Genomic DNA, 55,211 nt, shown 5'->3' with positions numbered 1-55,211 from the left:
GCCTGAGCTGCTGTATTGTCCCAGCCAATTGGTACTGCGGGCCGGCTTGGCGGCGAACGCGCTGATGGAGGGAATCCACGGCCCGCTGGCTGAGCTGTTGATTCCTGAAGAGCAGCGGGACAAGCACCAGGAGCGGATCGACCAGGTGAAGGCGCGTGACGGGTCCATCCGGGTGCACACCAGGGCATCCACCTGGGGGATCCCCTTCAGCTGGTTTTCCCTGTTTATGGATTCGGACCATAAAGACGTGGTGGAGGCTTCCGGGCGGATCCTCACGGTCCGGGTGTGGGCACCCATCACGGAAGCCCTGGAGCGTGCCCGTTATGCCGTGGCCAACCTGGCACTGGCGGCACCGGACCTTGACATGCTGGACGATCTTGCCCAGCTCACCGAGTGGCTTGAACTCTTCCATGTGAACTCAATGGTGGAGCTGGACTACGGAGCTGTTGCCGACAAGGTGTACCCGGACGATTCACCCATGGATATCAGGCTGGGCATCGAATGCCTGGCCGAGGGGGACATGACGGGGGCCGCCGCGGCGTACCGCCGCCTGGCCTCCCGGTGGATTCCCATCCGTCAGCTGGCCCGCGCTTCCTGAGCCTGTGCCTGTGCCTGTGCCTGTGCCTAGGGACTCACGGCGCTAGGACTGGGGCGGGGCGGTTGTCCTTCTGACGATCAGTTCATGGGGCGCGACGGCGGACTGCACCGCTCCTGCGTCACCGTCCAGTTCGTCGAGCAGCATCTTGGTTGCTTGCTCGGCCTGCTCGTCAGGCCGCTGGCCCACCGTAGTGAGGCCTATCGCCTCTGCGAAATCGTGGTTGTCGATGCCCACGACGGAAAGGTCCTCGGGGACACGGACGCCCATCCGGGAAGCTTCGAAAATGACGCCCATCGCCATCTCGTCCGATGCACAGAATATCGCTGTCGGCCTGCCGCCGGGCTTGGACCAGAGCCGACGGAAGGCCTCCTGTCCGCTGCGGACGGTGAAGTCCCCCCACTCGTCCCATTCGGGCCGGGTGGGCAGGCCGGCCGCCGTCATAACGTCCTTGAACGCGAGGATCCGGACACGGGGGACGTCAAAGTTGAGGTCTGTCTCATCGTCTCCGTGCAGCAGGGCAATGTCCCGGTGGCCCTGGTCGATGAGGTGCCTGACTGCGGTGGACGCGGCGGCGTAGTCGTCGATGCCGATGTAGGCGCATTCCTCAACATGGCCGCCAACCACCACCAACGGAATATCGATCTTCTGCAGGTGGTCGAGTTCCTCGTGCGATAGTGCCATACACAGCACCAGCAGGGCGTCGATCTGCTTATAGACCATGGTTTTGCTGAACAGCCGCTCACGGTTGCTGCCGTGGCCGCCCAGGTTGAACAGCGAAAGATTGTAGTTCCGGGCGTGCAGTTCCCGGTCGGCGCCTTCGATGGCTTTGGAGAAGAACCACCTGCTCACGAAGGGTGCCAGCACCCCGATGGTTCTGGTGCGGCCGGTTGCCAGTCCCGAGGCGGAACTGGAGGCGACGTAGCCCAGGTTTCCGGCTACCTCGAGGATCTTCTCCCTTGTGGCCGGTGATACCCGGGGCAGGCCCCGGACTGCCCGCGAGACGGTGGCTGTGGATACTCCCGCCGCTGCCGCCACGTCTTCGATGCTGACACCACTGTGGCCGCCTCGTTGTGACCTCTCGCCTGCGCGTGCCACGGTGCCCCCTTATCTGTCCCTTGAGCGTTTCCGGCCGCCACCGAATGATGGCCTTTCCGGGGTTAGCAGGGCCGCGGGCGGCCGGCGCACCGGCCGGCCGCACGGGGCCCTGTCAGTTATTAGCCCTTGAGGCCTCCCGCAAGGAGTCCCCGGACGAAGTACCGCTGCAGGCTGAAGAAGACGGCCAGCGGAACGATGATGGAAACGAAGGCGGCGGCGGGATTCAGGTAGTCCCTTGCGCCACGGGTTCCTGAGATTTCCGCCAGGCGCTGGGTGATGGGAGCAACGTCGGCAGTTCCGCCGGAGAACACCAGCGCCACAAGAAGGTCATTCCAGACCCAGAGGAACTGGAAGATCGCCAGCGACGCAAGGGCGGGGACTGACAGTGGCAGGATGACCCGCCAGAAGATGGTCGTGTGGCCGGCGCCATCCATCTTTGCGGCTTCAATGACCTCACCTGGAATTTCGGAGATGAAGTTATGCAGCAGGAAGATGCCGAGTGGCAGCCCGAAAATTGTATGGGCGATCCAAAGCTGCGTGTAGGAACCTGGCGGAATTTGCAGGACTTGAGTGAACAGCTGAAGGAGTGGAATCAGGGCCATTTGCAGGGGAATAATCTGCAGGGCAAAAACAAAAATAAAGGCGGCTTCCCGGCCCCTGAACTTTCCCCAGGCAAAAATGTACGCGGCCATGGAGGCAAGAACCAGGACGAAGACAGTGACCGGAATGACAATTGCCAGGGAGTTGGCGAAGTACTGCGTCAGGTTGGCCGACTGTGATCCCCCCGCGGCAGTGACGTCCGCGTAGTTCTTGAACGTGAACTGCCAGTCGCCAAAGAAGTTCCACCATCCGTCTGAACGGGGCCCCACCTGCTTCGCGGCCGGACGGAAGGAAGACACCAGCAGGCCGAAAGTCGGAATAGTCCAGACCACAGCAATGACCAGGGCAGCGGCTGTCGCCCAGCGGGACGTCAGCTTGCTTTTGACCCGGCGCATTATCGGCGCGGAACTTTCAACAGGTGAAGCCGTACCGCCCCCACGCGTGGCCGCAGTTCGTGAATTTGCCGCCTCATCCGGCGCTGGCATGACGGTCATCGGATTTCCTTTTGCTGACGAAGTACGCGGGCGTTGTAAACGACGATTGGGAGGACCAGAAGGAAGAGGATCAGCGCCAGGGCGGCACCCCTGCCCGGTTCGCCGGCACGGAACGCCTGCGTATACATTTCATTGGCCACCACCGAAGTTTCGTAGTTGCCAGCGGTCATGGTGCGGACGATGTCGAAGACCTTCAAAGTAGCGATGGTAATCGTGGTGAGCACGACGACGAGTGAACCGCGAATCCCCGGAATGGTGACGTTACGGAACTGCTGCCACGGATTGGCGCCATCCAGACGCGAAGCTTCCACCAGTTCTGCCGGGACGCCCTTGATGGCCGCCGAAAGAATAACCATGGCAAAACCGGTCTGGATCCAGACCATCACGATAATCAGGAAAATGGTGTTCTCGGGGGCGTCCAGCAGGAATTGCTTTGGCTCCATCCCAAAAGCGACACGCAGCGCATTCAGCACGCCGGTTTGCTCAATGGCCGGTCCGCGGTAGTCGTAGACAAGTTTCCAGATAATACCGGCGCCCACAAACGAAATTGCCATGGGCATAAACACGAGGGCCTTCAGTATCCGCTCGCCCTTGGCTTTATCGATGAAGACTGCATAGGCCAAACCGAAAACAGTAGACAGCAGCGGCACCAGAACAGTCCAGATAATGGTGTTCCGGAGCGTTACCAGGGCTTCGGGCTGGGTGAACATCCAGACGAAGTTATCAACCCCGTTTAGCCTGCCGCTGGCGTCGGTGAACGCGAGGAATGAGGTCTGCGCGGCGGGGTAGACCAGCCCTACAAGCAAAAGGATTGCCGCAGGAGCCAGGAATCCGGCCACAGTGATTTTATCTTTGGCGGACTTTGGGGCCCTGTCCACCAACAGCATGATAAGTCCGATGATCGCGGCGAAAACCGCCAACGCGATCACGACTTGAAGGAATTTTCCTCCGATGAATTCCATTGCCCATCTCCATGGTTGTGGGTAGATCGAATGTGCAGGATGACACTGCGCCTCCGGGGTTGAAGCCGGAGGCGCAGAACCAGGGAGAGTTAGCTCTTAGGCCAGCTGCTTTCGATGCTGTCCGCAACTTCCTTGGACGGCGTGCCGTTGATCCATGCAACGATGCCCTTCCAGAACGAGTTGGAACCAACAGCGCCCGGCATCAGGTCCGAACCGTCGAAGCGGAACGTTGTTTCCTCATCCTGAAGCAACTCGATGCTCAGCTTGTCCAGTTCAGTCTGGGCATTTGCCGGATCAAGGCCCTTGTTTGCGCTGACGACGCCGCCCAGCTTGACGCGGCCATTGGCGAATTCAGCACTGGCCAGGTAGGCCTGGAAGGCCTGGGCCTCGGGAGTGTCCTTGTAGGCGCCAACCATTTCGCCGCCGCCCGTGATGGCCAGGCCCTGGGACGCATCAATCGGCGGGGTCATGAAGGCCCAGACGTCGCCATCCTCAGCCACGACGGTTCCTTCAGGCCAGTTTGCAGCCTGGAAGTTTGCCTGGTGGTGCATGGCGCACTGCCCGTCGAGCACCGGCTGGCCAGCCTGTGCGAAGCCGGTGGTGAGAATGGAGCGAACGTCGCCGAAGCCGCCGTTGACCATCTTGTCGTCAAGCAGGATTTCGCCGGTTTTATCCAGCGCTTCAACGATGCGGGGGTCGTTGAAGGGAATTTCGTGGTTGACCCACTGGTCGTAAACCTCAGGTCCCTGCGAGCGAAGCACCACATCTTCCACCCAGTCGGTGCCCGGCCAGCCGGTGGCTTCACCGGACTCGAAGCCGGCACACCAGGGCTTCATGCTGCCGTCGTCGGCAATCTTCTTGGAAAGCTCCAACATCTCGTCCCAGGTTTTGGGAACTTCCCAGCCCTTGTCTTCGAAGGTCTTGGGCGCGTACCAGACATATCCCTTGACGTTGGCCAGCATGGGGGCGGTGTAGAAGACGCCGTCTACAGTGCCGTACTTCTTCCAGTCCGCCGACCAGTTCTTGTCAACAGCGTCCGATACAGCCTGCGGTGCCGGCTTCAGGTTCCCGGCACGGGCCTGGTCTGCCATCAGGCCGGGCTGCGGGAAGATAGCAATGTCGGGGGCGTTTCCGGCCTTTGCCCGAACACCGATCTGGGTCTCGAACTCTTTGCTGCCCTCGTACTTGACGGTGGCGCCGGTGCACTTTTCAAAAGCCGCCCAGGTCTTCTCGAGGTTGGTGGCCTCGGTGTCAACGATGGTCGAGTAGACAGAGACGGTCTTCCCGTCGTGCTTGCCGTAGCTTTCGTACTTGGAGCAATCGGCGGTGGCGGCCGGGTCAGTTGTGCTTTCTTCCGAATTGCTGCACGCGCTGAGGGACAGCGCCAGGATTCCGGTCACCGCTACGGGTAGCAGGTACTTGCGATTTTTCATGCCGAGAACTCCTCTATGAGTTGCAGAGATAACATCCGCCAGGAACGATGTGGTGACCATCACGGTAATTTAGCCAGCCGCAATGATGCAAGCGTTTACACGCTTTGTTTCTGAACAGTAACCTAAAAATCACGTCAGCGGACACGCTCAGCCCTGCTGAAGCGTGTCCGTGCACCGGCTCCGATGTGAATCAGCACGGGGATGTTCTTTCCCACCACCGTTTCCAGCGCCGCCACGAGGGCATGCACCTCGTCTGCGAGCAGGTGCGGGGCCACGCCCTGGCGCGGCAGGAGGCGCACCTTCAAGGCGGGCGTGCCTTTGACGTCGTACGTGGCTACCGTGGCGCCGGCTAAATCGGGACGGTTCGCGAGGGCATGCTTGAGCGCCTGCTCGGCCACTCCCCCGCCGATCCTCACGTCACCGGGGACATCGCCGGGATCGTACTCCATGGCCAGCAGGTTGGCCCGGCCCTTTCCCTGTTGGGCAACCCACGCCACCATCAGTCCGATAAGCACCAGCAGGGCCAGCGCTACCAGGATCCACAACCAGCTTTCGGTGCGCCCGGGAAACCTGGTGGCGTTGAAGGCCCCGTTGACTCGGCTCCACACGCCCGCGGACCAGGCATGCCACCACGAAGCTACGGCCGGCACTGCGGCCAGCAACATCAGCAGGGCGCCCACTGAAAGCAGCATCAACCCCAGGACCGCTATCAGTATCCGGTTGAGTAGGGTGGGGGTGCTGTTCATGCGCCGATCACTCCCGAATGTGCCACCATGACGCGCACTTCGGGTGAGGGATCCAGTGCCATGGCATCGAGCTCGCTTCGGACTGCCGCGAGCACAGCAGCCTCGTCAACAGGCACTCCGGAAGTGGGCCGCACGTTCACCTCTGCCTGCCGCTGGGAGACGACCACCATGACCTGTTCCGGCGTGACGTTCGCGGCGAGCCGGGCACGGCGCGCCAGGGAGGAAGCGATGACTTCATCATCCACCACCACAGCAGGACCGGCGGTGTTCCGGCCGCCACGCAGAAGGTGACGGGCCCGGCGTCCGGGCAGAACCCCATTGAGGAAAAAGACCAGCCCGAACATTGCCAGGACCCCTCCGATGGCGCCCAGCAGCAGCGGCGAAATACCTGCGGGCAAGGCCACGAGGCGTTCAGCTGCCACCTGCGGTTCGATCAGCCAGGCCGGCTGGCCGATGGCATGGACGGCTGCCTCGAGGAGTCCGTAGGCAGCGAGCCCAATAACCAGGACCGCGGCCGCTGTGGCCACAACCGCACGTGAGGAGTGCGTCTCCCGGTGCAGGATGCGGTCCATATCCGGGCCTGGGCTCTCGACCTGCCGGCTCATCGCACGCGTCCCCCTTCAATGGTCGTTGCTCCGCTGATCCTGATATCCACCCGGCTCAACCGTGCACCGCTAAGCTCCGTCACTGTCGCCAGGATACGGGCCTTTGCTTTGACCGTGCGGTCCCAGATGGAGCCGCCGGCGGCCTCCACACGCGAGGGGTCACGGACCACGGCAGTCAAAGGCGGGATGCTGATCGGCGTGACGAGGGACAGCGCCAGCATGCCGTCGTCGTCCGTCCAGTCAGCCCGGACATCCTCCGCGTCCACGCCCAGGAACTGGGCAGCTGCCGCCTTGGCGAGGCTTGTCAGGGCCTGCGTGCTGATGCGGTTGTGGCCGCGAAGCTCCTGGCCCCGGACAGTCGGGACGGCGGAGCTCATGAGGACGAGCGCCGGCCGGTGATGGCGTCCAGGACGCCGCGAAGGTCAAGTTTCCCTTCCGCGGCACGGCCCAGGAGTGCCCCGATGGCCATAAAGAGCAGGGAAATCAGGAAGCCCCACAAACCGAACTGCAGGGACATAAAGGCCACGAACGCGCCCATCGCTGTGCCCGCCACGGTGAGGTTCACAGCAGCGCCTCCCTCTCTGTCGAGCCGGCAATTGTGGGTTTGACCGGAGGCGGCACGTAGACGTCCGTGACTTCCACGTTGACCTCGATCACCTGCAGCCCCACGAGTTCCCCGACAGCCTGGTAAACGGCCGCGCGGACCTCATTGGCCAGTGAATGGAGCGGTGTTCCGTAGCTCGCCACGAGGCTGATATCCACGGCAACCTGCGTTTCACCGACTTCGGCACGCACGCCGGCGGCATGTTCGGAACTGCCGACGGCGTCGCGGATGGCGCCGAGCGCACGTGAAGGTCCTGAGCCGAGGGAGTAGACCCCTGGGACGGAACGGGCGGCAATTCCTGCCACCTTGGCGACGGCGGTCTCGGAAATCACGGTCCGGCCGTGGCTGGGTGCCGGCACAGGGACCGGCACGGCACGGCTCTGGATGCCCTGGCCGGGTTGTGGGTTCTGGTATTCCATCAGGCACTCCCCCTTCTGTTGATCCCAACCCTATCCCCGCCTGCGGTTTAACGGCAGGAGGCGGGGATACGGGTGGGATCCAGGGTTAAAGAAGAAAAGCACCAGTTCCGAAGAACTGATGCTTCCCAGTGGTGGCTCCGACCGGCGTCGATCCGGTGACCTTTCGATTTTCAGTCGAACGCTCTACCAACTGAGCTACAGAGCCTAGGTGACTAGTCACCATGAGAGCCGGAATCTATTCCAGCAATCAGAGCGACCCTGACGGGACTTGAACCCGCGACCTCCGCCGTGACAGGGCGGCGCGCTAACCAACTGCGCTACAGGGCCTTGCGTTTCTTGCTTCAGCAGCATCTCTACCGCTTTTTTCAAGGCTTCCAGCCTACCAGACATTTTTTGTCTGTTTGACCAGTTCCTTGCGTACCCCCAACGGGATTCGAACCCGTGCCGCCGCCGTGAAAGGGCGGTGTCCTAGGCCGCTAGACGATGGGGGCCAGAACCCGTTCGGAACAAAATAAAAGGCGTCAAGCGAGGCTTTCCGTCTTTGTCCTTTGCGTTTCTCCGAACTGGACTCTAAAACTATAGGGCCTAGGTAGGAATTATCCAAAATCGGCCAATTTCCGCGCCAACAGTAGGGAAGAACAGGTGAAGATGGACTGATGGACGCCGTTGCAGCACTCAACGAGATTGCCTTCTGGCTGGAGCGCGGACGCGCAGCCACCTTCAAGGTCCAGGCCTTCCGAAAAGCCGCCGGGGTGATCGCGCCGCTGTCGCCGGAAGAAGTGGCAGACCGGGTCCGGAGCGGCCGGCTGAAATCCATGAAGGGAATCGGTGACCGGACCTACCAGGTAATCCGGGATGCGGTGGAGGGCCAGGTCCCGGACTACCTCGCCGACCTGCGGGAGAAGGGTGCGCAGCCCTTGGCTTCCGGCGGCACGGCCATTCGCGAAGCACTCCGCGGAGACCTGCACAGCCACAGCGAATGGTCCGACGGCGGGTCCCCCATTGAGCTGATGGTGGCCGCCGCCGGGGTCCTGGGCAGGGATTACCTCGCGCTGACTGACCACTCCCCCAACCTCACGATCGCGAACGGGCTCTCGGCGGAACGCCTCCTGCAGCAGCTGGACGTCGTGGCGGCTATCAACGACGGCACCCATCCCGGGTCCGATGGGCAGCAGGACCAGCCGGTGCGGCTGCTGGCCGGCATCGAGGTGGACATCCTGGAGTCGGGTGAGCTGGACCAGGATCCGGAACTGCTGGACCGCCTCGACATCGTGGTGGCCAGCGTTCATTCCAAGCTGAGGTCGGATCGGAAAACCATGACCCGGCGGATGCTCAAAGGCATCGAGGATCCGCACACCAACGTGCTGGGACACTGCACGGGGCGCCTGGTGGAAGGATCGCGGGGCACGCGGCCGCCGTCGGAATTCGATGCCAAGGAGGTGTTCGCGGCCTGCGCCGAACACAACGTGGCAGTGGAGATCAATTCACGGCCTGAGCGCCAGGACCCACCGGACGCACTGATTCAGCTGGCACTGGACGCCGGCTGCCTCTTCTCGATCGACAGCGACGCACACGCGCCCGGACAGTTGGACTTCCTGCAGTACGGCGCCGAGCGAGCGGACCGGAACGGTGTTCCGGCCGACCGTATCGTCACCACCTGGCCCGTCGAACAGCTGCTGGAGTGGGCAGGGGCGAACTAGCCCTTACTTGGCCGGGTCCGGGGAGTCTCATCTTTGGCAGGATCTTGGCTAGACGTGGCCGATTTCCGCCAGCCCGGGATCCCTGCCCAGGGCTAGATTGGCTCCATGGCATCAAGCACCCCGGTCAGCACAACTGCTCCCCCACCCACGCCCGCGTCCCGGGTCAAAGCCCTTGGGGTGGCCGCAATGGCCATCACCGTGGTCCTCTGGGCCTCGGCCTTTGTGGGAATCCGGGCGATCGGCCTCCACTTCTCCCCTGGCTCCCTGACGCTCGGCAGGCTGGCGATCGCCGCCGTCGTCCTGGCCCTGCTGGTCCTCCCCCAACTGATGAAGAGCCGGATCCTTCCCCGGGGCCGGGAGTGGTGGCCGATCCTCGCTTACGGCGTGATGTGGTTCGGCGGGTACAACGTGGCCTTGAACGCGGCGGAGCACGTGCTCGATGCAGGCACCAGCGCCCTGCTCATCAACGTCAATCCCATCCTCGTCGCAATCATGGCCGGTATCTTCCTCAAGGAGGGCTTCCCACGCTGGCTGATCATCGGAAGCCTGGTTGCCTTCGCCGGGGTTGCTTTGATCGCCGTGGGTTCGGCGCAGCCGTCCGCACCAGGGGAAAGCCCGACGGCGGATGTGGCCGGCGTGCTGCTGTGCCTCCTTGCCGCTGTGCTCGCCGCAGTCAGCGTCATCATCCAAAAGCCGGTGCTGCGGAAGTTTCCCGCCGCCCAGGCGACGTGGTTCGGGATCATGGTGGGCGCCCTGTGCTGCCTGCCGTTTACCGGACAACTGGTTTCCGAAGTGCAGGCAGCGCCGCCCGAAGCGACAATGGGCCTGGTCTACCTTGGGATCTTTCCCACGGCGATTGCCTTCACCACTTGGGCGTACGCGCTCTCGCTGATTGAGGCCGGCAAGCTTGCAGCTACCACGTACTTGGTGCCCGGCACCACCATCCTGATCTCGTGGCTCCTGCTGGGCGAAATCCCCACCGTACTGGGCCTGGTGGGCGGTCTGGTCTGCCTCGTGGGTGTGGGGCTCACCCGGCGCAGGACCCGGCCGGGACGAGGAGCCAAGCGAAAGGTTTCTTCGCTAAAGTCGGATTATGCCAGCCACCCTCCCGCCGGGCCTGCCCATCGTTCCTGAGGGTCCCAGCGAGCCCCTTCCCTTCACCGGACCCCATGGCTTCACCATGTCCGCAGACGAATTCGAGGCGGCCGTCCAGGATGCCCTGGACAGCATTCCGGGCAAACTGGCCAGCGCCATGGACAACGTGGCGGTGTTCATCGAGGACGACTACGTTCCGCGGCCCGGGGAGGACCCGGACACTGTTCTGCTGGGACTCTACGAGGGCGTGCCGCTGACCGAACGGGATTCGTGGTGGGACGCGGGGTCCCTGCCTGACCGGATCACCATCTTCCGGGAACCGATTCTTGATATCTGCTCGTCACGCGAAGACGTCATCCACGAAGTGGCGGTGACAGTGGTCCACGAGATCGCCCACCACTTCGGGATCGACGATGACCGGCTGCACGAGCTTGGCTGGGGCTAGCCTTGTAGGCATGGGACACGACCACAGCCATACGCACGGCGTCACCGCCACAGGCCGGCACCGCAACCGGCTTGTGGCCGTCCTGGTCATCACGCTTGTTGTGGTCCTCGTCCAGGTGGCGGGGGCGGCCCTCTCGGGTTCACTGTCCCTGCTAGCCGACGCCGGCCACATGCTTTCGGACGCCGCCGGCGTGACCATCGCATTGCTGGCCGCCTGGATTGCAGGCCAACCGGCAAGCGACCAGCGGACCTACGGGTACCAGCGGGCCGAAGTCCTCGCGGCCCTGGCCAACGCATTGATCCTGATCGTGATTTCCGTGGTCATTTTTACCGAGGCGGTCCGCCGGATCGGTTCCGCGCCTGAGGTGCAAACGGACATCATGCTTTTTGCCGCCATCCTGGGCGCGGTGGCCAACCTGGTATCGCTCCTGATTTTGCGGGGCGCCCACGAGGAAAGCCTGAACGTACGGGGCGCCTACCTGGAAGTCCTGGGCGACCTGTTGGGCTCCTTCGCAGTCATAGCGGCGGCCGTGGTCATCATGGTGACCGGATTCCAGGCCGCCGACACCATCGCGTCTGTGGTGATTGCCCTGTTGATCCTGCCCCGTGCGTGGCGCCTGCTGCGCGACGTTGTTGACGTGCTTCTCGAAGCCAGCCCCAAGGGAGTGGAGGTGCAGATGATCCGGGAGCACATCCTCTCCGTAGAGGGCGTTTCGGATGTGCACGACATCCACATCTGGACGATCACCTCCGGGGTGCCCGTCTTTTCTGCGCATGTGGTGGTGGAGGACGGTGTGCTGACCGCCCGCGGAGCAGACCAGTTGCTGGACAAACTGGTCACCTGCCTGGGCTCACACTTCGATACCGACCACTGCACGTTCCAGCTGGAACCGGCCACGCACTCAGAACACGAGGCGCACCAGCACGCCTAACCTGGCTGCTGACCGCTACTGCCGGGAGTCCCAAGAGCCCTCTGGTCCCTCAACCGGCGACACGCCCGTGCGCCTCCCCGCCATGACATTGCTGTGGTTTATGTTATTGATGTGATTACTGTTGCTAAAGTGCAAAAGCTCACGTAGCCTCGGGTCTGCTGGGGAGCAGGCCAGGGGCATCGCCTTGCCGTGAACAGGAACTCCAGCCTGATCATTACGGGGTTTCTGCACATGGTTTTGACCGGATCCGGGCGCAAAGCGGCCGTGCTGTGCGCCACTGTCATACTTCTGGGAACCATTGCAGCGCCGGCCGGGGCCGGCACAACACCATTGTTGCCAGCCGTTTCCATTCCTGCAGCTCCCGAAACTCCATCCCCCGAAGACATCGCCGCGGCCAAGGCCAGCGAGGCTGCCACCGCGGACCAGGTCTCCACCATCGAACGCATCCTGGAAGCAGCGGCGAGCTCACAGCAGGCTGCCTTCGCCGTGTCAATGCAGGCCAACAATGCCTACAGCGAGGCCCTCGTAGAGCTGCAGCAACGATCATCCGCGGCAGCTGCCGCTTCAGCCAAGGCCACGTCGGCGCAGGAACAGCAGGACGAGGCCCGGAAACTGGTGGGACAACTGGCGGGCGACCTCTACCGTCACGGCGGGCTCAACCCCACTCTCGGTACTTTTGTGAGCGGCAACGCTGAAACTCTGCAGCAGGCAGCCACGCTGCAGGCCCTCTCCGCCGGCAGAAGCCGCGCTTTCGAAGCGGCAGATGCAGCAGCCCAGGCCTCACAGTCATTGACCGCAGCTGCGGAAGATGCCACAAAAGCTGCCGACGATGCAGCAATGACGGCGGAAATCCGGAAGACCCAGGCGGAGGAGGCCAACGCAGCCCAGGCGAAGGCTGTGGCCGACGCACAGACCCAGCGCACCGTCCTGGTGGACCAGCTGGCCCAACTCCGGAACACCACCGTGGCCCTCGAATCGGCACGGGTGGACGCCCTCGACCGGCAACGCGAGGAGGCCCGGCTTGCTGCTGCACTGGCGGCAGCCGAACGGGTCAACCAGGAGCAACGGTCTCCGTCCGCCAGCCGTCCTGCCGCGGTGGCACCTGCACAGGCTGCACCCGCTCCCGCACCGGCCGCAGCCGCACCTCCCGCAGCTCCCGCACCGGCCGCACCCGCACCTCCCGCAGCTCCCGCACCGGCCGCTCCCGCACCTGCAGCTCCGGCGCCTGCACCCGCTCCCGCGCCTGCTCCGGCTCCCGCTCCCGCGCCTGCTCCGGCTCCCGCTCCCCCGACTGGGAGTGGAACCTACGAGGCCGCCGTCTCGGTGGCACTCAGCAAGGTGGGCGCGCCATACCACTACCGGTGGGGCGGCACGGGCCCCTACGGTTTCGACTGCTCAGGCCTGGTGCAAACAGCGTTTGCGGCCGCCGGGAAATACCTTCCGCGGACGGCAGCCCAGCAGTACTCTGCTGCTCCCGTCCACGTACCGATCTCGCAGGCACGGCGCGGCGACCTGCTGGTGTGGGGGTCACCGTCGAACTTCTACCATGTTGCCATCTACCTGGGCAACGGCCAGGTGGTGCAGGCGCTCAACCCGCAGGAGGGCATCGGCGTCACGCAGCTCAGCGCGATGGCCGGCATGCAGCTCTACCCATACGCTGCGCGCTACTAACGGGCAGGGACCGGCCTGCTCAGCTCAGCTTTCCAGCTCAGCACCTCTTAGCTCAGCACGTCCTTGGTGACGAAACGTCCGTAGGCGAGCGCGCCGAACACGGCCACGTACCCTGCCTGCAGCAGGGCATTGCTGGCGAAGGAGTCCCACAGCACTGGCTGGCGGAGCAGGTCACCGAACCCCAGCCAGTAATGGCTGAACAGCCACGGGTGCAGCCACTCCAGCTGCGGCAACTGATCAAGGACCTGGGACACCACGGAGACCACCACCGTGGCGGCCATGGCCCCCACCGGAACCACGGTGAGGGTGGACAGGAAGAGACCTATCGCGGAGAGCCCGGCCAGGGAAACCGACAGGTAGGCCGCAATCAGGAGGATGCGCAGTGCGGCCTCCGGCGGCTCGATCACGTCCCCGGACAACAAAGTCACCGGGCCCACCGGGAACAGCGCGGCCCCAATGGCGGCACCGGCCAGGCCCACGGTGACGGGCGCAGCCAGGCAGAAGGCCAGCGCCCCCGCGTACTTCACCAAAAGCAGCCGTACCCGGCCTGTGGGAGCAACCAGCAGGTACCGCAGCGTTCCCATGTTGGCCTCGCCCGCGATGGTGTCCCCTGCCACCACGCCCACGGTCAGCGGCAGGAACAGTGGAACAGACACCAGCATGGCGGTGAAGGCCACGAACAGCCCGTTCTGCGTGATGCGGTCAAGGAAAGCAGGGCCCCGCCCCGGGGGAACCGTTGAGGAGATCCTGACGGCCACTGCGACCATAACCGGAATTGCGGCCAGCGCGAGCAGCAAGGCCCAAGTGCGCCGCCGTCCGAACAACACCCGAAGTTCGGACCAGAGGAGGGAAAGCCCGGATCCGCGCGGTGCTGCCCCAGCCTCTGCGCCATGTGTTCCACTGGCCCGTGCGCTACTGGGCAACATCGAACCCCTCCCCCGTCAAGGCGACAAAGCGGTCCTCAAGGCTTTCGCGTTCCACCGCGAAGCCACGGACCCGGACGCCGGCCTCCACCAAGTGGGCCACAATGTCTTCAGGGGCGGGGTTTCCGGCAAGCGCCGCCGTCACCACCGCGCCATCCGACTGCGCAGCCGCTGGCTCCGGAAATAGCCCAAGGCGCGCCAAAACGTCCAGGGCAGCCGCGGCGTCCGGCGTCACCAGCCGGATGCGGGCGGTTCCGGAGCGGCGCAATTCCGGCAGCGGACCCTGGGCCACGAGCCGGCCGGCGCTCATGACTGCTGCATGCGTGCAAATTTGTTCGACCTCGGCCAGCAGGTGGCTCGAAACAAAAACGGTGGTCCCATCTGCCGCGAGGGATCGGACCAGGTTGCGCACTTCGCGTGTGCCCTGCGGGTCCAGGCCGTTGGTGGGCTCGTCCAGCACCAGCAGTTCCCTGGGTGACAGCAGGGCGTTGGCGATGCCCAGCCGCTGCTTCATACCCAACGAGTAGGCGTGTACCCGTTTGCCGGCTGCGTGACCCAATCCCACCCGTTCCAGGGCCTCGCTCACCCGGGCTTTGCGGGTGGCGGGGGCGGCATGCCGGGTGGCGGCGTCAAGCCGGTGGAGGTTCGCGGTACCGGAGAGAAAGGGATAGAAGGCCGGGCCCTCCACCAGCGCCCCCACGCGCGGGAGGACGTCCTGGAACTTGCCCGGCATGTCCATCCCCAGCAGGCGAACGGTTCCCGCTGAGGCAGCAGCAAGGCCCAACAGCATCCGGATGGTGGTTGTTTTTCCGGAGCCGTTGGGCCCCAGGAACCCAAAGACGGCGCCGGGAGGCACCGACAGATTAATGTCATTCACAGCCAACTGCTGCCCGAAGCGTTTAGTCAGCCCCTGCGTCTCGATGGTCAGGCCATAAGCCCGGGAGCCGGGGCCTCCTGCGGCCCCGGTCACGGAGTGGTTGATGCGGCTTGCAGCCTCTCCGGCGGTACCATGCCCGCGAAGATCCGGCCGTCGTCGGTGAGCAGGACGTTGAACAGCGTGGTGGAGAGCAACCGCCCGCCAGGGACGGCGACGGCGGCCTGGGCCAGGAGCGGGTTCCCGGAAAGCAAAGTATTCGCGGCAGCGGCTGCCCCTGCCTCCGCCGGGACTTCCACCACCGTTTCCCAGCCAGTGCCTGTCAGATGTTCCCGGGCTTTGTCCTTGATGTTCTCCGCCAAGTCATCCGGAGCCGTGTGCGTGCCAGGATCACCCGGGAGCCCTGAACTCGGCGGCCAGCTTTCGGGATGGCGGAACTGGAGCTCCTCCACGGTGCTGCCCGGCGGCGGGACGAAATTGAACAGTGCCTCGTCCGGAGCATCCAGGGACAGGCTGGTGAATCCGGCGCTAAAGGCAGGTTGGGCGGCACCGCGTGCCGTCACCGCCACGGACAGCGGCATTCCGTTCGCTGCGTCCACGGCGATGGCCACCGTGCCCACCAGCGTGCCTTCGGTGCGCGGCTCAAGGAGCAGATTGTAGGCAGGGCGCCCGGCGGCCTCCACTTCGGGACCCACGGACACGGCAGTCGAACTGTCAACCGCGGCCAGGAACTTGTCGGCAAGCTCCTGGGGTGTGGGCGGGACCGGCATATCCGGCTCGGGTTCAGCCAGTGGCGGCGTCCCGGTGTTGCCCGGGTCGGTCAGCGGAAGGTCCCGGGCGTGAGCCGGCAGGGTCAGGTGGGCGGCGGAGTTGTCCTTTGACGAGTAGAACCAGACGTCGTTGCCGCGGCGGATGATGTCCCGCTCGGCGAGCCGGTCAACCACCTGGATGCGCGCCTTGGCCTTGCCGTCCATAAACACCCTGGCCGTGTGCTCACCGGTGAGGAACTCCATGATGGATGTTGCACCGCCGGCAGATGCAGGGCCGGAGGTGGGACCCGTTGCCGGCAGTTCCGGCAACCCCAGCTCCGAGGATTGTTCGATGGTGCCCGAGAACGTGTGTGTCGTGTGACCGGCGAGCAGGGCGATCACTTCGGCGGGGGTCTTGTCAGGCAATGGATCGCCGGCGCGCGCCGGAAGCGATCCAGCGAGAACCCCAGCGGCGATCACCGCAGGCACCGCCCCTGCAGGCACCCACCGCAACCAGGCGCGGTTCATGCCGTGCCTTACAGCCCGGTTCGTATCCGGGCCGTTCTTACTCCGGCGGTTCAAACTGTCGTTCATTGTCCGGCCGTCTCCGTCCTTGGAGCCCATAGTCCAAGCGTACGCCTCGGGACCACTCCCCACACCTGCCCGGCGGTCCGCAGTGGTGCTACTCGGGCACTACGGTCCCAGCGCCGCCGTCGACCGTTATTCTTTGTCCGGTGGCAAGCCGGGCGGTGGCATCGGGAACCCCCACCACGGCGGGGATGCCGTACTCCCGCGCCACCACTGCACCGTGCGAGTTGGGTCCGCCCATTTCCATCACCAGGCCGCCGGCCGTCAGGAACAAGGGAGTCCATCCAGGATCGGTGGACGGTGCCACCAGGATTTCCCCGGCTTCGAGATGTGCACCAACGGGATCCAGGATGACCCGGGCAGGGGCCGTGACCAAACCCGCCGAGGCGGGGCTGCCGGACAGCGCACCGTCGACCACCGCAGCACCCGCGGCGTGCAGCACCTCAGGCTCGGTGCCGTCAGAGAGCAGGACCCTGGGGATGTGGCGCCTGCCCAGTTCACTGGCATAGGCGGCACGGCGCTCCAGGACGAGTCCGCGCAGCCTCCGCGGCTGGCTGGCCCCCTTGTCGCTGCCGCCGCCCAATGCCTGCCGGGCTTCCTCGAAGTCGAGGAAGAAGATGTCGTCCGGGCTCTCCAGCTTGCCATCCGCTGCCAGCACAGCTCCCACGTGGGCCAGCTGCTTCCGTACTTCAGCGAGGCCCAGGACCAACTGATACTTGGGCAGTTCCCGCAGCCCGGCGAAAAGCCTGGTGCGGCGGAACGCGGCGCCGACCAGCAGCGCGCGTGCCCTGCCGCGGCTGCGCGCCTCTGCCACCAGCCGCTCCACTTCCGCCTCAGCCTCTGCATTTGCCCGGCTAAACTGCACCTCCGGCGCCATGGCGGGATCAGTGAGGCGCAGGTAGTTGGCCAGCACACCCAGGATGTGCGTGGGGTCGTCGGACCACCGGGGCAGGCCCACATCGATTTCGGCTACGGCCCGGTGCCCGTAGCGTTCGAGAAACCGCGCCATGCCCGCGTGCAGGACAGGGGGCAGGCGCCCGGCGTCGAACTCCGCTGCCAGCACGGATGGCTCCAGCGTCTCCAGGGCCGCACGTGACTCGCGGTCGTCCTTCATGGCTGAGGCCAGGCGCCACAGGTCGAGGTCCATCTCTGTGGTCACGTTGTGAGGCAGGCCCCGGAGCACCTTCTGCAGGTCCTTCCCACGGTCCTTTCCGCCCAGCAGCTTTCCTGCCAACCAGAGCATCGCGAAGCCCAGTGCGGGCAGTGGCAGGATGGCGGGCACGATCGCAAAAAGCCGGCCTTCCAGGAGCCGCTCCGCGTGGTCCAGCCGTTCAATTGGCCCCGCTCCCGCCTCGAGTTCGAGGTCTTCGGCGAATTGCCGGGTGAAGCGGTCCAGGCGGCGCAGGGCCGACTTGGGCCGGAACAGTCCCCGGAGCACCGATTCCGGGACACGGGACCGCACCGCCGCCGGCAGGACATGGCGCACGAGCCCGAGCGGTGTCCTGCGGGTCACAGAGAACCGGGGATCATCAAAAACCTGGCGCAGCACCATGGCTGACCTGGCTTCCATCACGTCAAAAATCCGTGGAAGAATCCGGCGGCCCACGTTGCTCCTGACTGGCGTGGTGAGGTCAAAGTAGATGCGCTGGGCCGCCTCGGCGAACGGCGGGGGACCGTCACGGGGTTCGGGGACGGCGAAGCCGGCCGCTTTGGCTACCGAAGAGGCAACGAGCCGCAGCGACGCCAGCCCCATCGGCGTGAGGGGCCGGGTGAGGCCCTGGGCCAGGCTGAAGCACAGGTAGACCCTGGTTCCGGTTCCGGCAGAACGGCTCTCGGGGATCGGGTAGAGGGTGGTGATTGGCCGGGACTGCGTCAGCCAGAGGGCGCCGCCGGTGTCGATGGCCCATTCGGTGTCCTGCGGGGACCCGAAGTGCCGCTCGGCCTGTAGGCCGAGGGCGGCAAGCTCCAGTGCCTGCCCGTCCGTCAGGCTGGAGGCTTCTGCCGCGCCGGCGAGGTCCTGCGTCTCCGTTCCGCCACCCGGAAGCGGCCGCACCATAACGCGCTTGTCGCCCAGCTTCCGCTCAAGGATCCGGCCCTTTTCCGTATCCACCACGAAGTGGTCCGGATTGACAACGCCGGAAACCACCGCTTCGCCCAGCCCTGGGGCGGCATCGATGACGGCCTCCCGCCGCCGCCCAGTCAAGGGATTTGCTGTGAACATCACCCCGGCCGCTGCGGCGTCAACCATCCGCTGGATGACGACGGCGAGAGCTACTTCGTGCGGCGCGATCCCCAGTGCTGCCCGGTAAGCCACTGCCCGGTCCGTCCAGAGGGAGGCCCAACAGTTGCGCACTGCCTCGAGGACGGCCTCGATGCCTACGACATTCAGGTACGTGTCCTGCTGGCCCGCGAAGCTCGCAAACGGAAGGTCCTCCGCCGTGGCGGAGGACCTGACGGCCACTGGAGTCGCTTTCCCCAGTGCTGCATATGCCTTCTCCACGGCGGCAACAATCCGGGCCGGAACCGGGACGGCGCGGATAGTCTCCCGTATCCTGCCGGCCACAGCGGCCAGTTCAGCGGCCTGGCCCGGGGTTCCCGGTTGACGCGCGGCCTGCAGGTTCCCCAGCTCTGCGAGCACCCCGGCCCGGACCGTCCCGGTGGCTTCGCGGTAGGCCCGGGTGGTGAGGCAGAACCCGTCCGGCACCGGCAGGCCCGCTGCTGTCAGTTCACCGAGGTTGGCGGCCTTGCCTCCCACGAGGGGAAGCATGCCGCCGTCAACATGGCTGAGGCGAAGGATGAGGCCGGGGGCGGTATTTCCCTCCGGTGGACCGGAAACCCGCCCGGCCTTCCCTGGTGGTTCGGCTGCCATGATGACGCTCCCTGCCGCAGGATCTGGTCAGGCTGCGCCGAGGATCGGCCCGAAGCGAGCCCGGTCGGCCAGGCGCGGGTCCTCGCGGTCCGGAACCACCATAACGGGACCCTTGGCATGGTGGAGAACGCCGTCCGACGTGGATCCCAGGAGCATCCCGGTGAAGCCGCCGCGGCCGCGGGTCCCCACGACCACCAGCTCCACGTGACGGCTTGCTTCCACCAGGATGTCAACCGGGGAACCGTCCGTCAGCTGAGATTCTGCGGGCAGGTTGGGGTAGTGGCTCCTCAGCCAGGCCATCCCCGCATCAAGGGTCACCTGGATATCCGCGAAAAGCGCCTTACGGTCCATCGGAGCAGGAACCCAGGCCAGCGAGCCGCTGTATTGCGGAACCGCACAGACAACCCGGAGCGATGCACCCAGCCGCTCAGCCTGGTCCGCGGCTTCGAGCACGGCCACCCGTGCCTGTTCAGAGCCGTCCACACCGACGACAACCACATTCTCCACGCGCTGGTGCCCGGCCTTGGCCTGTTCTGCTTTCACGCGCCGGTCCTCAGTGGTTTCGCCCAGCCGGTCCGAGCAGACCAGCGGTACGGTGACCGTAGGGCATTTCGCGTGCGCCGGCAGCGCGCTGCTGACGGAGCCGAGGAGCCTGCCAACGAACCCGCCGCGGCCGCGGGTGCCGCAGACCAGGAGCTCTGCTGTTTGGGACATTTCCAGCAGCACACCGGACGCATCACCGTTTTCCACCGAGGCGCTCACGTCAATGTCGTAGGCCGAGACCTTCTCCAGGGCCTGCTTGACCACCGCTTCGGCACCTTCGCGGATGACTGAATCATCGACGGTGGCGTAACCGCCGTCGAGGCCGGACGCGGCAAAGATCGGCACCGAATAAGCGGTAACGATATGCAGTGGACGACGGCGGCGCCGGGCTTCACGGGCTGCCCACACCAGCGCGCACTGGCCGTGGTCCGATCCGTCCACGCCCACAACGATCCCGTCGGGAGCGGCATGAGCGCCACCGCTGTCCCGCGCCGGGTCCGGATGCAACTCTTGTGCGCCCATTGGGCCGCCTCCTCGCGATACTGCCTGATGTTGCGGCTATTCTGCCAGAAAGCAGGCCGTTCCCCGTGCACCCGTATGGCAGCCGCCGCTGCTCAGGAAGGTCCGCTTCCAGTTCTCACTATTCTCCGTCCACCGTTGCTTAGCAAGCCTGTTCAGGGCAGGAAACGGCGGTTATCCACAGGCTCTGGCCTGCACATTGGAAAGCGTGTTCACCAGCAGGCGAATCTTTACGGGTTGGGCTATCCAGCGCCGCGAATCTTCTGTAGTCTTCAGGACATTGTTGGTCCGGGACGCCTGCTGCAATTTCCTGTCAGAGCTGCCCGGCAACGCACTGCGGCCGGACTTTGGGGGTAACGGAACGCGCGCGGGCGACGACGCCCGCACCTGCCGAAGCTTCGAAGGAGGAAACTGTAGTGTCAAGCATGCCTGGGAATGCCGGGACCGAACAGACCACCACTGTGATCATTGGCACCGGCTTGTCCGGCCTGGCCGTGGCCGCTGAACTGTGCCGCCGCGGGGTGGACTCGATAGTGGTGGACGGACTGGACATCCTGGGCGCCGCACAGCCGGCCAATACAGCCTCACTGCAGCGCTGCGATGCAGCGGACTCGGCTAACCTGCGGGAACGGAACGAAATCCTGCGGCACCTGCGCAACTATGCCGCCAGCCACGATGTGGATGTCCGCAACACCACCCGCGCCGTTCAACTGACCAAGGTGGATGCCACGTCGACGGGACATGCCGTCCCGCAGTGGGAGGTTCATACCCCCACCGGAATCCTGGTGGCGGACCATATCGTCCTCACGCGGTGCGCCCACAGCCAGCTGCGGCGGATGATCAACGACTTCGGCATCTCGGTGGGCCGGAACCTCGTTGCCGCCATGCGTGCCATCGGCATCTACCTGGTAGGCGTCGGGGAGCTGATCACCCCCTCGCCCAAAGAGGTCCTGCGCCAGGCCAAGACGGTGGGCCAGGCCATCTCCGCAAAGGTCAACCCGGAGAACCCGGCTCTCCCGTATACCGGAAGCCTGGCGATCCTGCCCTGCTAGTGCCGGTCAGCCCTCGTCATCGGTGCCCGCTGCGAGCCTCCGGCGGGCCAGGATGGCGAGGGTGACAAGCAAGCCCACCGCGGCCGCTGCGAAAATGACGATGCTCCACTGGAACGGCTCCCCTGAGCCGGTGTTCTGCGGCGCCGCCGTCACGCCCGGCTCAGCGGTTCCCATGCCGGGAACGGTAGCGGCCGCCGTCGAACCCGCCGTCGAACCCGCCGCGGAAGCAGCCCCCTCGGCTGCCGAAGAAGCCGTGAACGTGAAGGTCCCCTCGATGGGATGCGAGTCGGAGCTCACTACCCGCCAAGCAACCGTGTACTGCCCTGCCGGTCCGCCCGCCTTGAGCTTCTGGCTGGCCACGTTGTCCACGATGTCCACCGGCCCGTCCGCCCACTCTGCCCCCGAAGCATCCTTGACGGAAAAGGATGAGCCAATACCCAATGGGTTGTTGCTGAAGGTCACCGAGACCTGCTCCGGCGGCACCGCCACTGTGGCGCCCTCGGCAGGGGTGCTGGACTCGGCGGCGTCGTGTGCTGCAGCCGGTCCGGCGAGGCCCAGGACAGCGGCAGCAAAAATGAAGGACCCGAGGACGAAACTCAGTAAGTGGCGGATGGAACCCATGCTTGGACTGCTCCCTTGGTGTTGGCTTCCTAACAGACTAGGCGAAATTGACGGTGACCCTGCCGGAGCCCCCATAGGATTCAGGTATCCCCAAAGACTCCCCCGGAGGACTAATGCTTAAGCAAGGCTCTGCCCTGGACCGGTATTTCATGATCACCGAGCGCGGCTCCAACTTCTCGCGCGAGATCCGCGGCGGCTTCGCCACGTTCTTCGCCATGAGCTACATCGTGGTACTGAACCCGCTGATCCTCTCCGGACCTGACTCCAGCGGCAACACCCTCGGGTTCCCGGCAGTTGCCGCCGTCACGGCCTTTGTTGCGGGCATCCTCACCATTCTGATGGGAGCCTGGGCCAAGCATCCCTTCGCGCTGGCCACCGGGCTGGGCGTCAACGCGTTTGTGGCCGTCACCGTCGCCACCAATCCGGGCCTCACCTGGCCGGACATGATGGGCCTTGTGGTCTTGTCCGGCGTCACGATGCTGATCCTGGTCCTCACCGGTTTCCGTACCGCCGTATTCCGGGCCGTGCCCGAGGGGCTCAAAACGGCGATTGTGGTGGGCATCGGGCTGTTCATTGCCTTAATTGGGCTGGTTAACGCCGGCTTTGTCCGCCGCATCCCGGACGTGGCCGGCACCACCGTTCCGGTTGGGCTGGGCTTTGAGGGCAAGCTCCTGGGCTGGCCCACCGCGGTGTTCGTCTTTGGCCTGATCCTGACCATCGCCCTGGTGGTGCGCAAGGTCAAGGGTGCAATCCTGATCGGCATCATCACGTCCACCGTTATTGCCGTCATCCTGGAAATGACGTTGCAGATCGGTCCGAGCGTCCAGCCAGGCAAACCCTTCAACCCCCAGGGCTGGTCCCTGGTGGCTCCTACTTTCTCTGAATGGGCTGCTCCCGATCTATCCCTGATCGGCAAGGCCAACCCGTTCGGCGCCTTCGAGCACCTCGGCTTCGTGGCTGCCACGCTGCTGGCCTTCGTGATCCTGCTGAGCATCTTCTTCGACGCCATGGGAACGATGGTGGGCCTTGCGAACGAGGCAGGGACGGTGGATGAACACGGCAACATTCCCAACGTCGACAGGGTCCTCCAGGTGGACGCGCTCGGCGCGATCGCCGGCGGCGGCGCTTCGGTATCCTCCAACCAGATCTACGTCGAGGCCGGCGCCGGCATCGGCGAAGGCGCCCGCACCGGCATCGCCTCCATCGTGACCGGCCTGCTGTTCCTGGTGGCCATGTTCTTCACCCCGCTGATCAACCTGGTTCCCTTCGAGGCTGTTGCCCCGGCCCTGGTGGTAGTGGGCTTCATGATGGTGTCCCAGGTGGGCAAGATCGACTGGCAGGACTGGGGCATCGCAATTCCCGCCTTCCTGACGTTCACGCTGATGCCGTTCACGTACTCCATCGCCAACGGCCTCGGCGCCGGATTCATAGCGTTCGTCCTGATCCGCACTGTCCAGGGCCGGATCAAGGACGTCCACCCGCTGATGTGGGCAGTGGCCGGGGCATTCCTGCTGTTCTTCGCGATCGGTCCGATCGAGGCCGCCGTAGGCATGTAGCCTGCTGCCCCCGGCCTGCGGGCACAGGCAGTCGGGCGCAGCGCCTGTTACACGGGAGTGTTGGGAGCCAGGCCTTCGTCGCCGGACACGGCGAGGGCCTTCTTCTCGCGGAGCTTGTCCAGCCGGTTCATAAGCGGCGAGGTGGTGGCCCCATGGATCACGATGGACAGGGCGACCACCAGGCCCACGAAGGCCCACAGCCACTCCGCCTGGTCCGCAAACTGGCCTTTGCCCAGCGCATAGGAAAGGTAGTACAGCGAGCCGATCCCGCGGATGCCGAAGAACGAGAGGGCGATCCGCTCTCTGGGCCCGGTTTTGCCGCCCAGCAGCCCCACCCAGCCAGCCAGCGGCCGGACCACCAGCAGGAAGGCAAGCGCCACGAGAACTTCGGCCCAGCCAACGCCTTCGAGCAGCCCGCGGGCGATTGCACCGCCCAGCAGGACCAGGATCACTACTGTCATGAGCCGCTCCAACTGCTCCACATAGGAGTGCAACACCCGGTGGTAGCCGTGCGTGTGCTCGGCGGCGCGGATGGTGACCGCGCAGACAAACACCGCGATGAATCCGTAGCCCTCGACCATCTCGGTGACGCCGTAGGCCAGGAACGTGGCAGCCAGCGCTACGAAGCCTTCGGAATGGTTGGAGAGCCGCAGGCTTTCGGCCCGGGCCGAAAAGAATATCCTGGCCAGCACCTTGCCCGTGAGGAAGCCCAGGAGCAGCCCGACGGCGAGCCGCCACAGTACATCCACCCCAAACCATTCGGGGAACCATGCTGAAGGGGATGGCCCGGCGATGCTGATGGCGATAGCAAGGTAGACAAAGGGAAAGGCCAGGCCGTCATTGAGGCCAGCTTCGGAGGTGAGCCCGAACCGCACCTCATCCTCTTTGTTGGTCCCCTCCTCGTGGTCTGCCGGCTCGCCCACCTGCACCTCGGATGCCAGTACGGGATCCGTGGGCGCGAGGCTGGAGGCCACCAGCAGGGCGGCGCCGAGGCCAAGGCCGAGGAACCACAGCCCCAGCAGGGTCAGCGCAATAATGCACAGGGGCATGGCGATCCCCAGCAGCCGCCAGGTGGTGGACCACCGTTTACGCCCCACTGGCCGGTCCAGGGCCAGCCCCGCGCCCATCAGGGAAATGATCACGCAGATTTCCGAGAGGTGCACAACAAAGTCGGAATGCGTTAACGGGTCGGGGTCGGGAAGGGTGGGAATCAGGGCGAACGCCGCCATTCCTGCGCCAAGGAAGACCATGGGCATGGAAAAGGGCACGTCGCGCAGCAGCTTGGGGAGCACTGCGGCAATGAACACCGCAAGGCCCGCGGCCGCAAACAGGATGTTGGGGGCTTCAAACACGTTGCTGTTCTCCGGCCTGGATCGTTGCGCCCTGCTGGCGCGGCAAGATGGCGTTTCAGTCCCGGGAAGGGATTGCTCCACAATAGCCCCTTCAGCGCTCCGCACGGTTTGTGGATGCTTTAGTCCGTAGAAGCTTGCTGATTCTTGGATTCCAGACATCACGACGGCGGCGTTGCTGGTTTTGGCCGCCGGCATGCGGTGAGCTTGAGGCATGCCTGCCTCAATCCCCGCCGTCGATGTCCCGCCGCAGCCCTGGAACGGCAGGTTTGACGGTGACGGCGCAGAGCACCGCCGCTGGTGGCAGGCCGTCACGCCCTACCAAGGTGGAGCTGCAACAGGGGCCGCCCCAAAGCCCGCCGTCCTGCTCGGTTTCTGCAGTGACGAAGGAGTGCGCCGGAACAAGGGCCGGGCGGGAGCAGCCGCCGCCCCCGCTGCACTGCGCGCCGCCCTTGGCCCGCTGGCGTTCCATCTGGACCGGCCTCTTGCCGATGCCGGGGATGTGGTGGTTGCCGGCAGCGATCTTGAAGCCGGCCAGGCGCGGATCGGCAAGGCAGTAACGGCAATGCTCGACGACGGACACCTCACCGTGGTGCTGGGCGGCGGCCACGAAACCGCATACGCCAGCTACCTGGGCGTGGCCGGATCCGCTGCCGTCCAGGAAGGCCGGCGGCTGGGCGTCCTGAACCTCGACGCCCACTTCGACCTGCGGGATGAGCCCGAACCCAGTTCCGGCACCCCGTTCCTCCAGATGGCCCGGGCCGAAGCCGCCGCCGGCCGCGACTTCCGGTACGCCGTCGTCGGGATATCAGAACCCAGCAACACCCGCGCCCTCTTCGACACCGCACAGAAGCTGGGTGTCCGGTACCTGCTCGACGAGGACTGCGGCGCGGAGCGCGTGCGGGACTTCGTGGCAGGGTTCCTTGCGGACATCGACGCCCTGTACCTGACCATTGACCTCGATGTGCTGCCGGCAGCGGTGGCCCCGGGCGTCAGCGCGCCGGCAGCGTACGGCGTTCCCCTTGCGGTCATCAGTGCCGTGTGCCGCCAGGTGGCCCGGTCCGGGAAGCTGCTGCACCTGGACGTCGCGGAGCTGAACCCCGGCTTTGATATCGACGGCAGGACCGCGAAAGTCGCCGCACGCCTGATCGAGACCCTGCTGCGCTGATCTTTCTGCCCTCCGCTTCTCCCCGCTGGTCCTTCCGTGGCCGGTCATTGTGTGGCCGCGCCTAACCCCAAAAAAGTAAGTAGGCTGTCTAATATTGGACTTTCTACTGAAGAAAGGGAGTAAGCGGAATGCGGCGCCGAGGAATGGTGGCAGGACTGCTGCTGGCCGTCCTGCTGATGCTCACCGGCTGCGCGGGCAGCTTCCCCGCCGACCCCAAGGGAACCCTGGAGAAGGCACAGGGGGGAACCCTCAGGGTGGGTGCGAGCATGAACGGGGACTGGGTCCGGATCTCCGCGGACGCCAGCGGAGATGTGCGCAGCAGCGACGTCCAGGGCACGGAGGCCGACTTGGTACGGGACTTCGCGGCGCGGCTCGGCGCGGACGTCGAGTGGGTGGCCGGCACCGAGCAGGTCCTGGCCGAAGAGCTCAAGCACGGCGGGCTGGACCTGGTGATCGGCGGGCTGGATGACAAAACACCGTGGGTGACGCACGCCGGCGTGACCCGCCCCTACGCGGAATCGCGTGACGAGCGCGGAAACCTCCACAAACACGTCATGCTGGTGCCGCTGGGCGAAAACGCCTTCCTGCTTGAGCTCGATAAGTTCCTGATGGCAGTGAAGGAGCAGAAATGACAGACGTCACGAGCCATGACGCCGTCCGGTTCGGGAACACCGAACTGCCGCCGGAACAGCAAGAGGCGCTGCGCAAGGCCAGCAGGGTGGAATGGGCCACCATGGGCTTCCTGGTGGTCACCACCACCATGGTGTTCCTGGTGCTGGGCAACTCGCAGGCCATGAAGGCTGCCTGGATCGAGGACCTGCTTTCCTTCCTGCCGCCCATCTCCTTCCTGGTGGCGGCCCACGCCATCCGCAAACCTCCCTCCGAAAACCACCCCTATGGCTACCACCGGTCCACCGGGGTGGCGCACCTGGTGGCCGCCGTCGCGCTCACGGTGATGGGCGGTTACCTCCTGGTGGAGTCCGGGCTTGGCCTGCTCAAGGCTGAACATCCCACCATCGGGGGCATCGAGCTCTTCGGCAACACCATCTGGCTTGGCTGGCTGATGATGGCCGTCATGATCATCACCTCAGCGCCGCCGGTTTTCCTTGGCCGGGCCAAAATGAAACTCGCCGAGAAACTGCACGACAAAGTGCTCTACGCTGATGCGGACATGAACAAGGCCGACTGGATGACGGCAATAGCGGCGGTTGCCGGGGTGGCGGGAATCGGCATCGGACTGTGGTGGGCCGACTACGCTGCCGCGCTCATCATCTCAGCCAGCATCCTGCGCGACGGCTTCAAAAACACCCGCGCCGCCGTTTCGGCCCTGATGGACAAGCGCGCCATGACGTACGACGACGGCAAGCCCCACCCGCTTGGCCGGCAACTGGATGAGTACCTCCGCAGCCTCGACTGGACAGAGGATGCCAAGTCGCGGATCCGCGACGAGGGACACGTGTTCCACGTGGAGTCCTTCGTGGTCCCGGCCGGAAAGGCCGCGCCCTCCCTTGAGCAGCTCAAAGCAGCCCGCGATGCCTGCGTGGCCATGGACTGGAAAGTGCAGGACATGGTGATCGTCCCGGTGGCCGAGCTGCCCTCCGAGTTCCTCCCCGGCCCCACACCGGGCGGCGAGTGATGCGGCGGTCCTTCAGGACTAAGGGCCGCCGCTTACTGGCCTTTGAGGACGTAGCGCCGCTCCGGACGCCCCACCCCGTACTTGAGCCGTACCTCAAGGGTTCCTTCATCATGCAGGTATTCGAGGTACCGGCGGGCGCTGACCCGGGATGTTCCCAGCTGTTCGGCCACCTCGGCCGCGGACAGATCGCCGTCGGCCCCCTTGAGCGTTGCTTCCACGAGCTTGAGCGTCTCGATGCTGCAACCCTTGGGAAGCGGCCGCTCCGTCCGGTCCAGGCCGAACACCCGGTTCACGTCCGACTGCTCCGCCACGTCCTTGGCTGAATCCAGGCCCTGGTACGCGCTCCGGTAATGCTCCAGGCGCTCCTGCAGGTCGGACTGCGAAAACGGCTTGATCAGGTAGTGCACAATCCCGCCGCGCAGGGCCTTGCGCACCGTTTCCACCTCGCGGGCCGCGCTGATCACCAGTACATCCAGCTCCGGGGCAACGTCCCGCAGCCGGTGCATCAGGTCCAGTCCGTTGATGTCCGGGAGGTGGATGTCCAGCAGCACCAGGTCCGGCTGCAGCCGTTCCGTTTCAAGGACGGCCTGGGCACCCGTATGGGCCACCCCCACTACGGAGAACCCGGGTGTCCGCTGGATGAACCCGGCGTGGACCTTGGCCACCATAAAGTCGTCATCGACGATCAGCACCTTGATCATGGCTGCGTTGTACCTCTTTTGAATCGTGCTGTGAAGACTGCCCCGTTGTCATTGGCCACTGTGAGGTCGCCGCCGGACCGCCGGCAGACCACCCGTGAGAGGGCCAACCCAAAACCGCGGCCATCTGCCGGTCCCGTTTCCTTGGTGGAGAACCCCTGCCGGAAGATCTCCTCCAGAGCCTCGGCCGGGACTCCCGGGCCAGTGTCGCGGACGGTGACGGTGACGTGGTCCGCGCTGTCCTCCACGAGCACGCGGACACTTGCGCCCGGAAGTCCGCTAACGGCGTCGAACGCGTTATCCACAAGGTTCCCCACCACGGTGGTGAGGTCCCGGGAGAGGTCATCGCTGACCTGGCGCAGGGCGGACTCGGGATCGAGCTGAAGGGCCACGCCGCGTTCGGTGGCCAGGCTGGACTTGGCGATCAGCAGGGCGGCGAGCGCAGGGTCCTGGATGCGGCTGGTCACTTCATCGTTCAGCCTGGTCCGGTCCACCGTGGCCCCATTGACGAACTGCACCACGGAATCATATTCACCAATCTGGATCAGGCCTGAGATGACGTGCAGCTGGTTGGCGAACTCATGGGCCTGGGCCCGCAGCGTGTCCGTGGCGGTGCGGGTGGCCCCCAGCTCACGTTCCAGCGAGGACAGCTCGGTCCGGTCCCGCAGGGTGGTGACCGAACCGATGTCCCGGCCGCGGGATCGGATGGGGACCCGGTTCGCCACCACCAGGCGCTCCCCCACCAGCACCAGCTGGTCCGGGTCCTGCTGCTCGCGGGTCAGGACCACCTTGAGCGCGGGGTCCACGGGCAGGGAGGCGAGCTTCTTGCCCACGCAGTCCTGCGGAAGCCCCAGCAGTATCCGTGCGCTGTCATTGGCCACCGTGATGCGCTCATGGGGATCCAGCGCCACCACGCCTTCCTTCAGGCCATGCACCATGGCCTCCCGGTTTTCCACGAGTCCGGTAATTTCGCTGGGCTCCATGCCCAGGGTCTGCCGTTTGACGCGACGGGCCAGAAGCAGGGATCCGGCCACACCCAGGACGCTCGCGACGCCGAGGTAGGTCAGGAGGTTGGGAACGGCGTCGCCCAGCCGCTCAAGGGTGGAGGGGTAGTTGCGGCTGACGGAGGCGATACCGATCATTTTTCCGGCGTCGTCGAGCACCGGCACATGGGCAGACAGGACGGTGGCGCCGCTGCCACCCACCACGCCCGTCCAGGCTCGACCTTCCATCACCCTGCTAGGGCCAAGTTCCAGCGGATTGCCCAGCAGGCTTGGATCGGAAGCAGCCACTACCGTCTGGTCCAGCCTTGCCAGCGCCACGTGCGAAGACCCCGAGACGGTCCGGACGGATTCAGCCACTGCGGGCAGGGCGGCCCCCACCCGCGGTTGCGCGTCGGGCAGCAGAGCACGTACCGCAGGGTTGTTGCCCAGGGCTTCGGCTGCGGACAGCGCCCTGCGGCCCTCAGTGCGCTCGAAGGCGGCAGCAGACTGGGCAAGGGAAATGGCCACCACTGCCACCAGCACCGCCAGGACAATCAGCAACTGCAGCACAAGGTACTGCCCGGCGAGGGACATTCCTCTTCGTCGAGTCACTGCGTGGATTCCTTTAGTGGTGGTTGAAGTGCCCGCGGACGCTGGTGCGCAGGGGCGCGCCGCCCGTCCCCTCCCGGCGTATCGGAACTATACCGCAGGGCATGCACGAACCAGCGGGGACCGCCGTCGTGCACGCCGCGGAGCCTTGCTGCCGGAGGCCATGTGGGACCCCGGAAACGTGAACGCAATGAACTTAACTTTCTCTGCGTACACAAGAGTGATGGGCGTCACGGATGGACCTAGCATCGAAGCACAAGGTCAGGTTCGCTGGCCATCCCCGTAGAGCATGCATCACTGAGAAGAGGAACACCATGCGCCAGATCCGCGCATTGCGAGTCGCCGCCGTCGCCGCCGGCATCGCCCTGATGGCCACCGGCTGCGGTGCCACCGGCAAGAGCTCCACCGGTTCGGAAAGCTCCGGGGCCGCTGCCGGGCCCATCACCGGACTGCAGATCATGGTCCCCAACACCCCGGGCGGTGGTTACGACACCACCGCCCGCGCAGCTGCCAAGGTCCTCGACGACGAGAAGATCTCCACCAACACTGAAGTTTTCAACCTCGCCGGTGCAGGCGGCACCGTGGGCCTGGCCCGCGTGGTCAACGAAAAGGGCAACGGCGACCTCGCCATGCTCATGGGGCTGGGCGTCGTTGGCGCCAGCTACACCAACAAATCCGAGTCGAAGCTGACCGAGACCACCCCGCTGGCTCGCCTCATCGAAGAACCGGGCGCCATCATGGTCAGCAAGGATTCCCCCTACAAGACCATCGACGACCTGGTGAAGGCCTGGAAGGCCGACCCCGCTTCCATCTCCGTGGGCGGCGGCTCTTCCCCCGGCGGCCCGGACCACCTCCTGCCGATGCAGCTTGCAGGTGCCGTGGGCATCGACGCGACCAAGGTCAACTTTGTTTCCTACGACGGCGGTGGCGACCTCCTGCCGGCGATCCTCGGCAACAAGCTCGGCTTTGCGGCCTCCGGCGCGGGCGAGTTCCTGCAGCAGATCCAGTCCGGCGAAGTGCGCGTCCTGGCCACCAGCGGTGAAGAGCGGCTTGAGGGTGTGGACGCCCCCACGCTGAAGGAATCCAACATCGACCTGGTGTTCACTAACTGGCGCGGCATCGTGGCCCCTCCGGGCATCAGCGACGAGGACAAGGCATCCCTGATCGCCGCCCTCGAGAAGATGCACGCCACCGAGGGCTGGAAGGAAGCTTTGAAGACGCACAGCTGGTCCGACGCCTTCATCACCGGCGACGAGTTCGAAGCCTTCCTCACCGACCAGGACAAGCGGGTGGCGGACGTCCTCACCAAGCTTGGGTTGGCGTGAGCTCCCTGATTTCAGGCCTGAAAGGCCGCGCCGAGCTGGGAGTTGCACTCCTGCTCGGCGCGGCCGGCGTCCTGGTCTTCCTGGACGCCAATCGCCTGGTAACCCCGTACTCCCAATCCGATCCGGTCGGTCCCAAGACCGTTCCGTACATTGTGGCCGGTTTGCTGGTGGCCTGCGCTGTCCTGCTGGCAGTTAACGTCATCCGCGGCGGCCAGGGTGAGGCGGAAGGCGGCGAAGACGTCGACCTCACCCACCCCGCAGACTGGAAGACCATCCTGCCCCTGGCGGGAGCCTTCATCCTGAACATCCTGCTCATCGACTGGGCCGGATGGGTCATCTCCGGCACTGTCCTTTTTTGGGGCAGCGTCCTGGCGCTGGGCAGCCGTCACTACATCCGTGACGGGATCATTTCCCTCGCCCTGGCCCTGCTCACCTTCTACGGCTTCTACCTCGGCCTCGGCATCGCACTGCCCGCCGGACTCCTGGAAGGAATCCTCTGATGGACGTCTGGTCCTCACTGATGGACGGTTTCGCCACCGCCCTAACCCCCATGAACTTCCTATACGCCGTGATCGGCGTACTCCTGGGCACCGCCGTCGGCGTCCTTCCGGGACTGGGCCCCGCCATGACCGTGGCACTGTTGCTTCCGGTCACCTACGCACTGGAACCCACCAGCGCCTTCATTATGTTCGCCGGCATCTACTACGGCGGCATGTACGGCGGCTCCACCACCTCCATCCTGCTGAACACACCCGGTGAATCGTCGTCGGTGGTGACGGCGATCGAAGGCAACAAGATGGCCAAGGCGGGCCGCGCAGCGCAGGCGCTTGCGACGGCGGCCATAGGCTCGTTCGTTGCCGGCACCATCGGCACCGCGCTGCTTGCCGTCTGCGCACCCATTGTTGTCGAGTTCGCCGTCAGCCTGGGCGCCCCGAGCTACTTCGCCATCATGGTCCTGGCCCTGCTGGCCGTCACCGCGGTCCTGGGGTCGTCCCGGCTGCGCGGCTTTGCCTCGCTGGCCCTCGGCCTGGCCATCGGCCTGGTGGGAATCGACTCCGTTACCGGCCAGCGCCGCCTGACCTTCGGCCAGCCGCTGCTGGCGGACGGCCTGGACATCGTGGTTGTGGCCGTAGCCATCTTCGCCGTGGGTGAAGCTCTGTGGGTAGCGGCCCACCTGCGCCGCACCCCGCTGCACGTCATTCCGGTTGGCCGTCCCTGGATGGGCAAGAAGGACTGGAGCCGCTCCTGGAAGCCCTGGCTGCGCGGTACCGCCTTCGGCTTCCCGTTCGGCGCCCTTCCTGCCGGCGGGGCCGAGATTCCAACGTTCCTGTCCTACGTCACCGAGAAGCGCCTGACCAAGCACCCGGAGGAATTCGGCAAGGGCGCCATCGAAGGTGTGGCGGGTCCGGAAGCTGCCAACAACGCAGCTGCCGCAGGCACCCTTACCCCCATGCTTGCCCTTGGCCTGCCCACCAATGCCACCGCGGCCGTGATGTTGGCCGCGTTCACGTCCTACGGCATACAGCCCGGCCCCCAGCTGTTCTCAAGCCAGGGCCCCCTGGTGTGGGCGCTGATCGCGAGCCTCTTCATCGGCAACCTGCTGCTCCTGCTGATCAACCTGCCGCTCGCTCCCCTGTGGGCCAAGCTCCTGCAGCTGCCGCGGCCGTACCTGTACGCGGGCATCCTCTTCTTCGCCACGCTGGGCGCCTATTCGGTGAACCTGCAGGCGTTCGACCTGGTGCTCCTGCTGGTCCTCGGCGCACTCGGCTTCATGATGCGGCGGTTCGGCCTGCCCGTCCTGCCGCTCATCCTCGGCGTGATCCTCGGCCCGCGCATCGAAGGCCAGCTCCGGAAGACCCTCCAGCTCAGCGCCGGCGACCCCGCCGGACTCTTCAGCGAGCCGATCGCCGTCGTTATCTACGTCATCGTGGGACTCATCCTGCTGTGGCCGCTGCTCTTCAAGCTGTACCGGCGGACGCGTCCGGCGTCGAAGACCGCGATCCCCGCCAACTCCGGCGCAACCGTCCCCAGGGAGGTCGGCGGCAGCGTGAGCCACGGCAGCCACCGCGCCGACGGTCCGGCCGATGGCGGCGACGGCTGAGAAGCCGTCCCGCAATTCCTGCCGGCATCAACTACCCTCCCCACGGACCCCCTGAGCTCGCAAGCTCGGCCAGGGAACCCTGTCCATGTGGCCCCAGAAAAACAAAGGAGACACCATGACCATCGTGGTGGGATACGTCCCGACCCCCGAGGGCGAAGCAGCCCTGACCCAAGCCATCCACGAAGCCCGGAAGAGCAACACCACGCTGCTGGTTATCAACTCGTCAAAGGGCGACGCCTTGGTGGACAACCGCTACGCCCAGGAGCCGGAGATCCAGAGCATCGAGGACCGGCTGGCCACCCAGGGCATCGACCACGTGATCAAGCAGCCGGTCCGTGGCCATGATGCCGCCGCAGAGGTTTTGGATGCCGCTGAGGAAAACAATGCCGAGCTGATCGTGATCGGGCTGCGCCGGCGTACGCCGGTGGGCAAGCTCATCATGGGCAGCGTGTCGCAGCGGATCCTGTTGGAGGCGGACTGCCCGGTCCTGGCGGTAAAGGCCGGCTAGCGGGACTGGAGCTGCCCCTGCGGCTGTTCCTGTTCCTGTTCCTGCGCCGCAGGCTGCCCGGTCCGGGGCTGCCCTGCACGGTACAGTTCCTGGCGCTGGCGCCCCAACCCCTCTACCTCCACCTCGACGACGTCGCCGGGCTGGAGGTAGGGGAAGCGGCCGCTCAGCGCCACCCCCTCCGGAGTCCCGGTGAGAATCACATCGCCGGGCTCCAGCCGCATGTACTGGCTGCAGTGGTGGACCAGGGTAGGCGGGTCAAAAATGAGTTCCGATGTGCTGGAGTCCTGCCGCCCTTCCCCGTTGACCCAGCTGCGCAGCCGAAGCTTGCCGCCGTCGATGTCGTCTGCCGCAACAAGCCATGGGCCCAGCGGCGTTGAACCCGGCAGCGTTTTGCCCTTGGTCCATTGCCCGGCAGCCCCGGGAAGCTGGTACTCACGCTCCGAGAAGTCGTTGGCCGTGACGTAGCCGGCGATGCACTTCTTTGCCTCGGCCACGGACCCGAGGTAGCTGGCTTCCCTGCCGATCACGATGCCGAGTTCCACCTCCCAGTCGTATTTATTGGAGTGCAGGGGCACGGGGGCGGGGTCGTAGGGCCCCGTTACGGTGTTAGTAGGCTTGAGGAACACCACGGGAATCTCCGGTGGTGCCGAGCCGGACTCAGCCGCATGGGCGGCGTAGTTCATGCCAATGCCCACCACTGCTCCCGGGCGTGCCAGCGGTGCCCCGACGCGAAGGGCGGCTGCTTCTGCCAGGACCGGCAGGGTACCTGCATCCAGTGCTTCCCGGATCTTGCCCAGCCCTCCCGCTGCCAGGAAGTCGCCGTCCACATCGCGGGTGAGGGGCAGGAGGCTGAAGTACCGTTCGGATCCGTCTTCCGATGACATCAGGACGGCCGGCTGTTCAGTGCCGCTTTCTCCCAGGCGCATGATCTTCATACAGGAATTCCTTCTTTCTGGAGCCGGATCGTAGGTGGACTACCACCATGGTGGCCGAGGCGGGTTGGCTTCCGCCACCGCACCGTTTGTGACCGCAGTTCCGCGGCTCTTCGGGCCCTCCCGGGCCCGCCCCTCATGCCCTCCAGAGGGCAGTCATCTCACATATCAGCCCCGCCCGTCGGGGTATCAAGCAAAAGTCCCCGCCCTGCGTCAAGCAGCGGCGGGGACTTTTGTTTTGGAATTGCGAAGGCTGTCAGCCGCGGCGTACCTGCACGCCGTCGGACTTCAAAAAGAGCTGCTTCTCAGTCGGACCAGCCGGCACAAGCCACAGCACGTTTCCGCTCTGGGACACTTCTTCCACCTCGCCAGTGGCCACCACATGCGCCTGTTTGATGATCTCGACGCGTTCCCCGGCCTGAAGAGTCCTCCAGTCGGTAACCGCGGCGGAATGGGCATTGCGCCTCGACAGGACTGCCCCACGTGCTTTCATTTGAACTTCTACCCCTTTGTATATGTTCCGCGCCACAGCCTCTTTGATGTGACTTTCACTACACCTTCAGTTCTACTACACTCGCCGTCCGCCTGATGACAGTGTCACCCGAAATTTCACCAGGCGGACGTTTTGTGCGGTTCAGCTGAAGATTCTTCGTACTCAGGCGAGGGCACCGACTGCGGATTCGGCTGCCCGGCGCACTTCCCCGGCTGCGACCAGGCTGTCTGCCACCTCCAGCTCCGGCGAGAGGAAGCGGTCCGTTCCCGGCCCGTCCACCACAGCGCGAAGGGCAGCGACGACGGCGGCGCCTGCCGGCCCCGGCGTCAGCACTCCACCGGAGAGCTGGGTGCGGATGTCCAAGGCACGGGCCGAGGTCACCAGTTCGATGGCCAGCACCCTCCGCAGGTTCTCCACTGCCTTCCGCAGCTTGCGCGCGGCGTGCCAGCCCATGGACACGTGGTCCTCCTGCATAGCGGAACTCGGGATGGAGTCCACTGATGCTGGAACAGCGAGCCGCTTGTTGTCCGATACCAGGCCTGCCTGGGTGTACTGGGCAATCATGAGCCCGGAATCGACGCCGGGATCAGCTGCGAGGAAGGCGGGGAGGCCGTGGGAACGGGCCGGATCCAGCATCCTGTCCGTGCGCCGCTCGGCAATGGAGCTCAGGTCGGCGACGGCGATCGCGAGGAAGTCCAGGACGTAGGCCACCGGGGCGCCGTGGAAGTTGCCGTTGGAGCTGACCCGTCCGTCGGGTAGAACCACCGGGTTGTCGATGGCGGCGTCCAGCTCACGCGAAGCGACGAGGGCTGCATGGTCCAGCGTGTCCCGGACGGCACCGGCAACCTGCGGGGCGCAGCGGAGCGAGTAGGCGTCCTGTACCCGCGAGTCCCCCACCCGGTGGGAGGCCACGATCGGAGAATCGGACAGCACGCGCAGCATGTTGTTGGCACTTGCCGCCTGGCCGGGGTGCGGGCGCAGCGCAGCGTGAAGTTCCGGCAAGAACACCTGGTCGGTGCCCAGCAATGCCTCGACGCTCAGCGCGGCGGTGATGTCCGCCGTCGTCAGGAGCTGGCGAAGGTCCGCGATGGCCATAAGGAGCATGCCCAGCATGCCTTCCGTGCCGTTGACCAGTGCCAGTCCTTCCTTTTCGGCGAGGGTGACGGGCTCGATGCCATGCTCGGCGAGAAGTTCGGCGACGGCGGGGCGGCCGGCAATGCCGTAGAGCTCGCCGTCGGGCCCGGCTGCTTCCCCCTCCCCCATCAGGACCAGGGCGCAGTGGGACAGCGGGGCGAGGTCGCCGGAGCAGCCAAGGGAACCGAATTCGCGGACCAGTGGGGTGATGCCGGCGTTGAGCACGTCCACCATGGTCTGCAGGACCACGGGGCGGACACCCGTACGGCCGGAGGCGAGGGTCTTGGCGCGCAGGAACATGATGCCGCGCACCACTTCACGTTCCACGGCCGGACCCATGCCGGCGGCGTGGCTGCGGATCAGGCTCTTCTGCAACTGCGTGCGCAGTTCATTGAGGATGTGGCGGTTGGCCAGGGCGCCGAAGCCGGTGGAGATTCCGTATGCCGGGACGTCGCTCGCAGCCAGGTCATCGATGTGTGCCCGGACCTTGGCAACGGTTTCCAGTGCTTCCGGGGAGATGGAGACCTTGGCGTTGTGGCGCGCGACGGCGACGACGTCCTCGGGCGTAACCCCGCTGGACCCGAGGGTGACGGTCAGCGGTTCGTGGGTAATTGCAGTCACTTGTGGTTCCTACTTCTTTGTCTCTGCGGAATCTGCCGATTCCTTCATGGGGATGCGGACGCCGCGTTCCTTGGCGACGTCGAGGGCGCGGTCATAACCGGCGTCGGCGTGGCGGATGACGCCCATGCCGGGGTCATTGGTGAGGAGGCGCTCAAGTTTCTGGGTAGCGAGGTCGGTGCCGTCGGCGACGGAGACCTGGCCGGCGTGGAGGGACCGGCCGATGCCCACGCCGCCACCGTGATGGAGGGATACCCAGGTGGCGCCCGAGGCGGTGTTCAGCAGGGCGTTCAGCAGGGGCCAGTCGGCGATGGCGTCCGAACCGTCGGCCATGGCCTCGGTTTCGCGGTACGGGGAGGCGACGGAGCCGGAGTCCAGGTGGTCGCGGCCGATCACGATGGGGGCCTTCACCTTTCCTTCCTTCACGAGCTGGTTGAACAGGAGCCCTGCCTTGTGGCGTTCGCCGTAACCGAGCCAGCAGATGCGGGCGGGCAGGCCCTCGAACTCCACCCGTTCCTGGGCGGCGTCGATCCAGCGGTGCAGGTGCTTGTTCTCCGGGAAAAGTTCCTTGATGGCCTCATCGGTGACCCGGATGTCCTCGGGGTCTCCAGACAGCGCGACCCAGCGGAAGGGGCCGAGACCCTCGCAGAACAGTGGCCGGATATAGGCGGGAACGAAGCCGGGGAACTCGAACGCCCGGGTGTAGCCTCCCTTGCGGGCTTCGTCGCGGATGGAGTTGCCATAGTCGAAGACCTCGGCGCCTGCGTCCTGGAATTCGACCATCGCCTGGACGTGGCGTGCCATCGATGCCTGGGCCTTTTTGGTGAAGCCTTCCGGATCTGCTTCGGCTTCGCGGTGCCACTCCTCCACCGAGACGCCCTCGGGCAGGTAGGACAGCGGATCGTGCGCGGAGGTCTGGTCGGTGACGATGTCCACCGTAAGCTCCCCGGCTTTGTGGCGGCGCAGGACTTCGGGGAAGACCTCGGCGGCGTTGCCCACGTAGCCCACGGACCAGCCGCGGCGCTCTTCCTTGGCCTTGAGCACCTTGGCGATGGCGGCGTCGAGGTCTGTTTCCACTTCGTCGAGGTAGCGCTTGCCGGCGCGGCGGCGCAGGCGGGTTTCGTCGACGTCGACAATCAGGCAGGCGCCGTCGTTCAGGGTAACGGCCAGCGGCTGGGCGCCGCCCATGCCGCCGCAGCCACCGGTGAGGGTGAGGGTGCCGGCCAAGGTACCGTTTTCGTCGCCGGTCAGTTTGCGGGCGATGGCAGCGAATGTCTCGAAAGTGCCCTGCAGGATCCCCTGGGTGCCAATGTAGATCCAGGAACCTGCGGTCATCTGGCCGTACATCATCAGGCCCTCGGCCTCGAGCCGGCGGAATTCGGGCCAGGTGGCCCAGTCGCCCACCAGGTTGGAGTTCGCCAGCAGGACCCGGGGCGCCCACTCATTGGTGCGGAACACGCCCACCGGCTTGCCGGACTGGACCAGCAGGGTCTCGTCCTTTTCCATGGTCTCCAGGGTGCGGGTGATGGCGTCAAACGCTGCCCAGGACCGGACGGCGCGGCCGGTGCCGCCGTAGACCACCAGGTCCTCCGGGCGCTCGGCCACCTCGGGGTCCAGGTTGTTCATGAGCATGCGCAGCGGCGCTTCCGTCTGCCAGGACTTGGCGGTGAGCTCGGTGCCGCGGGCTGCTTTGACCGGGCGGGCACCGGTGGTGAAATCGGCGGGTGCCATGGTGGCTCCTTTTCGTCTGATGTCTGTGGTGTGAAAGAGGTTCTGTATCAACTAAAGCCCTTGGCGGTCGGGCTTTACAGGGGTTTCAAGGGGGTGGTGTCCGGTATTCCAGACGTACCCACCGCTCCCGTTACGCCAGCAGTTTTGGTTGCCGAAAGCCCCGGTTGGGGACCGTAGGTGATAGGGCAAAAATGGGGAGCGGGGGCGGCTACTTGACGGGGCGGCCGTGAAGCCGGACGGACAGTTCGTCGGCTACCTTTTGGACCCGGCCAGCCAGCACCGGCCATTCCTGCGGGGGCAATTTGTCCTCGAGGAACGTCACGGCGACTGCCGCCGTCGGCCATCCCAGATGGTCGGTGACGGCGGCGGCGATGGAGCCGAAGCCTGGTGTGACCTCGCCGTGTTCGGTGGCGTAGCCGCGCTGCCTCACCTGGTCCAGGTGCGAGGACAAAGCCGAGTACTTCATGATGGCGCCCTCCACCTCGTGCCGGGCGGTGAAGGCTGCGGCGTTCGGGTAAAGCGCCCTCACTTGGGACTTCGGCAGAGCCGCGAGGATGGCCCGCCCGCTGGCGGTGAGGTGGCTGGGGAGCCGGACGCCGACGTCGGTCACCAGGGACGGGCGGTTTTTGGCCCGCTCCTCCACGATGTAGAGCACATCCCGGCCGTGCAGCACCGCCAAGTGTGCACTTTCTCCAAGGGCATCCACGAGGGAAGCCAGCAGTGGCCGGCCGAGCCGGGACAGTGGCTCCTGCCGGGAGTACGCGGAACTGAGCTCGAAGGCGCTGATGCCGAGCCCGTACCGTTGCTCCTCATGGAGATGGAGCACAAAACCATTTGCCTCCATGACGCCCAGCAGGTGGTAAACACTTGAGCGGGGCAGGCCGAGGGAAGACGCGATTTGCGACGCCGCCATCGGCCCACGCCGGGAGGCCAGCAGTTTCAGGATACGCAGCGTGTTCTCGGCAGCCGGAACCTTCGACGCCACCTTAGATGCCGCCGTCGGTTCCTTGACCGCCTGCGGCCTCGCTTCTGTAGCCAACACCGGACTCTCCTTGTTCCTCGCGGGATCTCCCACTGTTATCCGGGATCCCGTACTTAAGCATGCACCCCCACTGGTTCTCCAATGTCGTTCAGCGCACCCCTCGTGTCTGGAGTATCAGACAGGAGGAGGAAACGACGAGCTGGGCGGGCGTGATGGTGCGTCGACCACGTAAGGGGCTGCTCCTGGTGCCCGGCCGATGGCAAAACTTGCGTTGGGTATGCTCCCGCTATGGATGAGAAAGAGACACTGCTTCACTATCTGCGCGTCAGGCGGGACAATCTCCTGGGCAAGCTGGATGGCCTGAGCGATTACGACATCCGCCGCCCGCTGACGCCTACCGGCACCAATCTGCTGGGCTTGGTGAAGCATGTGGCGAGCGTGGAGCTCGGTTACTTCGGCGAGGTTTTTGGCCGGCCCAGCGGACGCCACCTCCCCTGGTTGGATGAGGATGCAAGCCCCGACGCCGACATGTGGGCGTTGGCCGATGAATCCATGGACTTCATCGTGGAACTGCACCTGTTTGCCGCTGCCCACAGCCATGCAACCATCGAGGCACTTCCGTTGGATGCTCCAGGTGTAGTGCCGTGGTGGCCGGCAGAGCGGCGCCACGTCACCCTGCACCAGATTTTGGTCCATATGGTTGCAGAGCGGGCGCAACACCTGGGCCACGCCGACATCCTGCGCGAACTCATCGACGGGAGCGCCGGCCAGCGGCCCGGAGATCCCAACCTGACCGTTCGCAGCGCGGAAGAATGGGCGGCACACCGCGCCTCGATCGAGGCTGCAGCCCGAGCTGCGTCCAGCACTGCATAGCTTCCCTTGGATCAGAACACGCACGCTGGAGTACACGCGTGGCTTCAAACGTGTAGGACAGGTTTCGACGTCAGGAACAGCTCCCAGCCCGGGAACGGATCGTGCGGCAGTACCTCGGGCACGTCATGGACGTCCTCCCAGCGGGGTTCTTCAGGTGAAAGGTCGTCGGAAGTTATGAAGTCTTCCGGTGCTATATCGACCCAGGGATCATATGTAAGCGCCGAATCCTCTGCTCGGAGTTCCGCTGCCTGAAATCCCGCACTCAGAACGTCCGCAGCCTGAAATCCCGCACTCGGAACGTCCGCAGCCTGCAGTCCCGCATAATGAACGTCCGCGGCGGCAACTGCCCGTGGCAGCGATACTCCCACCTCAGTGGGCCAGTGAGGTGGTTCCCAGTCCTGGTGTTCGCTTTTGTAGTGGCGGCCGGTGGGTGAGGTCCAGCCGGGTGGTTCGGTTGTGGTGGCGGGGGCGGGTTTCCAGCCGCTGGTGTGGCGGAGCTTGTGGTGCTTTGGGCAGGGCTGGCCCAGGTTGGATATTCCGGTGGTGCCGCCTTGGTGCCAGGCGAGGAGGTGGTCGGCTTCGTTGTCCAAAGAGTTGTTGCTGCAGCCGGGAAACGGGCATTTGCCGTCCCGCAGCCGCAGCCAGTTCCGCATGGCTTTGGTCAGCCGGTAGCTGGTCCGACCGATATCCAACGGAGCCCCGTCCCGCGGATCCACCAGTACCCGGTAGAACGAGTCCGCCCCGTTACCGACGAGGTTCCGTGCCATCGAGGCGGGGATCGGGCCGTGCCCGTCGAGCATCGCCGGCTCGTCAGTCAGGCCCAGCAGGGAGAACACGGGCACGGTGACCAGGACCTGTGCCCGGGGTGCGGGGACCTGAGTGGTGGTGCCGCCCAGAAGCCAGCCCGCAGCCACATCCGCCCGGAGCTGGGTCAGGGTGCGGGTTTCGTCCGGTCCCTGCATCCCCCGGGAGACGGTGGTGAGCCGGTCCCAAATGGCGGACGCCTGGTCCGCGGGCAGACACGCGGCGACCCAACCCATCCCGTCACCATCAAGCCAGTACTCGACCCGTCGGTCCGCCACACTCTTGGCGTGCCGCTTCTCCAGGCTTTCAGGGTGGTGGCGTTCCCGCCAGGCCCTGGCCTTGGCTTTGAACCGGTACGCCGGCATCTCCCCGACCGTGGCGGCTGCCGCCGGTTTCGGCGTGTCCGGGTCCAGGAAGTGCGCCTCCAAGGCAGCCGCGCCTTTACGGTCTAGGCTTGCGGTCTGGTCGACCATGGTCCGGGCGTGCGCCCAGGAAATCGTCCCGGCCTGCAAAGCAGCCAGGGTGCGGGGCAAGGAGCTGGTCAGGGCATGGGAATCGGCGAGCAAGGCACCGGCGGCCCGGTCACCGATCACCAGCACACACCCCACCTCCGCGACCAGGCTCCGCTCCTGCGCCGCCACCTCATACGGCGACGAAACCGGAGCATTCAACGCTTTCGTGGCCACAGCGAACACCGCCACCGCCTGCGCCTTCACCGCCGCCAGCTTCGCTTCCGACCGGGCCACCCCGGCAAGAACATCCAAAGCCCCATCAGCAACCCGCTGCAACGGATCATCAGACTCAACCGCGGCCCCAGGACCAGCACCACCGGAAACAGCAACATCGCCGCCAGCGAGCACCGCAGCAAACGCAGCGACAGCAGCCACAACAGCTTCCTCCGCCTGCACCACTGCCGGGTTCGTATCCATACCTCCATCATGGCGAGGGGGTACGACATTCTCAGACGGCAAGGCCTGCGGCAAGTCAGGCGTGAGCATGCACAAGCCTGCCGTCGATTCAGATCGTGACGACAACCTTGCCGCGGCTGCGCCCCTCGTGCAGGTACCTGATGGCCGCCGGTGCCTCAGTCAGTGGGAAGACCTTGTCGACTGCCGGCTTCACGCTGCCGGCCTCGATCAGCGATGTGAGGGCCTCGAGATCCAGGGACGTTTCCTTCGCAACAAGCCCCTTGAACTTCTGCCCCGAGAACATTGAAGCAAACGGTGCGCCAAGGGACCGTTCAAAGCCGCCGGTCAGCTTGCCACCTCCTTCACCGCCGATGATGACCAGCGTTCCCCGCGGCCCGAGCACCCGGCGCAGGACGGACAGCGGCCGGTTGCCGGCCGTGTCCAGGATGACGTCGTACAGGACCCCGGACCCGGCAATATCGGACTTGGTGTAATCGATGACCGCATCCGCGCCAAGGGACCGGACCAGCTCCACCTTGCCGGTACTGCACACTCCCGTGACTTCTGCTCCAAAAGCCTTGGCCACTTGAACCGCAAAGGAGCCAACTCCCCCGCCGGCTCCGATGATGAGCACCTTCTGGCCAACGGTGACCTCGCCCGCGTCCCGAACAGCTTGCAGGGCGGTGACAGCGGAGATGGGTGCCGCAGCCGCTTCCTCAAACGAGAGGTTCGCCGGCTTCCGGGCCACCTTGTCCTCCTTCGCGCGAACGTACTCTGCGAAGGATCCGTCGCAGGTTCCGTAGACCTCGTCACCGGCAGAGAAGCGGGTTACTCCTGCACCCGCGGCCTCCACAACGCCCGCTACCTCCCGGCCCCGCACGGGAACCTTGGGCCTCCTCAAGCCGTAACCGAAGAGCCGGACCAGATACGGCAACCCGGTCATCAGGTGCCACACACCCTGCTCAACGCCTGCCGCCCTCACGCGGATCAGTACCTCGCCCTCGCGGGGCACCGGCGCAGCGATATCCCGCAGCTCGAGTACGTCGGGCGATCCATAAACATCCTGCACGATAGCTCTCATGGTCAATCTCCTTCAGGCTGCGGGTGCTTGAACCCGTCCTCAAGCAGTTCCCGTCCGGCGTCATTCGCCGGGTTCAACAGCGGGCCCCTCAAACTAAGGAGAACCCACCCATCGAGTCAAGGGTTGTACCCCGCCGTAGCGGAAGGCTGAAACAGCACGTCGTCTGAAATCAAAGACACCAACGCCCCGTGAGACTCATCACGCCGCTTCCGAAAGTGGTCTGCTGGTTAGCGGCTCCCCTCCCAAAGACGAGAAGGTATTTGTATGCAACCAGCACCCAGCCCTGCCCGGACCAAAAGTCCGGCCGGAAAACAGGCGCCCGCAGCCGCCGTCGGAAGCGTACTCAACCGCGGACTGAACGTGCGGCACATCCGGTTCATGGCCCTGGGCTCCGCGATCGGCACAGGCCTCTTCTATGGTTCCGCCTCAGCTATCCAGAAAGCCGGACCAGCGGTCCTGCTGGCCTACATCATTGGCGGCGCGGCAGTGTTTATGGTGATGCGGGCCCTAGGCGAAATGGCGGTGCGGCATCCGGTCTCCGGCTCCTTCGGCCAGTATGCGAGCCGCTACCTTGGTCCCCTGGCAGGCTTCGTCACAGGCTGGACCTATGTCTTCGAAATGGCCATCGTCGCCATCGCGGACGTTACAGCCTTCAGTATCTACATGGGCTTCTGGTTCCCCCAGGTGGAGCGCTGGGTCTGGATCCTGGCCATCATCTTCTTCCTCGCCGCGTTGAACCTCCTCAGCGTCAGAGTCTTCGGCGAGCTGGAGTTCTGGTTCTCGCTGATCAAGGTGGTGGCCATCATTGCCATGATTGCCGGCGGCGCAGCCATTATCGCGTTCGGCTTCCAGGCCGGCGGCTCAACAGTTGCGCCTGGCCTTGGAAACCTTGTGGACCATGGCGGCTTCTTCCCGTTCGGCTTCGAAGGCCTGCTGGCATCCTTCGCGGTGGTGATGTTCGCCTTTGGCGGTATCGAGACGCTTGGCATCACGGCCGGCGAGGCCGCGAACCCGAAGAAAGTCATCCCCAAGGCAGTCAATACCGTCCCGGTGCGCGTCCTGCTGTTCTACGTTTTGACGCTGGGAGTGCTCATGAGCCTCTTCCCGTGGATTGAAATCGGCAGCAACGGCAGCCCCTTCGTGCAGATCTTCAGCGGGCTTGGCATCCCCGCAGCCCCCCACATCCTGAACGCCGTGGTGATCACGGCGGCCCTCTCCGCCATCAACAGCGACATCTTCGGCGCCGGCCGCATCCTCTTCGGGCTCTCCCGGCAAGGCCACGCTCCCGCTGCCTTCGGCAAGGTATCGCGACACGGCGTGCCGTGGATGACAGTAGTGATGATGGCCGGGATCCTCCTTGTAGGAGTCATCCTGAACGCCGTAATTCCCGAGAACGTCTTCATCCTCATCGCCTCGATCGCCACGTTTGCCACTGTCTGGGTATGGGTCATGATCCTGGCCTCCCATGTGGCCATGAAGCGGGAAATCGCGCGTACCGGCCTGCCGGCGTCGGAATTCCCGTCGCCCTTGTGGCCCGCGGCATCCCTACTCACCATTGCCTTCATGGCGCTGGTGATCGCCGTGCTGGGCGCATTCGAGGACACCAGGATCGCGCTCTACGTTGGCGGGGCCTGGCTGGCGCTTCTGGTCCTTGCCTACCGCCTGTGGGTCAAGGGTGACGGACGACGACGTGCTGACCTCGTGGACGAGACCTCGCCCCTGCCGGTGGTCACCGCAGCCCCCGGCAGCAAGTAAGTATCAGGACTTCGGGAGGCTAAACCAGTGACTGCCGGAGCTAAGATCAGGCATGGTTCCACTCTCCAACCTGCTGGCCTTTGCGCTTGCAGCCGTGATCCTCATCGCCGTGCCGGGCCCGAGCGTTTTGTTCGTGATTGGCCGGTCGCTGGCACTCGGGTGGAAGGGCGGCGTCCTCACCGTCCTTGGCAACGCCGCCGGGCAGTTGCTGCAAGTGGCGGCCGTGGCGTTGGGGGTGGGCATTGTTGTTGCCCAGTCCGTGGTCCTCTTCAGTGCGGTCAAGCTGGCGGGCGCCGCCTACCTGATCTACCTTGGCATCAAAGCCATCCGGCACCGGCGGAGCCACCACTCCCTCGACGCCCGGCCAGTAGACGCACGCCCGTTGCGCCTTGTTGCTGAGGGCTTGGTGGTAGGCGTCACCAACCCCAAGTCAGTGGTGTTCTTCATGGCCGTGCTGCCGCAGTTTGTCCACTACCCGTCAGGCGCCATCGCGTTCCAGTTGGCGCTGCTGGGGGTGGTGTTCCTGGTCATCGCACTGGTCTCGGACAGCCTATGGGCAATAGCAGCAGGTTCCGCCCGCCAATGGTTTGCCCGGTCGCCCCGCCGGGTCTCAGCTATGGAGGCAACCGGCGGGGCGATCATGATCGGTCTGGGCGGGACCCTGGCGCTCACAGGCACCAAGTCCTAGATGCTAGGCAGTGGCACTGGGAGCGGCTAAACGAACCGCGTCTGCCAACGAAGTGGCCGGGCGTCCGATCAGTTTGCGCAAGTCGCCAGAGCTCACCAGAAGGTCACCGCGGGCTATCCCCAGGTCCGAGTCGGCCAGGATCTCCGCGAACGCCTCCGGCACTCCGAAGCCGGTCAACATCCCGGCGTACTCCTGCGGCGGAAGGTCCTGGTAGGAAACGTGGGTGCCGGCCGCGGCGCTGATCTCGGCCGCAAGCTCAGCCATGGTGAACGGTTCATCGCCGCCCAGCTCATAGATCCTGCCGGCCTGGTCGGTGGCAACCAGCACTGCAGCAGCTGCATTTGCGTAGTCTGCCCTGGAAGCTGCGCTGACACGCCCCTCCCCAGCGCTGCCTGCGATGGCGCCCTGCGCGAGCGTGCCGGGCAGCTGGTCGGTGTAGTTCTCGAGGTACCAGCCATTGCGCAGCAGCACGAACGGAACGCCGGATTCCTGCAGGATGACCTCCGTTGCCTGGTGCTCGGCTGCCAGCTTCATTCCGGTGGTGTCCGCATTCGCGATGCTGGTGTACGCCACCAGTTCAATACCCTCAGCCTTCGCCGCCTCGATGACGGTCCGGTGCTGCTCCACCCGCTGGCCCACCTCGCTGCCCGAGATAAGGAGCACCTTGCGGGCGCCCTTCAAGGCCTCCGCTACGGAGGCTGCGTCGGCGTAGTCCATTCTCCTGACCTGGACACCACGCCCGGCGAGGTCTGCGATCTTTTCGACGGAACGGCCCGCGGCCACGATCTCCCCGGCGGGAACGTTCCGCTCCAGCAGGGCCTCGACGACGTGGCGGCCCAGCTGTCCGGTTGCTCCGGTGATAACGATGGTCATGATTTTCCTTCCATTCGGGGTCTGTCAGGGTACACAACCACGCCCTTCCGCGATTACTTCCCGAAAGAGAGTACGCACTTTTAGGTAAGGTACTTACATGAAAGTTAGTGCCGAGGGGTTTACCGGCCAGGCAGCACCCCTTCCGGCCGCCCTTGCCGACGGCGTTTTCCCGGCCGGCTGCCCCAGCCGCACCGTCCTGGACCACATCACCAGCAAGTGGGGTGTACTGATCCTGCTGGCGCTTTCCGAGGGCGAGCAGCGCTGGAGCGACTTGCGGCGGCGGGCAGAGGGCGTCAGCGAGAAAATGCTGGCCCAAACCCTCAAGACCCTGGAGCGTGATGGCCTCGTCACGCGGACGGCCCAGCCCGTCATTCCGCCACGGGTGGACTACAGCCTGACCGGGCGCGGTTATGAGCTGAGCGCGCTGCTCGTTCCGTTGGTGGCGTGGGCCTTCGAGAACGCTGACGACATCATCAAAGGGCAGCCTTGAGAAAAATAGGAGCAACCCGAAGGGCTTCCCGGGCACTCCTCAAGTAATCAACCGGAGCGAGTATTGGCCCCTTCAAAAAGCGAGTACATGTTACTGGTGTGACTGGTGTGAATAGCGCATAGCTTTGGCGTAAGGTGCCAGCCGGAATGGGAGGGCCGTCCTCCGCTGGGAGCGTTCCGGTTTGCCTGCACTGCCAGTGGGCGGCTTGCCGCCCGCAAGGAGTTGGTACGCATGGTCAAACCTCTTGTCCAGGACCTGTCCAGCATGGGACAGCCTGTAACCTTGGCCTCCGTCGCGGCGCAAACGTGGAGCCGCGTCGTGAAGCCCTTCGCCCCACGGTCCCCTTACAGGATCGGTGACGCAGTAGTGGCAGACGATCCCTTCAAGGGCCGCCGCGAGGGAGTGGTGGTGTTCCTGCAGGGCTTGTCCGCGGGGGTGGACACCGCCGAGGGCGTCTTCTTCTACGACCACCGGCACCTCAAAAGGCTGGATTGAGTTTTTGTCCAGATCTGCAGGCTTCAGCGGCCTCCAGCCCTGCATACCTGGACAAAAACTCCGTGCCTCCACGGGCGGCACTACCGCGCAGACCAGCCGCCGTCCATGGTGTAGCTGGCTCCGGTCACCATGCCGGCGCGGTCCGAAGCCAGCCATGCGACCAGGGAAGCAACTTCCTCAGGCTCCACCAGGCGCTTGATGGCCGACTCTGTGAGCATGACCTTGGCCAGTACCTCCGACTCGGGGATGCCGTGCACCAGAGCCTGGTCCGCGAGCTGCTTCTCCACCAGGGGCGTCCGCACATACCCCGGGTTGATGCAGTTGGAGGTCACCCCGTGGTCCCCGCCTTCGAGCGCTGTGACCTTGCTGAGCCCTTCCAAACCGTGCTTTGCCGAAACGTAGGCACTCTTGAACGGCGAGGCCCGGATGCCGTGCACGGAGGACAGGTTGATGATCCGGCCGAACCCGCTGGTGTACATGTGCGGCAGGGCAGCCCGGATCAGCAGGAACGGCGCCTCCAGCATCAGGGCGATGATCCGGCGGAACTCCACCGGATCGAATTCCTCAATAGGACTGATGCGCTGGATCCCGGCGTTGTTCACCAGGACGTCGCAATCCAGGCTCAGGGTGGCGAGCGAGTCCACGTCCAGCAGGTCAACAGCCCAGGAGGTGCCGCCCACCTCATCGGCAAGCTCGGCAGCGCCGGCGGCGTCGACGTCGGCAACCACCACTTTCGCTCCACGGGCGGCCAGTTCCCGGACGCAGGCGGCGCCGATGCCGCTTGCACCGCCGGTGACCAATGCCTTGCGGCCATTCAAAGTGTTTTCCATAGCAATCCCCTCGGGTGTTTCCCACTGAGTATTACTGCACAGACATGCACCTTCAATGACTAATCAAGCACCAAGTGCATGCAGAATTGCAGATATGAAAGCCAACCCCGATGACTTGCTGGTACTGCTTGCGGTGTCCCGCTCCGCAAAGTACACGACGGCGGCCCAGGCCTTGGGGCTCAACCACACCACCGTCTCGCGGCGGATAGCAGCCCTTGAGAAGGCGCTCGGCGGCCGGGTCCTGGCGCGTGCCACCGGAGGGTGGGAACTGACTGACCTCGGAGCCCGGGCCGTGCAGGTCGCCGAACAGGTGGAAGCGGTGGTGGGCACGCTGGGAGCAGCCGGGAAGGCACCCGACCCGATTACCGGCGTCGTCCGTATGACGGCGACGGATGGCTTCAGCGCCTATATCGCCGCGCCGGCCGTCGCCCGGCTGCGCCGGGATCATCCGGGGCTGTGCGTTGAGGTGGTGACCATGACCCGCCGGGCGCTGCAGCAGCGCTCCGGACTGGACATCGAAGTGGTGGTGGGCGAACCGCAGGTGCACCGGGCCGAGGCAGTGCGGCTGGGTGACTACATGCTGGGCATGTATGCCTCGCGCGCCTACCTGGAGGAGCACGGCACGCCCGCCACCGTGGCCGAACTCAACGAACACCCGTTGGTCTACTTCGTTGATTCCATGTTGCAGGTGGATGACCTCGACGCGCCCCGCCGCCTGGTCCCGGGGATGCGCGACGGCCTCACCTCCACCAATGTCTTTGTCCACGTGGAGGCAACCCGCGCCGGGGCCGGCATCGGTTTCCTGCCCTGCTTTATGGGCGACCTCCACGATGACCTGGTCCGCCTGCTGCCCTCAGAGATCGCCGAGTTGCTGCCGTACTGGATGGTGCTCCGGCCGGACTCGCTGCGGCGGCCTGCGGTGGCGGCGGTAGTGCACGCGCTGCGGGAACAGATGGCGGAGCACCGGGAGAAGCTGCTGGGCCGAGGTTCCGGTGATTGAGCTAGCTACCGGGCGGGTCGTGCCGCACGGGTGATCCGGCCGCAAAGGCCCGCACTTGGGTGTCGTCCCACAGGTGCGCCGGAACGGCGCCGCCCAGGAGCCGGCGCGCAAGTTGGGGGTCATCAGCGAACGGGGTATCGCTGCCGGCCATGACCATGTTTCCGTAGCGGCGCCCCTTCAACATGGCCGGGTCCGCGATGATGACGGTGTGCTTGAAGGCAGCCGCGATGGTGGCGGCGTCCTGCCTGGCGTTCCTCAGGTCCGGCGCGTCCCCGGAATTCACCACGTACAGCCCGCCGGGCGCGAGGACCCGCCTGACGTGCCGGGTGAACTCGGCCGTGGTCAGCGGGCGCGGGGTCAGGGCACCGGCGAAAACGTCCCGAATGATGAAGTCCCGGGTCTCGGCCGTCAGGGTCTCCGTGACTTCGCGGGCCTCCCCCACCCGCAGGCGGAGCAGCGGCGCCTTGGGCAGGTCGAACCAGCCGCGCACGTACTCCGCCAGCTTGCCGTCCAGCTCCACCACCACCTGCCGGGCGTCCGGATAGACAGCATGGAAGTAGCGGGCCAGGGAGCAGGCGCCGCCGCCCAGATGCAAGCCGCGGAGCTTCGGCCTGGTTCCCGCCGTTTCCGACGGCGGCCAGCGCGACTCGATCAGCGCCGCCATCCAGCGCATGTACTCGAAATCCAGGAACAGCGGGTCGGCGAGGTCGATGTGCGAACTCATCACGCCGTTGATCTTCAGGAGCCAGCCGGTGGAGTTGTCCTGGTCGGCGATCAGCTCGCAGTCCCCGGTGTCGACGTAGTAGACGCCTTCAACTGGTCCGCTGGGCCGGGCTCCCGCGGGGACCTCCACCACTCCTGCTACAGGGCGCAGGCCGTTCCGGCCACCTGACCTGCCGCGTTTTGCCATTACCCGTGCCGCGCTTCAGTCATGCTTCAACCCTAATTGCTTCCGACAGCACCGGTGCCCGCACCCTAGCTGCCCGGCACAGCCCCTTCGCCTTCCCGGATCCGCTTCACCACAGCCGTGGTGGACCGTTCCGCCACATAGTCCAGAATGGCCACCCGGCCGCCGTACTCCTCCACTGCCGGCGTCTCGGCGAGCATTTCCGGGGTGTAGTCCCCGCCCTTGGCATAAACCTCGGGCCGGAGCTGCGCGATGAGCGGGGCCGCGGTGGGAGTGTCGAAGACAGTCACGTAATCCACGCAACTCAGTGCCGCCACCACCGCGGCACGGTCCGCCACCCCGTTGATGGGCCGGCCGGCGCCCTTAAGCTTTCGGACCGAGTCGTCGCTGTTAAGCGCCACCACCAGCACGTCCCCCAGCTGTTTCGCCTGGTTGAGGTAGCGCGTGTGGCCGCTGTGCAGCACGTCGAAGCAGCCGTTGGTCAGCACGATGCGCTGGCCCTGCGCCCGGTGCAGCTCCAGCTGCCGTTGCAGCTCGTCCGCGCCCAGGGCAGTGTCGGCGAAGGCCTTGAGGTACCGGCTGAGCTGGCCCGTACTGCAAACGGACGTGCCCGGCTGGTGCACCACCACGTCCGCGGCCGACTGCGCCAGGTCCAGGCTCGCCGTCAACGGCAGCCCGGCAGCGCGCGCCAGGGTCAGCGCAGCCACGAACGTGTCGCCTGCACCGGAGGCCTGCTTTTCCGCGGCCGGACGGGCCCACGTACGGTGCGTCACGCCGTCAGGCCTTAGCAGGACGGTGCCGTCACGGTCCAGGGTGACCACCACGGCCCCTGCGCCCGTGGCTTCCAGCAGGGCATCGGCGTGCTTGCTTACCTCTGCCACCCTGTCCTGCCCGTCGGGAAGCCGCAGGTCCAGCATGCGCGCCGTTTCCTGCGCATTCGGGGTTACCAGGTCCGGGCGGAGCGGCGCCCAGGGCCGGGGGTCGTGCGAATCGACCACCAGCAGCGGACGGTCCCCGCCGGCAGCAGGGCCGGCGAGAGCGTCCACGAGGCTGGCCCGCACCGGATCCGCCAGCACCCCGTTGCCGTAATCGCAAACCAGCACGGCGTCCTGCTGGTCGACGGCGGCACGCACGGAAGCAGCCAGCGCGGCCAGCGCTTCGGCCGGCACCGCCTTGGCGGAGTCGTCGATGCGGAGCATCACCTGTCCGCCGCTGCTGATGCGGATCTTGGTGGTGGTCACCATGTCCGGGTGGCTGTGCAGGTGGCTGACATCGATGCCTGCATCCACCAGCTGGCTGCGCAGGTCCACGCCGGCATCGTCGGTTCCGATGATGCCTGCCACGGAGACCCGGGCACCGAGGGCTGCCAGGTTCATGGCGGTATTGGCGGCCCCGCCGGGAACGGACTCCCGGGTTTGTACGTCTACTACCGGGGCGGGGGCTTCCCGGCACAGCCGTTCGATGCTGCCGCTCCACCAGCCGTCCAGCATCAGGTCGCCGATTACCATGATCGCCGGCTCTTCCGCGGCCAGTCGCCCTGGCAGCCATTCGGAGAGCGCCCGCTGGCTGGAAAGGTCCACGTCGGCAGGCTCAACCGGGAGGTCGGCAGGCAGGTTCTCCGGTGACAGACTCATGACCCGTCCTGCTGTTCAGCCGCGGATTCCGCATCCGCCGCCGCGTCAGGGGCTGCAGACGGAGGCGCCGCAATGTGCACCACCTTGACCCGGCTGAACTCGTCCAGGAGTTCCGGGCCGTAGCCGAAGCCCGCGCCGCTTTCGCCCCGCGGCTGGGCAGCACCGCCGGGGGCGCCGCCGAACACTTCGTTGATCTTCACCGTCCCCACCGGGAGGGCAGCGACTGCCCGCTGGATGTGGGCGATGTTGTTGCTGAGAACGGTGGCAGCCAGGCCGTACCTGCCGCTGCATGCCAGGCGGAGCCCCTCGTCGAACGATCTCACCACCTGCACGGGGGCAACGGGTCCAAAGGTTTCCTCCGTCATGACCTGCATCCGGTCCGTGCATTCCAGCAGCACGGTGGCGGGGTAGAAGGAGCCCGGGCCGTCCGGGAGGGCACCGCCCTCGACGGCATGCGCACCCTGCCTCAGGGCGTCAGTGACCTGCGCGTGGACCTCATCCCGCATCCTCAGATCCACCAGCGGGGCCACTGACCCGTTGCCGTTACGCACAGCCGCTTCGGTTTCCAAGGCTGCGCAGAACTCTGCGGCGATGTCCTCATGGACGTAAATCCGCTCAACAGCCACGCAGATCTGGCCGCTGTTGCTGAAGGCACCAATTGCCGCCTGCTCGGCAGCCCATAGCGGGTCAACGTCCCGGTCCACCAGCAGCGGATCATTTCCCCCGTTCTCCCGGATGACGTGGGCACCCGTCAGCGCTCCGGCCCTGGCGATCCGCGCTCCGGCCGCACTGGAGCCCACGTGCGCGATGACGTCCACCTCCGACTGGGCAAGGAGTGCACCAACGCCGGCGCCGCCCGAAATCGTCTGGAAAACGCCGGGCGGAAAGCCTGCCGCCAGGACTTCGCCCAAGGCCTCACCCAGCCGCGGGCACCGCTCGCTTGGTTTGTGCACCACGGTGTTGCCGGTAGCCAGCGCGGCGCCGATCAGGCCGCATGCCACCGCAACGGGATCGTTCCACGGGGTCAGCAGGACAGCCACGCCGCGGGGCTCGGCAACGGTGTAATCGGAGGCAAGCCGGTTGCCTCGCAGGCTGTGCCCCCGGTGGACGGGCCCCAGCTCCGCGTACTGTTCCAGCGTGGAAACCCCTGCGCCGATGCCGGCGAGCGATTCCTCCACCGGCCGCCCCGTTTCGCTGGCGTTGAGTTCCGCGAGCTCCCGGGCCGCTGCAGCGAGCGCCTTTGCCGCAGCACGCAGTGCCGCACCCCGCTCGGCCGGCGCAGTGGAAGCCCAATCCGCCGCAGCGCTCCGGGCCACCTCTACCGCCTGGGACACTGCTTCCGGTTCGGCCTCCGGCACAGTCCAAAGGACGTCACCGGTTCGTGGGTTCCGGATGGTGATGCCGTTGCTGTCGGCGGCTTCCGGGCGTGCAGTCGTTTCTGTAGCAATGGTGGGCATGAGATTCCTCCCGTCGGTTCCGGCCTGGTCGTATGTGGGGTTTAGGGCCAGGAGCCCTCTTCCTCGTGGCAGATCAGCATCTCGCGGACCTCGCATCCGGTAGGCTGGGACAGCGCGAAGAGGATGGCCTGGGCCACGTTGTTGGGGTCATTGAGCCGCGAATCGTCCTGGGGCTTGTACTGCTCTGTGCGGTCGTCGAAGAAGCGCGTCTTCATGCCGCCGGGGATCATGGTGGTCACGCCGATTTCGCCGCCGGTCTCGGCAGCCAGCGCGTGGCTGAATCCCACCACACCGAACTTGGATGCGCAGTACGCCGTTGCGTCGGCCACGGCGCGCTTGCCCAGGGTGGAAGCGACAGTCACCACCCGGCCGTGGGAGGACTTCAGGTACGGCAATGCTGCGCGCACCACTGATACGGTGCCCATCAGGTTCACGCCGATGACCTTCTCCCACTCTGTGGCCTCGACGTCGGCGAGCTTGCCGCAGCGGTCGATGCCGGCGGCAGTGACCACTGCTTCGAGCCCACCAAGGGATTCCGCGGCTTCGCGTACGGCGGCCTCCACTGCCTGCCGGTCCGAGACGTCCACTTCAAAGGCTTTCACGGCGGATACGTTGCTGATATCGCGGTCCAGGACCACCGGAGTGCCGCCCGCCTTCAGGACGGCGTCGACGACGGCGGCACCCAGTCCGGAGGCACCTCCGGTTACGAGTACGCGGCCGGGGGTGTTTGATTCTGCAGTCATGGTGTTCCTTTCAACGGGGAATACAAAACTTGGGTTGGGCGGGCGTGACCAGACGGTTTAGCCCACCCGGTTTCAGCTGACCTTTGCGAGGGCGTCGGCCAGGCCCGTGGTGGAACGGGCCGGGTGGTACGGCACAGTGAGGCAACGGCCGCCCCAGCTCTCCACCAAGCTGGCCTCGGGCAGGCTGGCACCCTTGTAGTCGCCGCCCTTGACCCAGATGTCGGGGCGAAGGCGTTCGAGGGCTGCCTCAGGTGTGTCTTCGTCGAAGACCATCACGGCGTCCACGCATTCCATGGCCAGGAGCAGTTCGGCCCTGTCATGCTGGCCGATGATGGGACGCTCCGGCCCCTTCAGCCGCCGCACGGAATCGTCCGAGTTCAAGCAGACGATCAAACAGTCGCCCAGCTCACGGGCAGCGGCCAGAGACCGGACGTGCCCGGCGTGCAGCAGGTCGAAGCACCCTCCGGTGGCCACTACCTTCCCGCCGTTTTCCCGCACGGCGCGGGCCAGCAGCAGGGGATCGTTGACCCGGGGCTTTGGCTGCGCGGGCTCCCCGCCGCTATCGGGAAGGGCGGACACCCCGCCGTTGGCGAGGAAATCTGCGGCGTCATGGACGGCAAGTTCCGCGGCTTCGGCAAGGTCCCTGCCGGCCAGAAGGTGCACGGCGAGGCTCGCTGCGAGCCGGTCCGCTCGGAAGAGCACACGTCTGAACAC

Annotated in this window: 53 protein-coding genes and 3 tRNA genes (1 of these 56 running past the window's edge); 21 read left to right on the top strand and 35 right to left on the bottom strand. The window is 65.6% G+C overall.

The window, feature by feature from the left end; genetic code table 11:
• Positions 1-598, top strand: partial view of a DUF8083 family protein gene (locus AC5RV1_RS08025; RefSeq protein ID WP_256249461.1) — the 3' portion only. Its footprint begins 287 nt before the window's first position; 598 of the gene's 885 nt are visible here — the last part of the coding sequence; its start codon lies off the left edge, out of view; it ends in the stop codon at positions 596-598.
• 42 nt (positions 599-640) lie between these two features.
• On the opposite strand, the gene AC5RV1_RS08020 is transcribed toward AC5RV1_RS08025, so the two are convergent.
• The 12 genes from AC5RV1_RS08020 to AC5RV1_RS07965 form a co-directional block, all read right to left on the bottom strand.
• Complete coding sequence (locus AC5RV1_RS08020; protein WP_493946197.1) at positions 641-1,693, bottom strand: LacI family DNA-binding transcriptional regulator; 1,053 nt, start codon at positions 1,691-1,693, stop codon at positions 641-643.
• Positions 1,694-1,812: 119 nt separating this feature from the next.
• Positions 1,813-2,787 carry a carbohydrate ABC transporter permease gene (locus AC5RV1_RS08015; protein ID WP_493994131.1) on the bottom strand — a complete coding sequence of 325 codons (975 nt, stop codon included), beginning with the start codon at positions 2,785-2,787 and terminating at the stop codon, positions 1,813-1,815.
• On the bottom strand, positions 2,784-3,749 hold the full coding sequence (locus AC5RV1_RS08010; protein ID WP_493946196.1) for a carbohydrate ABC transporter permease: 966 nt from the start codon (positions 3,747-3,749) through the stop codon (positions 2,784-2,786). The genes AC5RV1_RS08015 and AC5RV1_RS08010 overlap by 4 nt, the downstream gene beginning before the upstream one ends.
• Before the next feature lie 89 nt (positions 3,750-3,838).
• Entirely contained in the window at positions 3,839-5,182 is a 1,344-nt protein-coding gene (locus tag AC5RV1_RS08005; RefSeq protein WP_493994130.1) for an ABC transporter substrate-binding protein, read from the bottom strand.
• 134 nt (positions 5,183-5,316) lie between these two features.
• Positions 5,317-5,928, bottom strand: coding sequence for a hypothetical protein (locus AC5RV1_RS08000; RefSeq protein ID WP_493946194.1), 612 nt, complete (start codon positions 5,926-5,928; stop codon positions 5,317-5,319).
• Complete coding sequence (locus AC5RV1_RS07995; protein WP_493994129.1) at positions 5,925-6,533, bottom strand: Asp23/Gls24 family envelope stress response protein; 609 nt, start codon at positions 6,531-6,533, stop codon at positions 5,925-5,927. Before AC5RV1_RS07995 ends, AC5RV1_RS08000 begins: the two co-directional genes overlap by 4 nt.
• Positions 6,530-6,910, bottom strand: a complete 381-nt coding sequence (locus AC5RV1_RS07990) for a hypothetical protein (protein WP_493946192.1) — start codon at positions 6,908-6,910, stop codon at positions 6,530-6,532. The genes AC5RV1_RS07995 and AC5RV1_RS07990 overlap by 4 nt, the downstream gene beginning before the upstream one ends.
• Positions 6,907-7,098 (bottom strand): hypothetical protein, encoded by a 192-nt coding sequence (locus tag AC5RV1_RS07985; protein WP_163164777.1) that lies wholly within the window; start codon positions 7,096-7,098, stop codon positions 6,907-6,909. The genes AC5RV1_RS07990 and AC5RV1_RS07985 overlap by 4 nt, the downstream gene beginning before the upstream one ends.
• Positions 7,095-7,556 carry an Asp23/Gls24 family envelope stress response protein gene (locus AC5RV1_RS07980; RefSeq protein ID WP_493946191.1) on the bottom strand — a complete coding sequence of 154 codons (462 nt, stop codon included), beginning with the start codon at positions 7,554-7,556 and terminating at the stop codon, positions 7,095-7,097. Before AC5RV1_RS07980 ends, AC5RV1_RS07985 begins: the two co-directional genes overlap by 4 nt.
• Before the next feature lie 129 nt (positions 7,557-7,685).
• Positions 7,686-7,761 (bottom strand) — tRNA-Phe (locus AC5RV1_RS07975).
• Positions 7,762-7,809: 48 nt separating this feature from the next.
• Positions 7,810-7,883: transfer RNA gene (locus AC5RV1_RS07970), tRNA-Asp, on the bottom strand.
• Between the two features lie 91 nt (positions 7,884-7,974).
• Positions 7,975-8,047 (bottom strand) — tRNA-Glu (locus AC5RV1_RS07965).
• A 165-nt stretch (positions 8,048-8,212) separates the two neighbouring features.
• Between AC5RV1_RS07965 and AC5RV1_RS07960 the strand changes: the two genes are divergently transcribed.
• The 5 genes from AC5RV1_RS07960 to AC5RV1_RS07940 all read left to right on the top strand — a co-directional run bounded on the left by AC5RV1_RS07960 (position 8,213) and on the right by AC5RV1_RS07940 (position 13,398).
• On the top strand, positions 8,213-9,256 hold the full coding sequence (locus AC5RV1_RS07960; protein WP_493946190.1) for a PHP domain-containing protein: 1,044 nt from the start codon (positions 8,213-8,215) through the stop codon (positions 9,254-9,256).
• 105 nt (positions 9,257-9,361) lie between these two features.
• A complete protein-coding gene (locus tag AC5RV1_RS07955; RefSeq protein WP_493994128.1) occupies positions 9,362-10,390 on the top strand; it encodes a DMT family transporter in 1,029 nt (342 codons plus the stop codon).
• Complete coding sequence (locus AC5RV1_RS07950) at positions 10,350-10,796, top strand: metallopeptidase family protein (RefSeq protein WP_430229019.1); 447 nt, start codon at positions 10,350-10,352, stop codon at positions 10,794-10,796. Before AC5RV1_RS07955 ends, AC5RV1_RS07950 begins: the two co-directional genes overlap by 41 nt.
• Before the next feature lie 10 nt (positions 10,797-10,806).
• Positions 10,807-11,727, top strand: coding sequence for a cation diffusion facilitator family transporter (locus tag AC5RV1_RS07945; RefSeq protein WP_493946188.1), 921 nt, complete (start codon positions 10,807-10,809; stop codon positions 11,725-11,727).
• A 231-nt stretch (positions 11,728-11,958) separates the two neighbouring features.
• Positions 11,959-13,398, top strand: coding sequence for a C40 family peptidase (locus AC5RV1_RS07940; protein WP_493994166.1), 1,440 nt, complete (start codon positions 11,959-11,961; stop codon positions 13,396-13,398).
• A 47-nt stretch (positions 13,399-13,445) separates the two neighbouring features.
• Here AC5RV1_RS07940 and AC5RV1_RS07935 read toward each other — a convergent pair whose 3' ends face one another.
• From AC5RV1_RS07935 to AC5RV1_RS07915, 5 genes are all read right to left on the bottom strand, one after another.
• Positions 13,446-14,324 carry an ABC transporter permease gene (locus tag AC5RV1_RS07935; RefSeq protein WP_493994127.1) on the bottom strand — a complete coding sequence of 293 codons (879 nt, stop codon included), beginning with the start codon at positions 14,322-14,324 and terminating at the stop codon, positions 13,446-13,448.
• A complete protein-coding gene (locus AC5RV1_RS07930) occupies positions 14,311-15,291 on the bottom strand; it encodes an ABC transporter ATP-binding protein (RefSeq protein WP_493994126.1) in 981 nt (326 codons plus the stop codon). Before AC5RV1_RS07930 ends, AC5RV1_RS07935 begins: the two co-directional genes overlap by 14 nt.
• Positions 15,288-16,472 carry a LolA family protein gene (locus AC5RV1_RS07925; RefSeq protein ID WP_493994125.1) on the bottom strand — a complete coding sequence of 395 codons (1,185 nt, stop codon included), beginning with the start codon at positions 16,470-16,472 and terminating at the stop codon, positions 15,288-15,290. The genes AC5RV1_RS07930 and AC5RV1_RS07925 overlap by 4 nt, the downstream gene beginning before the upstream one ends.
• A 154-nt stretch (positions 16,473-16,626) precedes the next feature.
• Positions 16,627-19,401 (bottom strand): PEP/pyruvate-binding domain-containing protein, encoded by a 2,775-nt coding sequence (locus tag AC5RV1_RS07920; RefSeq protein WP_493994124.1) that lies wholly within the window; start codon positions 19,399-19,401, stop codon positions 16,627-16,629.
• A 27-nt stretch (positions 19,402-19,428) separates the two neighbouring features.
• Positions 19,429-20,466, bottom strand: a complete 1,038-nt coding sequence (locus AC5RV1_RS07915; protein WP_493994123.1) for a universal stress protein — start codon at positions 20,464-20,466, stop codon at positions 19,429-19,431.
• Between the two features lie 422 nt (positions 20,467-20,888).
• Here AC5RV1_RS07915 and AC5RV1_RS07910 point away from each other — a divergent pair, with 422 nt between their 5' ends.
• The gene (locus AC5RV1_RS07910; protein ID WP_493946399.1) at positions 20,889-21,515 is read left to right on the top strand and encodes an NAD(P)-binding protein; all 627 of its coding nucleotides are present in this window, start codon (positions 20,889-20,891) and stop codon (positions 21,513-21,515) included.
• 6 nt (positions 21,516-21,521) lie between these two features.
• On the opposite strand, the gene AC5RV1_RS07905 is transcribed toward AC5RV1_RS07910, so the two are convergent.
• Positions 21,522-22,136, bottom strand: coding sequence for a copper resistance CopC family protein (locus tag AC5RV1_RS07905; protein ID WP_493994122.1), 615 nt, complete (start codon positions 22,134-22,136; stop codon positions 21,522-21,524).
• A 113-nt stretch (positions 22,137-22,249) separates the two neighbouring features.
• On the opposite strand from AC5RV1_RS07905, the gene AC5RV1_RS07900 reads away from it, so the two are divergent.
• Positions 22,250-23,692 (top strand): NCS2 family permease, encoded by a 1,443-nt coding sequence (locus AC5RV1_RS07900; protein ID WP_163164800.1) that lies wholly within the window; start codon positions 22,250-22,252, stop codon positions 23,690-23,692.
• A gap of 47 nt (positions 23,693-23,739) precedes the next feature.
• Here the strand turns inward: AC5RV1_RS07900 and AC5RV1_RS07895 are convergent, their stop codons facing one another.
• Complete coding sequence (locus AC5RV1_RS07895; protein WP_493946181.1) at positions 23,740-25,044, bottom strand: cation:proton antiporter; 1,305 nt, start codon at positions 25,042-25,044, stop codon at positions 23,740-23,742.
• A gap of 211 nt (positions 25,045-25,255) precedes the next feature.
• Between AC5RV1_RS07895 and hutG the strand changes: the two genes are divergently transcribed.
• The 3 genes from hutG to AC5RV1_RS07880 all read left to right on the top strand — a co-directional run bounded on the left by hutG (position 25,256) and on the right by AC5RV1_RS07880 (position 27,845).
• Positions 25,256-26,209, top strand: a complete 954-nt coding sequence (gene hutG / locus AC5RV1_RS07890; protein WP_493994121.1) for a formimidoylglutamase — start codon at positions 25,256-25,258, stop codon at positions 26,207-26,209.
• 128 nt (positions 26,210-26,337) lie between these two features.
• The gene (locus tag AC5RV1_RS07885; RefSeq protein WP_493994120.1) at positions 26,338-26,841 is read left to right on the top strand and encodes a transporter substrate-binding domain-containing protein; all 504 of its coding nucleotides are present in this window, start codon (positions 26,338-26,340) and stop codon (positions 26,839-26,841) included.
• Positions 26,838-27,845 carry a cation efflux transmembrane domain-containing protein gene (locus AC5RV1_RS07880; RefSeq protein ID WP_493946178.1) on the top strand — a complete coding sequence of 336 codons (1,008 nt, stop codon included), beginning with the start codon at positions 26,838-26,840 and terminating at the stop codon, positions 27,843-27,845. The genes AC5RV1_RS07885 and AC5RV1_RS07880 overlap by 4 nt, the downstream gene beginning before the upstream one ends.
• A gap of 32 nt (positions 27,846-27,877) precedes the next feature.
• Here AC5RV1_RS07880 and AC5RV1_RS07875 read toward each other — a convergent pair whose 3' ends face one another.
• Both AC5RV1_RS07875 and AC5RV1_RS07870 read right to left on the bottom strand, forming a co-directional pair.
• Positions 27,878-28,546, bottom strand: coding sequence for a response regulator (locus AC5RV1_RS07875; RefSeq protein WP_493994119.1), 669 nt, complete (start codon positions 28,544-28,546; stop codon positions 27,878-27,880).
• Complete coding sequence (locus tag AC5RV1_RS07870) at positions 28,543-30,120, bottom strand: sensor histidine kinase (RefSeq protein WP_493994165.1); 1,578 nt, start codon at positions 30,118-30,120, stop codon at positions 28,543-28,545. The genes AC5RV1_RS07875 and AC5RV1_RS07870 overlap by 4 nt, the downstream gene beginning before the upstream one ends.
• 329 nt (positions 30,121-30,449) lie before the next feature.
• On the opposite strand from AC5RV1_RS07870, the gene AC5RV1_RS07865 reads away from it, so the two are divergent.
• The 4 genes from AC5RV1_RS07865 (at position 30,450) to AC5RV1_RS07850 (ending at position 34,069) form a co-directional block, all read left to right on the top strand.
• Entirely contained in the window at positions 30,450-31,460 is a 1,011-nt protein-coding gene (locus tag AC5RV1_RS07865) for a Bug family tripartite tricarboxylate transporter substrate binding protein (protein ID WP_493946176.1), read from the top strand.
• Positions 31,457-31,960, top strand: coding sequence for a tripartite tricarboxylate transporter TctB family protein (locus tag AC5RV1_RS07860; protein WP_430229063.1), 504 nt, complete (start codon positions 31,457-31,459; stop codon positions 31,958-31,960). The genes AC5RV1_RS07865 and AC5RV1_RS07860 overlap by 4 nt, the downstream gene beginning before the upstream one ends.
• Entirely contained in the window at positions 31,960-33,561 is a 1,602-nt protein-coding gene (locus tag AC5RV1_RS07855; protein WP_493994118.1) for a tripartite tricarboxylate transporter permease, read from the top strand. Before AC5RV1_RS07860 ends, AC5RV1_RS07855 begins: the two co-directional genes overlap by 1 nt.
• A 115-nt stretch (positions 33,562-33,676) precedes the next feature.
• A complete protein-coding gene (locus AC5RV1_RS07850) occupies positions 33,677-34,069 on the top strand; it encodes a universal stress protein (RefSeq protein ID WP_142043255.1) in 393 nt (130 codons plus the stop codon).
• Here the strand turns inward: AC5RV1_RS07850 and AC5RV1_RS07845 are convergent.
• The 5 genes from AC5RV1_RS07845 to AC5RV1_RS07825 form a co-directional block, all read right to left on the bottom strand.
• Positions 34,066-35,004 carry a fumarylacetoacetate hydrolase family protein gene (locus AC5RV1_RS07845; RefSeq protein WP_493994117.1) on the bottom strand — a complete coding sequence of 313 codons (939 nt, stop codon included), beginning with the start codon at positions 35,002-35,004 and terminating at the stop codon, positions 34,066-34,068. The genes AC5RV1_RS07850 and AC5RV1_RS07845 overlap by 4 nt on opposite strands.
• Before the next feature lie 253 nt (positions 35,005-35,257).
• Positions 35,258-35,494 carry a hypothetical protein gene (locus tag AC5RV1_RS07840; RefSeq protein ID WP_102976692.1) on the bottom strand — a complete coding sequence of 79 codons (237 nt, stop codon included), beginning with the start codon at positions 35,492-35,494 and terminating at the stop codon, positions 35,258-35,260.
• Positions 35,495-35,656: 162 nt separating this feature from the next.
• Entirely contained in the window at positions 35,657-37,249 is a 1,593-nt protein-coding gene (gene hutH, locus AC5RV1_RS07835) for a histidine ammonia-lyase (protein WP_493994116.1), read from the bottom strand.
• A 9-nt stretch (positions 37,250-37,258) separates the two neighbouring features.
• Positions 37,259-38,977, bottom strand: coding sequence for a urocanate hydratase (gene hutU / locus AC5RV1_RS07830; protein WP_493994115.1), 1,719 nt, complete (start codon positions 38,975-38,977; stop codon positions 37,259-37,261).
• Between the two features lie 208 nt (positions 38,978-39,185).
• Entirely contained in the window at positions 39,186-40,019 is an 834-nt protein-coding gene (locus AC5RV1_RS07825) for an IclR family transcriptional regulator (RefSeq protein ID WP_493994114.1), read from the bottom strand.
• Between the two features lie 228 nt (positions 40,020-40,247).
• Here AC5RV1_RS07825 and AC5RV1_RS07820 point away from each other — a divergent pair, with 228 nt between their 5' ends.
• Positions 40,248-40,832: a DinB family protein gene (locus AC5RV1_RS07820; RefSeq protein WP_493994113.1), complete on the top strand. Its 585-nt coding sequence runs from the start codon at positions 40,248-40,250 to the stop codon at positions 40,830-40,832.
• Positions 40,833-40,876: 44 nt separating this feature from the next.
• On the opposite strand, the gene AC5RV1_RS07815 is transcribed toward AC5RV1_RS07820, so the two are convergent.
• Complete coding sequence (locus AC5RV1_RS07815; RefSeq protein ID WP_493994112.1) at positions 40,877-42,565, bottom strand: HNH endonuclease signature motif containing protein; 1,689 nt, start codon at positions 42,563-42,565, stop codon at positions 40,877-40,879.
• Between the two features lie 88 nt (positions 42,566-42,653).
• Entirely contained in the window at positions 42,654-43,625 is a 972-nt protein-coding gene (locus AC5RV1_RS07810; RefSeq protein WP_493994111.1) for an NAD(P)-dependent alcohol dehydrogenase, read from the bottom strand.
• A gap of 264 nt (positions 43,626-43,889) precedes the next feature.
• Here AC5RV1_RS07810 and AC5RV1_RS07805 point away from each other — a divergent pair, with 264 nt between their 5' ends.
• Positions 43,890-45,380, top strand: a complete 1,491-nt coding sequence (locus AC5RV1_RS07805; protein WP_493994110.1) for an amino acid permease — start codon at positions 43,890-43,892, stop codon at positions 45,378-45,380.
• Between the two features lie 52 nt (positions 45,381-45,432).
• Positions 45,433-46,068, top strand: a complete 636-nt coding sequence (locus AC5RV1_RS07800) for a LysE family translocator (protein WP_493946166.1) — start codon at positions 45,433-45,435, stop codon at positions 46,066-46,068.
• A 3-nt stretch (positions 46,069-46,071) separates the two neighbouring features.
• Here AC5RV1_RS07800 and AC5RV1_RS07795 read toward each other — a convergent pair whose 3' ends face one another.
• Positions 46,072-46,941, bottom strand: coding sequence for an SDR family oxidoreductase (locus AC5RV1_RS07795; RefSeq protein WP_493994109.1), 870 nt, complete (start codon positions 46,939-46,941; stop codon positions 46,072-46,074).
• A gap of 97 nt (positions 46,942-47,038) precedes the next feature.
• On the opposite strand from AC5RV1_RS07795, the gene AC5RV1_RS07790 reads away from it, so the two are divergent.
• Both AC5RV1_RS07790 and AC5RV1_RS07785 read left to right on the top strand, forming a co-directional pair.
• Entirely contained in the window at positions 47,039-47,431 is a 393-nt protein-coding gene (locus tag AC5RV1_RS07790; protein WP_493994108.1) for a winged helix-turn-helix transcriptional regulator, read from the top strand.
• Between the two features lie 231 nt (positions 47,432-47,662).
• The gene (locus AC5RV1_RS07785; protein WP_493946163.1) at positions 47,663-47,926 is read left to right on the top strand and encodes a hypothetical protein; all 264 of its coding nucleotides are present in this window, start codon (positions 47,663-47,665) and stop codon (positions 47,924-47,926) included.
• Between the two features lie 80 nt (positions 47,927-48,006).
• Here AC5RV1_RS07785 and AC5RV1_RS07780 read toward each other — a convergent pair whose 3' ends face one another.
• Entirely contained in the window at positions 48,007-48,756 is a 750-nt protein-coding gene (locus AC5RV1_RS07780; protein ID WP_493994107.1) for a 3-hydroxybutyrate dehydrogenase, read from the bottom strand.
• A gap of 94 nt (positions 48,757-48,850) precedes the next feature.
• Between AC5RV1_RS07780 and AC5RV1_RS07775 the strand changes: the two genes are divergently transcribed.
• The gene (locus tag AC5RV1_RS07775) at positions 48,851-49,756 is read left to right on the top strand and encodes a LysR family transcriptional regulator (protein WP_493946161.1); all 906 of its coding nucleotides are present in this window, start codon (positions 48,851-48,853) and stop codon (positions 49,754-49,756) included.
• Position 49,757: 1 nt separating this feature from the next.
• Here AC5RV1_RS07775 and AC5RV1_RS07770 read toward each other — a convergent pair whose 3' ends face one another.
• The 5 genes from AC5RV1_RS07770 to rfaE2 (AC5RV1_RS07750) form a co-directional block, all read right to left on the bottom strand.
• The gene (locus AC5RV1_RS07770) at positions 49,758-50,666 is read right to left on the bottom strand and encodes a spermidine synthase (RefSeq protein ID WP_493946160.1); all 909 of its coding nucleotides are present in this window, start codon (positions 50,664-50,666) and stop codon (positions 49,758-49,760) included.
• 65 nt (positions 50,667-50,731) lie between these two features.
• Positions 50,732-52,297, bottom strand: a complete 1,566-nt coding sequence (gene rfaE2, locus AC5RV1_RS07765) for a D-glycero-beta-D-manno-heptose 1-phosphate adenylyltransferase (protein ID WP_493994106.1) — start codon at positions 52,295-52,297, stop codon at positions 50,732-50,734.
• Positions 52,294-53,754 carry an aldehyde dehydrogenase family protein gene (locus AC5RV1_RS07760; protein ID WP_493994105.1) on the bottom strand — a complete coding sequence of 487 codons (1,461 nt, stop codon included), beginning with the start codon at positions 53,752-53,754 and terminating at the stop codon, positions 52,294-52,296. Before AC5RV1_RS07760 ends, rfaE2 (AC5RV1_RS07765) begins: the two co-directional genes overlap by 4 nt.
• Before the next feature lie 41 nt (positions 53,755-53,795).
• A complete protein-coding gene (locus AC5RV1_RS07755; protein ID WP_163164856.1) occupies positions 53,796-54,497 on the bottom strand; it encodes an SDR family oxidoreductase in 702 nt (233 codons plus the stop codon).
• Between the two features lie 72 nt (positions 54,498-54,569).
• Positions 54,570-55,211 (bottom strand): D-glycero-beta-D-manno-heptose 1-phosphate adenylyltransferase (gene rfaE2 / locus AC5RV1_RS07750; protein ID WP_493994104.1); only part of this gene is annotated, 642 nt, incomplete at its 5' end.

Source organism: Arthrobacter sp. Hb9-2 (assembly GCF_059091165.1).
This window is presented reverse-complemented; position numbering and strand designations above follow the sequence as displayed.

What these genes read in the sequence shown, in the direction of transcription:
- AC5RV1_RS08015 (WP_493994131.1), bottom strand. Translation starts at nt 2,787, where the DNA reads ATGACCGTCATGCCAGCGCCGGATGAGGCGGCAAATTCACGAACTGCG.
- AC5RV1_RS08010 (WP_493946196.1), bottom strand. Translation starts at nt 3,749, where the DNA reads ATGGAATTCATCGGAGGAAAATTCCTTCAAGTCGTGATCGCGTTGGCG.
- AC5RV1_RS08005 (WP_493994130.1), bottom strand. Translation starts at nt 5,182, where the DNA reads ATGAAAAATCGCAAGTACCTGCTACCCGTAGCGGTGACCGGAATCCTG.
- AC5RV1_RS08000 (WP_493946194.1), bottom strand. Translation starts at nt 5,928, where the DNA reads ATGAACAGCACCCCCACCCTACTCAACCGGATACTGATAGCGGTCCTG.
- AC5RV1_RS07995 (WP_493994129.1), bottom strand. Translation starts at nt 6,533, where the DNA reads ATGAGCCGGCAGGTCGAGAGCCCAGGCCCGGATATGGACCGCATCCTG.
- AC5RV1_RS07990 (WP_493946192.1), bottom strand. Translation starts at nt 6,910, where the DNA reads ATGAGCTCCGCCGTCCCGACTGTCCGGGGCCAGGAGCTTCGCGGCCAC.
- AC5RV1_RS07980 (WP_493946191.1), bottom strand. Translation starts at nt 7,556, where the DNA reads ATGGAATACCAGAACCCACAACCCGGCCAGGGCATCCAGAGCCGTGCC.
- AC5RV1_RS07960 (WP_493946190.1), top strand. Translation starts at nt 8,213, where the DNA reads ATGGACGCCGTTGCAGCACTCAACGAGATTGCCTTCTGGCTGGAGCGC.
- AC5RV1_RS07955 (WP_493994128.1), top strand. Translation starts at nt 9,362, where the DNA reads ATGGCATCAAGCACCCCGGTCAGCACAACTGCTCCCCCACCCACGCCC.
- AC5RV1_RS07950 (WP_430229019.1), top strand. Translation starts at nt 10,350, where the DNA reads ATGCCAGCCACCCTCCCGCCGGGCCTGCCCATCGTTCCTGAGGGTCCC.
- AC5RV1_RS07945 (WP_493946188.1), top strand. Translation starts at nt 10,807, where the DNA reads ATGGGACACGACCACAGCCATACGCACGGCGTCACCGCCACAGGCCGG.
- AC5RV1_RS07940 (WP_493994166.1), top strand. Translation starts at nt 11,959, where the DNA reads ATGGTTTTGACCGGATCCGGGCGCAAAGCGGCCGTGCTGTGCGCCACT.
- AC5RV1_RS07935 (WP_493994127.1), bottom strand. Translation starts at nt 14,324, where the DNA reads ATGTTGCCCAGTAGCGCACGGGCCAGTGGAACACATGGCGCAGAGGCT.
- AC5RV1_RS07925 (WP_493994125.1), bottom strand. Translation starts at nt 16,472, where the DNA reads ATGAACCGCGCCTGGTTGCGGTGGGTGCCTGCAGGGGCGGTGCCTGCG.
- AC5RV1_RS07920 (WP_493994124.1), bottom strand. Translation starts at nt 19,401, where the DNA reads ATGGCAGCCGAACCACCAGGGAAGGCCGGGCGGGTTTCCGGTCCACCG.
- AC5RV1_RS07915 (WP_493994123.1), bottom strand. Translation starts at nt 20,466, where the DNA reads ATGGGCGCACAAGAGTTGCATCCGGACCCGGCGCGGGACAGCGGTGGC.
- AC5RV1_RS07910 (WP_493946399.1), top strand. Translation starts at nt 20,889, where the DNA reads ATGCCTGGGAATGCCGGGACCGAACAGACCACCACTGTGATCATTGGC.
- AC5RV1_RS07905 (WP_493994122.1), bottom strand. Translation starts at nt 22,136, where the DNA reads ATGGGTTCCATCCGCCACTTACTGAGTTTCGTCCTCGGGTCCTTCATT.
- AC5RV1_RS07900 (WP_163164800.1), top strand. Translation starts at nt 22,250, where the DNA reads ATGCTTAAGCAAGGCTCTGCCCTGGACCGGTATTTCATGATCACCGAG.
- hutG (WP_493994121.1), top strand. Translation starts at nt 25,256, where the DNA reads ATGCCTGCCTCAATCCCCGCCGTCGATGTCCCGCCGCAGCCCTGGAAC.
- AC5RV1_RS07885 (WP_493994120.1), top strand. Translation starts at nt 26,338, where the DNA reads ATGCGGCGCCGAGGAATGGTGGCAGGACTGCTGCTGGCCGTCCTGCTG.
- AC5RV1_RS07880 (WP_493946178.1), top strand. Translation starts at nt 26,838, where the DNA reads ATGACAGACGTCACGAGCCATGACGCCGTCCGGTTCGGGAACACCGAA.
- AC5RV1_RS07875 (WP_493994119.1), bottom strand. Translation starts at nt 28,546, where the DNA reads ATGATCAAGGTGCTGATCGTCGATGACGACTTTATGGTGGCCAAGGTC.
- AC5RV1_RS07870 (WP_493994165.1), bottom strand. Translation starts at nt 30,120, where the DNA reads ATGTCCCTCGCCGGGCAGTACCTTGTGCTGCAGTTGCTGATTGTCCTG.
- AC5RV1_RS07865 (WP_493946176.1), top strand. Translation starts at nt 30,450, where the DNA reads ATGCGCCAGATCCGCGCATTGCGAGTCGCCGCCGTCGCCGCCGGCATC.
- AC5RV1_RS07855 (WP_493994118.1), top strand. Translation starts at nt 31,960, where the DNA reads ATGGACGTCTGGTCCTCACTGATGGACGGTTTCGCCACCGCCCTAACC.
- AC5RV1_RS07850 (WP_142043255.1), top strand. Translation starts at nt 33,677, where the DNA reads ATGACCATCGTGGTGGGATACGTCCCGACCCCCGAGGGCGAAGCAGCC.
- AC5RV1_RS07845 (WP_493994117.1), bottom strand. Translation starts at nt 35,004, where the DNA reads ATGAAGATCATGCGCCTGGGAGAAAGCGGCACTGAACAGCCGGCCGTC.
- AC5RV1_RS07840 (WP_102976692.1), bottom strand. Translation starts at nt 35,494, where the DNA reads ATGAAAGCACGTGGGGCAGTCCTGTCGAGGCGCAATGCCCATTCCGCC.
- hutU (WP_493994115.1), bottom strand. Translation starts at nt 38,977, where the DNA reads ATGGCACCCGCCGATTTCACCACCGGTGCCCGCCCGGTCAAAGCAGCC.
- AC5RV1_RS07820 (WP_493994113.1), top strand. Translation starts at nt 40,248, where the DNA reads ATGGATGAGAAAGAGACACTGCTTCACTATCTGCGCGTCAGGCGGGAC.
- AC5RV1_RS07815 (WP_493994112.1), bottom strand. Translation starts at nt 42,565, where the DNA reads ATGGATACGAACCCGGCAGTGGTGCAGGCGGAGGAAGCTGTTGTGGCT.
- AC5RV1_RS07810 (WP_493994111.1), bottom strand. Translation starts at nt 43,625, where the DNA reads ATGAGAGCTATCGTGCAGGATGTTTATGGATCGCCCGACGTACTCGAG.
- AC5RV1_RS07805 (WP_493994110.1), top strand. Translation starts at nt 43,890, where the DNA reads ATGCAACCAGCACCCAGCCCTGCCCGGACCAAAAGTCCGGCCGGAAAA.
- AC5RV1_RS07800 (WP_493946166.1), top strand. Translation starts at nt 45,433, where the DNA reads ATGGTTCCACTCTCCAACCTGCTGGCCTTTGCGCTTGCAGCCGTGATC.
- AC5RV1_RS07795 (WP_493994109.1), bottom strand. Translation starts at nt 46,941, where the DNA reads ATGACCATCGTTATCACCGGAGCAACCGGACAGCTGGGCCGCCACGTC.
- AC5RV1_RS07790 (WP_493994108.1), top strand. Translation starts at nt 47,039, where the DNA reads ATGAAAGTTAGTGCCGAGGGGTTTACCGGCCAGGCAGCACCCCTTCCG.
- AC5RV1_RS07785 (WP_493946163.1), top strand. Translation starts at nt 47,663, where the DNA reads ATGGTCAAACCTCTTGTCCAGGACCTGTCCAGCATGGGACAGCCTGTA.
- AC5RV1_RS07780 (WP_493994107.1), bottom strand. Translation starts at nt 48,756, where the DNA reads ATGGAAAACACTTTGAATGGCCGCAAGGCATTGGTCACCGGCGGTGCA.
- AC5RV1_RS07775 (WP_493946161.1), top strand. Translation starts at nt 48,851, where the DNA reads ATGAAAGCCAACCCCGATGACTTGCTGGTACTGCTTGCGGTGTCCCGC.
- AC5RV1_RS07770 (WP_493946160.1), bottom strand. Translation starts at nt 50,666, where the DNA reads ATGGCAAAACGCGGCAGGTCAGGTGGCCGGAACGGCCTGCGCCCTGTA.
- rfaE2 (WP_493994106.1), bottom strand. Translation starts at nt 52,297, where the DNA reads ATGAGTCTGTCACCGGAGAACCTGCCTGCCGACCTCCCGGTTGAGCCT.
- AC5RV1_RS07760 (WP_493994105.1), bottom strand. Translation starts at nt 53,754, where the DNA reads ATGCCCACCATTGCTACAGAAACGACTGCACGCCCGGAAGCCGCCGAC.
- AC5RV1_RS07755 (WP_163164856.1), bottom strand. Translation starts at nt 54,497, where the DNA reads ATGACTGCAGAATCAAACACCCCCGGCCGCGTACTCGTAACCGGAGGT.